The organism is Pseudoalteromonas sp. 20-MNA-CIBAN-0454, from assembly GCF_040308685.1.
In the GTDB taxonomy this organism is placed as follows: domain Bacteria; phylum Pseudomonadota; class Gammaproteobacteria; order Enterobacterales; family Alteromonadaceae; genus Pseudoalteromonas; species Pseudoalteromonas nigrifaciens.
Genome location: NZ_JBEOOB010000014.1, coordinates 1 through 57,671 on the forward strand (window position 1 = coordinate 1; position 57,671 = coordinate 57,671).

The following is a 57,671-nucleotide window of genomic DNA, read 5'->3' on the forward strand; positions in this document are numbered from 1 at the left end:
CGTTAGGAGAATTAAACAATCTACAACGCAAAGTCTATGGTCGAGATTTAAATGGTTTAAAAAGCAATTCTGGGTTAAAAAACATTTTGGTCTGACGGATATTTTGTTTGCTCTGTTGGAAATGCGGCTGCTGATACAATTCGAAAATACATTCAAGAGCAGGGCTAACTATTCCGATTCATCCCATCGACGCCGCTTCGCGTCGATCAATGGGTTTTCTCGGAAAATTTCGATAAAATCTAAACCTTTACCGTAGGCGTGAGTTTACCTCGCGCAAGGTTTAAAACTTAACAAGCGCGGCATAAAGCCCCGCCTACGGTTTAACCCAAACACCGAGCTTGGCTAATTCCTACCAAAACCTGAAATCTGAAACCTACAACCTAATACCTCAAACCTGCTCTTCCACATCTATTCGCAAAACTGGTACAAACTTGTTAGCAGTGGCTGGCGTATTTCATCACGTTCAAATAATAGTTCGTGTTTAGCGCCGGCAAAGCTTTTTATTACTGCTTGGTTATGTCGGTTTGTCAATTTATGTTGCGCGGTGTTATCTACTACTTCGTCGCGCTCTGCGCTGGCTATAAACAGTGGAATATTAATACTTAACTTATCAACCGATGCAATAAAGGTAAATGCGGCTTGTAGCCAGCCATAGGTTACGCCACCAAGCTGCAGCAGTGGGTCTTGATAGGTTTGCCTAAAAAATTTATAACGCACTTGGCTGCTAGTTAATGTATTTAAGGCAAACTCATCTGGGCTGTAATCGTTTTGCCCTAGGGCATAACTTTGTGAAAAACCGAAAAGCACAGCTGCGTTAGCAATTAGTTTTGCCAACGGTTTTGGGGTGTTTTTAGTGTGAATGTCAAACATGGGTGCCGATAAAAACAATCCACTAAAGTTATTTTCAAAATGAGCTAAATAGTCAAAGGCAATTGCGCCGCCCATTGAGTGGCCAAGCAGTATTTTTTTGCCTTGCCAGTGGTTATCAACAATTTGTTGATTAAATAAATGCAGGTCGTGGCGATAATCAGTAAAGCATTTTACATAGCCTTTATGCTTATTAGCTAACTGTCGGTAAGAGCGACCTTGGCCTTGATGATCAACAATAAACACGGCAAAATTATTAGTGTACAGCTCCCACAATAGCTCTTTGTATTTATCAAGCCCTTCTATGCGCCCTGAGCTAATTACAATCGCGGTATGCGCCTTTTCAGGTTTCGCATAGGCATAATACAATTGCCCAGCTGGGGTATTTAAATAGGCTTTAACTAGGGTGTTGTTATAAAAATCATTAATACTGGGTTGATTATTAACAAGCTCGTTTTCGCTGCTGTAAAACATTCTCTACTCTTTTATTATTGGTAAAGTAACCATGGCGCACAGGCCACCTTGTGGTTTATTTGATAAAACCAAGCTGCCGCCATGAGCAATAATGGCATTTTTAGCAATTGCTAAACCTAAACCCGTGCCACCACTCACTCGGTCACGCGCATCTGACTGCCTAAAAAACGGCTCACATAACTTACTAAGCTGGTTGTTTGGTACACCTGGGCCATCATCACATATTTCAATATAAATGGCATCACCGTGCTTTAGGGTAAGGCTAATAGTGTGCTGTGCATATTTAATCGCGTTGCGCAGTAAGTTTTCCAGTGCGCTGGCAATTAGCGCTTCATCGCAATTTAGCGTTACCGCCGCCGAGCCACTTACCTGCAGTTGCTTGTTATGCTGTTTTGCTTCAAAAGTGGCATCGTTAAGTACATGATCAACAATGTCTTGCAGTGACTGTTTGTGTAGCGATAACGCTTGGCTATTTGCCTCTAAGCGCGACACTTGTAATACATCGGCAATCATTTTATCGAGTTGATTGGCTTCTTTTTCTATACGTAGTAAGTACGATTGGCTGGCTTCGCTTGCTTGCATTTGCGCAAGGCCAGTCGCCATTTTTAAACGAGTAAGTGGCGAGCGCAGCTCGTGCGATATATCGGCCAGTAAGCGTTTTTGCGCGCTAATTAATTGCGCTAATTGGTCAGCCATACGGTTAAAGTCGCGACCTAATATACCCAGCTCATCTTTACGATTAACGGATATAGCAGCCCGGGCTGTTAAATCGCCGGCAGAGAGTTTAATAGCCGCTTTTTTTAAGCTATTAATAGGGGCAATTAAGTTACGGCTAAATAAAAAACTTAAAATAAGTGAGGCAATAATCGCAATCGATATTTTTATCCATTTAGGCATTAACATTAAGCGCACGAATAGCGGCGGCTGGTGGTTTATGTCTATTTCGTATAAATAAAAATGGCCCTCAGGTACATTTATACTGATAGGGCCAAAGGCCTGAAAATGCTCGGTAAATATTACCTGCGGCAGCATACTTTTACTAAAATTAAGTAAGCTTAAATCAATATTGCTCGGCACTTCTTTACTGGTTATAAAGTCATCGCTTTGCGCGGCACTTAAATACAATAACTTACGTTTTGATAGCCTAGGGTGAGTAACAATATCGCTCAAGGTACGCTGATGCTTGATAACTGCGCGCTCAATACTTTTAGCGGTATGAGCGAGGTTTTTTTTCATCGGCCCTTTTAATGGCTCATTACTGAGTACATTAATTAGCGTAATATGGCTTAAAAAAACAAGCGCAGCTATGGTACCTATAATAGTAAGCCAGAACCAAATAAACACTTTAAAAAACAAGTAGTGATGCGGTTGCTTTAGCCACGCAAAGTAGGGCGCTTTATTCGCCTTGAATAAAGACATAGCCCGTCCCTCTAATGGTTTTAATTAGCTCGTTAGGTAAGTGCTCAGCTATTTTTTTACGAATGTTGCTAACGTGCATATCAATAGAGCGATCAAACGAGGCTAAGCGTCTGCCAAGTACGTCTTCACTTATTTGCTCTTTACTAACCACCTCGCCAGCACGTTTGGCAAGTAATGCGAGTATTTCGTATTCGGTGCCGGTAAGGGTTAAGGTAGTTTGTTGAATTAATGCTTCACGGGCGGCTAAATTAATAGTAACCCCGTTAACGACTAATTTATTGCTGCTAGTGGCATTCATGCTAGTAATATGTTCAATACGACGCGTAATTGCTTTAACTCGAGCAAGTAACTCACGGTGATTAAAAGGCTTAGGTATGTAATCATCTGCGCCAAGTTCAAGGCCAAAAATACGATCAAAATCTTCGCCTTTGGCGGTAAGCATAATTACCGGCGTAAGTTTGGTTTGCCTAAGTTGTTTAAGTACTTCAAAACCATCAAGGGTAGGCAGCATTACATCAAGTAGTATTAGTGCGTAGTCGTTCGCTTGCGCTAGCTTTAGGCCTTGCTCGCCGTCGTGCACGCTTTGCACGCTAAAGCCTTGCGCGGTTAAATACTCGCTTAATAGCTCACACAAACCTGTGTCGTCATCAATCATTAATAGTTTCATTTTCAAACCCTTGGGTTGTGCCGTATGTGCTGATTTTACCTGCTTAATAGTACAAAAGTGAATCTTTACATAACCTTTACACTGCTTTGCGTTACTTTGCATTGCAGCGGGTATAGTTACCTCAACAGATTAAAACAACCAATCCAATAGTAAAGGTAATGATTATGACTAAAGTAAATACACTTTCAAAACTAGTACTTATTTGTGGCTTAGCAACCGCTACTTTCGGTGCAACCAGTGTTATGGCCAAAGGCGATATGCATAAGCAAGGTCGCCACTCACAAGCGCACTTTTTACTATCGGAGCGCGGCGCTGATAAACTCGATTTAACACAAGAGCAGCAAACTAAATTAGAAGCTATATTTGCAGCACAAAAAACGCAAATGCAAGCACTTAAAGGCACCGACAAAGAAGCGCACAAAGCACAGCGTACCGCTCACAAAGCTAAAATGGAAAGCTTATTATCGGCAGCAACGTTTGACGAAAATGCAGCAAAAGAGCTACTAGCTCAACGCCACGAAAAAGGTGAGGAAATGGGTTTAATTAAATTAAAAACTCAGCACCAAGTGTGGCAAGTTCTAAATGCAGAGCAGCAAGAAAAGTTTGCAAAAATGCAAAAGCGCATGGGTAAGAAAAAACATTCAAAATAGCTTTTAGTTGGATAAGTTTTTGGCTAGATAAAATAAAACACCGAGTTCAATTTGAGCTCGGTGTTTTGCTTTGTATGTTGTTTAAGTAAAACAAGGTGTCAGGTTTTAGATAGAGACAAAGCCAAGCACGGTGTTTAAATTACCCGTAGGCGGGGCTTTATGCCGCGCTGGTTAAAATTTAAAAACGATTGCGCGAGGTAAACTCTCGCCTACAAACTCTAGGCAAAACCTACTTACTACTTAAAAAAGTCATCTTCATTTTTTGCCATCATGGCTTCTATGTCTTCAATCATGTCTTGGCTAAAATCTTCAGCTGAAGTGATAGGGGCTGAAATTCTATTATTTTCAAACGACCATTCGCCTAAATCAATAAGCTGACAACGTTTTGAACAAAATGGGCGGTGTGGGCTTTGCTCTGACCATTCAACCTTACTTTTACAGGTTGGGCAGTTAACAATAGTTGGCATAGTAATCTCTCAATCTTGTTTTAAATGGTGCTGTCTAATAGCTAAACTCTAAGTCAGTTTAAATGCTTTTAGTATTGTATTGGCTTTTATAGGGTCGTATCATTTTTCTGATACCTGATACCTGATACCTGATACCTGATACCTGATACCTGATACCTGATACCTGATACCTGAATCTTATATTAAAAACTCGTTACTCGATTAATTTCAGCTAACGAGGTCATGCCGTCGGCGGCTTTACGAATGCCCGATAAACGCAGGTTATTAAATCCGGCTTTAAGCGACACTTCAGCTATTTCTAGTGAGTTACCACCGCGCATTATAATTTGTGCTATTTCTGGGGTAATTTTCATTACTTCGTAAATACCTACACGGCCTTTATAGCCATCGGTACAGTTTTCGCAACCTTTAGGAGCATACAGAGTCATTTCACTAATTTGCTGCTGGCTAAAACCTTGGCGCAGTAGTTCTTCGCTAGGTAAATTTTCAGGCGTTTTACATTTAGGGCATAAGCGGCGCGCTAGGCGCTGAGCTATAATTAAGCTAATAGAACTTGCTACGTTATATGCCGGTACGCCCATGTTTAATAAACGGGTAATGGTTTCGGGCGCCGAGTTAGTATGCAAGGTCGAAAGCACTAAGTGACCTGTTTGCGCCGCTTTAATTGATATTTCAGCGGTTTCTAGGTCACGTATTTCACCTACCATTACTACATCGGGATCTTGGCGTAAAAATGCGCGCAATGCGTTGGCAAAGGTCATATCGGCTTTAATATTAATTTGTACTTGGTTAACCCCTTCGAGGTTAATTTCTACCGGATCTTCGGCGGTACTAATATTACGCTCAGGCTGGTTTAATATATTTAAGCCGGTGTAAAGCGATACCGTTTTACCCGAGCCAGTAGGCCCAGTTACTAATATCATCCCTTGTGGTTGCTCAAGCGCATCCATATACAGCTTTTTTTGCTCAGGTTCGTAACCTAATACATCAATGCCAAGCATGGCGCTAGATGAATCAAGAATACGCATTACAATTTTTTCGCCCCACAAGGTGGGCATGGTGCTTACCCGAAAGTCGACACTTTTACGTTCGGTTATTTTTAGCTTTATACGGCCATCTTGCGGTTTACGCTTTTCGGCAATATCAAGGCGCGACATTACTTTAATACGCGCCGAAAGCTTAGTAGCTAAAGTGTTTGGTGGGCTGGCTACTTCGTGCAAAATGCCATCAATTCTAAAGCGAATTCGGTATTTGTGCTCGTAGGGTTCAAAGTGTAAATCAGACGCACCTTTTTTAATCGCATCCATTAATATTTTATTGATGTAAACAATGATTGGTGCATCGTCTTTATCATCGTCTTTAGGAGTGTCTTTTTGTATATCGGCGTCTAGTTCGGCAAACTCTTTAAACTCGTCATCACTTAAATTTAAGCTGCCAGAGGCATCAAGCAATTGTTCTATTTTTTTATCGAGTTGAATGTAGTCAACCACTACCACTTCGCAAGACAAGCCGGTACTAAATTCAAAGTTTTCAAATGCGCCGTAATCGGTAGGATCAGAGGCGGCAATATACACTTTTCTGCCTTTTTGTACTAAAGGCAAAATATGATGTTTACGGATCAGTTTTTCTTTTACTAACTCAGGAGAAATAAGTGCAGTATTAAAGTCTTTTAAATCAAAAAAAGGCACCCTAAATAAATCAATGCATTGCGCCGCTAAATCTTTACTTTCAATTTTTCCACATTTAGCAATAAGCTCAGCAGTAGAGGCAAACTCTTGCTGTTTAGTTTTTACTATACCGGCATCAACACGGCCAAGGGTAATAAATTTTCTTAATAACGGTGAGTTAATATTCATTGCGCACCTGTATAAATCCTTCAATAGTTAGCAATTTATCAGAAAAAAGCAGGGATTACATTGCCCATCACAATCTAGGCTAATTTTAGCAACTAAAATAACTGTTTTTATAATTTATGGCTATTTTAACGCCAGTTTTAAATAGCCTTTATGTAAAGCTATTAAGTCGTGCTTAACCAAAGCTAAGCTACGATCGTTATCTAAAATATCATCTGCTTGTTGTTGTTTTTGTTCTCGCGACATTTGCGCGGCAATAATACTATTTACTTGCTCTAAGCTTATGTTATCACGTTTAACCGTGCGCTCTATTTGCACATTTTTTGGCACGTCTATAAGTAAAGTGCGGTTACAGTATTTATCGAGGCCGTTTTCAAAAAGTAGCGGGGCAACCAGTATCACATAAGGACTGGTGGCGTTATTTAAATCGGTAATAATTTGCTGGCGAATAAGTGGGTGTAACAGGGCATTTAACCAGTTTTTATACTCAGTATTGCTAAAAACTAGCTCGCGTAAAGCACTGCGGTTTAAATTGCCATCAGCTAAGAGTATATCAGCACCAAAGTGTGCAACAATTGCCTTTAGCCCTTCGCTGCCTGGCTCAACTACTTGGCGCGCAATAATATCGGCATCAACAACGCAAATACCCAGCGCTTCAAGCATATTGCTTACAGCCGTTTTACCACAGCCTATACCGCCAGTTAAACCCAGCACCCAATTATTTATGTTTGTTACTTTAACAGTTTGTTCGCTCATATTAGTAACCAATTAAATTAAAGTAGCTAGTTTGCAATTGCTCGCCCCATAACATGGTGATCCAGCCTGCAATAGCAAGGTAGGGGCCAAACGGAATGGGCGTAGCTTTGTCTTTACCTTGAATAGTTAATAGTGCAATACCAATAATGGCGCCCACTACGCTCGAGAGCAAAATAATGGTTAATAATGATTGCCAGCCAAGCAAAGCACCAAACACGGCAAGTAATTTAAAGTCGCCATAGCCCATGCCTTCTTTACCGGTAAGTAATTTAAATAGCCAAAATACGCTCCACAAACTTAAATAGCCGCAAGCCGCCCCAATAATGGCATCAGTTGGGGTAACGGTATAGCCCAGTACTGCTGCAATAAGCGCCAGCCATACTAGCGGTAGGGTAATTTGGTCGGGCAGTAGCATATGGTCAATATCAATAAAGGTAAGTGCCACTAAAGCCCAAGTAATTGCTATATAAAGTAAAGCCTGCTCGGTAGCGCCTAGCTTATACGCAACTACTAAGCTTAATAGTGCAGTTATTGCCTCTACTATAGGGTAGCGAGCCGATATAGGGTTACTACAACTGGCGCATTTACCTTTTAAAAATAACCAGCTAACAACAGGAATGTTTTGCCACGCTTTAATTGCAGTTTTACATTTAGGGCAGGTAGAGTTGGGCTTTACTAAATTAAAAGTTGAGTTTAAACCTGAACTAAAAGGCTCGTTAGTGTTTGCTTTATTACTTTTCAGCTCGCTTTCTAGCAGCAAACGGCATTCGCCTTGCCATTCGCGTTGCATCATTAGTGGCAAACGGTAAATAACTACGTTTAAAAAACTGCCAACACACAAACTCACTAAGCCAATAGTGGTTAAATAAAACCATAATTGGCTTTGCATTACTTCTATAATACTTTGCATATAACGACCAAATAATTAAATAATGAGCTTAAAAACCTAAACAACTGCACCAAGTTGGAATATAGGCAAGTACATGGCAATAATTAAACCACCAACTAGCACGCCTAATACGGCCATGATTAATGGTTCTAGCAAGCTTGATAGTCCATCTACTGCATCATCAACTTCTTGCTCATAAATAGTCGCTACCTTACCTAGCATGCCATCGAGCGAGCCTGACTCTTCACCAATAGCCACCATTTGTATTACCATATCAGGGAATATTTTAGAGTTACGCATTGCCCAGTTCATTTGATTACCCGAGCTAACTTCGGCTTTTATATCTAAAATGGCATAGCGGTAAACCGCATTACCTGAGGCGCCTGCAGCAGAATCCAGCGCATCAACTAGCGGTACACCAGCAGCAAAGGTAGTCGAAAGTGTACGAGCATAACGGGCAACAGCAGCTTTATTTAAAATCATGCCAATGATTGGCAGTTTTAAAACAGCTCTGTCGGTAGCATCGCGGAGTTTTAAGCTTTTTAGTTTGGCCTCTTTAAACGCCCAGCCGAATGCAATAATTGCTAATAGCATCATCCACCAATATTCCTGCATAAACTCCGATATACCAATTACAAATAGGGTAAATGCAGGGAGCTCAGCACCAAAGCCGGAAAAAATATCCTGAAACTGCGGCACCACAAATATTAGCAATATTGAGGTAACTATAAGTGCGATAACTAATACCGCAATTGGATAAAACATCGCTTTTTTAATTTTTGATTTTAGTGCTTCAGACTTTTCTTTATAAATGGCCACGCGGTCGAATATTTTATCTAAAGCGCCAGATTGCTCACCCGATGCCACTAAATCGCAATATAAATCATCAAAATAACGGGGGTGGCGTCGCAGAGCTTGCGATAGCGGCTGGCCAGCTTTCACTTCATCAGCAATGGTTTCCATTAGTTTACTAACACTTTTATTGGAAGAGCCTGAGCCGATCATTTCAATTGACTGAATTAACGGTACTCCTGCCATCAGCATGGTAGCAATTTGCCGCGTCACTAATGCAATATCTTTTGGGGTTATTTTTTGTTTGCTAGCTAAACCAAATAACGGCTTTGCTTTACGCTTAACTTTTGATGGGGTGATACCTTGCTTACGCAGTTGTGCTTTTACTAAAGCAATGCTTGCGCCTGTGACTTCTCCTTCAAGACGCTTCCCGCGAGTGCTTACACCAACCCATTGGAATGTGTCGAGGCCTTTGTCTTGTTGTTTCTTTGCCATTGAACCCTACTTTAGTAAGCAAGTTATTTGCTTTTAATTAAGTGTTATTTAACCAAACGCCCGTATTCCATACCTCAATATATTGAGGATATAAATACTTTGCAATTTTAGTCTCATTTTCAGCAAGTTTAAGTGAACCTAACTGCTTTAGCATTCTTATTTTTTCGTATCTTAAGTAAGCACTAGGGTACACTGATAAAAATTCGTTTGACCAATTGACTAACTCAATTAGCTTAGCCCTGTTATTGGTTAAAATAGCCTCCTCAATTACAGTTGATTTGGATAATATATTTATAGATTTAAAATCAGAAATAGGGTTAATTATTGCATTCAGATATTTATAGTTTTGCGTTTTAACATAGTTAAAAACTTGTTTAGAGGTATGAATAGCTGAGATTGAAAATACTGTAACTAATATGAATAAAATTAAGGTCAATATTTTTATAGCACTAATAACCATTTTCGACGTTACATAATGACTAACGCTACCAGACTTCGAGTTGATGAAAGCTAATAAAATAATAAATACAATAAAGTGAGGTATGGAGTGATAAAAAGGTAATTCTACTTGTAAGTGAAATAGTATAGGAACTAATAGCAGTAATAATTTACCTCGAACTCTTTTTTTCGTATGGAATATATTTTTTGCGAGCGCAGTAATAAGAAGTATAAAAGCGATTAAAGTTATAACACCACCTTCAAGATACCAGTAGAGCAACTCATTATGGGGGTGGGCAACACTTTTGGCTATATTCGTATTATTTCGTTGCTCTGCTTCTATTGCGCTTTGGCCTAAAAGTGCATTGTGGAAGCTGCCATAACCGTAGCCTAGTATCGGTTTTTTGAGGATTAAGTTTAGTGTGTCCTCATATATATAAATGCGAGAGCCTGCGTCCGTAGCGCTGTATTTTCTACCTTGATCATCAGCTTCACCTTTATAAGGTAAAATGTAAGCTAAACTAGTTGAAAGTAATACTAATAATAAAAGTGTTTTTTTTAGTTTTTTATTCCTTACTTGGGTGAGTAAATAAAATAAAATTACAATTCCTAGAGTAATGTAACCAACGCGAGACTCACATAAAAGTGTAACCCAAATCGAGATAAGAGAATTAAAGTATAAAAAGGCTTTAATTTTAGCTGTTAAGTTAGTGTACTGGCTTAAAATAAAAAGTGAAACCGATAGCCCTGTAACTAAAAAAGATGCTAACACATTAGGTTGTTGAAATACGCCATAAGGTCTGCCGTAACTTAAATCAAAATTATAAAAGTAAGAGGTAAAAAGATAATATTGATAAAGCGATAATAGCCCTTCAATAAGTGAAGCTAAAGTAATGAGCAGTAACAACTTTAAATAGAAAGAATTACTTTTATTTATTTGTAGCAAAGAAAGGTAAAGCAGACTTCCCAGTAGTATAGCTATAAATCTTAAAGATTCAGATAAACCTGGGTAAAAGTCGCTCCAAAGATAAGGAAGTAAAACAAGAAGTATAAAAAAGAGCAACGCTTTACTAAATTCGTCATACCTTATGCCAGATTGGTTTATATTTAAAAATGCCGTAAATACTAATAAAGATGTTAGAGCCAAGGTGATAGCATTAAAAGGAAGCTGCAAAGCTTCTCCACCTGTATTGCTAGCATAAAAATGCATAGCAAAAGTGAAAATAGCAGTTAATATAAAAAGGAAGTGTTTTTTTGAGAGTTGCACAGTTTTTTCTTTTAATTTAGAAAGAAAAAGGGCTAAAGAGCCCTTTTAAAATAAAAGATTAACATCCAGTTGGTTTGTAAGATTTAAGTTTAGTGTTAACACTACATGACCAAGCACCAGAGGCGTTTCGATCTAAAGTTATTATTCCACCACTTACTTTTGGACCACCAGCAACGGTCCCTTTAATTTCAGCAACTCCTGTTGAAGCATCAGTTAATTTTGGGGTAACTGCTGAGCATGATTTGATATTAATACCCAGAGCTTTTTGGTCGATAGTTGCTCCAGAAGCACTGCCTTCGTTGATCATAATTTCGAATGCAGTTTTACCTGGTGAAATCTCCGCTAAACAAGCAGTCACTTGAGATTTTGCTGTGTAATTTTGATATGCAGGTAATGCAATAGCAGCAAGAATACCTATAATTGCTACTACGATCATTAATTCAATTAGGGTGAAACCCTTTTGGTTCTGTTGTGTCATTGTTTTCATGTTTCCTCTCCTAAAGGATAATGTTGTGGTAAATAAACGTTATTTAAGTAGCATTAGTGCTTGGCTTAATTTGTTTATTTAACCTGTTTACTTAATTTGTTTATTTAACCTGTTTACTTAATTTGTTTATTTAACCTGTTTACTTAATTTGTTTATTTAAACTGTTTACCTAAAGAAACAACTTTACTGTACAGCGTATTTTAGTTTGTATAAACAAGAACACGCTGTGCATTTAGTTATTAAAGTTACCAATATTTAGCACTTTAATGTGTTATTTAGTTACTTTTATATTTATAAATTAGCTTATATTTTTAGGTATAGCTGTATAAATACTTAACTTTATTATGCATTTCATTGCACTCATTAATATTAAACCAGCTAATTAGTGCTTTTATATTAATGGTACATTCATTTATAGTACAACAGCGTGAGTTTACCACTGCTTTTTACTTTTTAGTACATGGATTATATTTAAAAAAAGTATTTTATTTAACAAAATGCTAAAAAACAATCCTTTCGGGTTATTTAATGCTTTATAGTATCTATTGTCAATGAATTAGCGCAGTTTAAATTTAAAGTCTGCGTTATTATTAATCAAATCGCATTGATAAATCGATTGATTGTAAGTTTTTTGTTAACGCCCCGCTCGATATAAAGTCTACCCCAGCTTGTGAGTAAGTTTTAAGCGTTTGTAAGGTCATATTGCCCGAAACTTCAAGTTTTGCGCGTTTGTTAGTAACTACTACAGCTTGCTTAATTTGCTCTACGTTAAAGTTGTCGAGCATTATAATATCGGCACCCGCATCAAGCGCTTGTTTTAGATCAACAAGTGATTCAACTTCTACTTCAATTGGTTTGTTTGGTTGGTTTTGTTTAGCTTGCGCCACGGCTTTGTTTATACCGCCACACGCCGCTATGTGATTTTCTTTTATTAAAAACGCGTCGTATAAACCAATACGGTGGTTTGCACCGCCGCCACATTTAACGGCGTACTTTTGTAAAATGCGTAAACCAGGTATGGTTTTACGGGTATCGAGTAGTTGGGTTTTTGTACCCGCAAGTTCTTTTACATAATGAGCTGTGGTAGTAGCAGTACCCGAAAGTGTTTGTACAAAGTTAAGTGCTGTACGCTCGGCAGTTAAAATAGCGCGAGCCGAGCCTGTTGCTGTAAATAAAGTACTGTTAGCTGTAACTGCATCGCCATCGTTTACTAGTACATTTACTACAACGCTTGGATCTACTTGTTTAAATACTTCAATAATTAGGTCTTTACCACAAAATATGCAGTCTTCGCGGGTAATTACTTTAGCGCTTGCTTGCTCGTTTGCAGGAATAAGTTGCGCGGTAATGTCGCCAATTTCAGCACTTTGGTAATTTAAATCTTCACCAAGTGCAAGAGTAACTAGTTGACTAACTAAAGTGTGTGGAATAGGCATAAAAAAGCTCGTAACAGTAAATAAATTAAGCAAATTTTACTATGTTTGAATTGCAATAACCAGCTTTGTGGTAAAGGCTGGTATCAGGTTTTAGGGAAGAGCAGGTTTTAGGTTTCAGGTATCAGGGAAGAGCAGGTTTCAGGTATCAGGTATCAGGTTTTAGATAGAGATAAGCTCGATGTTTAAATTACCTGTAGGCGAGGGATTTGCCACCGCGCCGCACGTAGTGCGAAAAACATATTCACAAAGAGGTTAAAAGCCGCTGCGCTTTAGAGTAGTAAAAATAAATTAGCTGTTTAAGTGGCTTCTCATTTACTCTCATTGTCTTCTCTTTGTGAAAAGGGTCGGTTTTAGGTAAAGATCAAAGCAAGCTCGGTGTTTAGGTTATGTGTAGGCGAAGCTTTATGCCGCGCTGGTTAAAATTAAAAAGCTGTGCGAGGTAAATTCCCGGCTACAAATTCGGTGGTTGGTAAGCTTTTATTGCTGCGTCTATCATTTTTAAACTAAATCCTTTAGCATCGATATTATGTAGATCTTTTGATTTAAATTATGAACATAGATTTAAATGGGGTGGTAAATTGTGCTGTGCAGCGTGGTTGTTCGCATTTTGATGAGCGCCCGAGTGATACAGACGTTTCTTTATTGGTAATTCACAATATATCCTTGCCGGCGGGGCAGTTTGGTACACCTTATGTTGATGATTTATTTATGGGTACGCTTAATTGTGAAGCGCATAGCAGCTTTAGCGATTTACACGGTGTGCGGGTGTCGGCGCATTGCTTTATTAAACGCAGCGGTGAGCTAGTGCAGTACGTCCCATTTACCAAGCGAGCATGGCATGCTGGGGCGTCTGAGTTTAAAGGGCAAACTAACTGCAATAACTTTAGCATTGGCATTGAGCTTGAGGGAACCGACACCACAGCTTATACTTTAGCGCAATACACTAGTTTAAAAATATTAAGTAAAGCCATAATGCAACGCTATCCAAATATAACAACAGAGCGAATTGTAGGGCATTGCGATATAGCACCAGGGCGAAAAACAGACCCCGGTAGTAGCTTTAACTGGCATTTATTTTTAACTATGCTTAAACAATCAGGCTAAGTGAGTAACAACAATGATTTTGGTTTCGATAATAATTGCATTAATACTTGAGCGCTTAGGTGCTCGTTCAGCCCATTGGCAAATTAGCTACTACGCAGACGGTTACGTAAATCGCTCGGCAAACCTGCTCACTAATAAAGGTGTATTTGGCTCGGGTTTTGGTTTTTTAGTGTGGTTACTTTTACCTGTACTGGCCATTGGTTGTTTATATTTGCTATCTGACTTTGTGCTGTGGCAACTTATTTTTAATGTAACAATATTATTAGTCTGCTTTGGTTGTGCTAAACAGCGTGCTTTATATAAGTCGTACTTAAACGCTTTAACGCGAGATGATAAAACCGCAGCCACTTTATATGCACTGCAAATAGGTCAAAATCGCACAGAAGAAGAACAAGACGGCGAAACAGTGGGGCAAACTCTGGCGTGGGTTAACTTTAGATTTTACTGCGCGGTTATTTTTTGGTTTGTAATATTAGGCGCAGCCGGTGCGGTTTTATATGCACTCGTACGCACATTCGCCGACTTAGTAACGCAAGATGACGACGAAATAATAGCAAAGCATTCTAAAATGCTACACAGATTATTATTTTGGCTTGACTGGTTACCAGCGCGCATTACCAGCTTTGGCTATTTAGTAATAGGTAACTTTAATAAAGGCACTAGTTGCTGGTTACGCTACGCGCTTGATTTTTCAAGCCCTAACCGCAAAGTGGTTACTTACACCGCCTTAGCCGCAGAGCAAGTAGAAAAACGCTACTACGACTGCGCGTACGAAGCCACTTGTATGATTAAACTGGTAAAACGTAATGTATTGTTTTATTTAGTACTGATTGCATTATTAACCCTGTTTGGTGGGCTGGATTAAAGGGCAGGCTTTAGGCGTCAGGTTTTAGGAAGAGATAAAGCCAAGCTCGGTGTTTGAGGTTATACGTAGGCGAGGGGCTTGCCACCGCGCACGTAGTGCGAATGTTTTAAGTAATTATATTTTTGTTAAAAATATCGCGCCAGCAAGCTTGGCACTTATAAATTCCAGACAAAAGATAAAACTAAGCACGGTGTGTGGATTGTGTAAGTGCGGTTTTACACCTCACCTTTCAAAAAAGATACTATTTCACAAAGAGAAGGCAATGAGAGTAAATGAGAAAACATTAAAAAGTTAGCATTTTAAGCTATTACTTTTCACTGCTCTAAAGCGCAGCGCTCTCTTAGCCTCTTTGTGAATAAACGGGCTTTAATTAAAGTTACACTGCGGACTACGGGGTGTTTACTTATTTTTGACTGCTAACACCTAAACTCTCCGCTATCACTTTTACCCTCCCTGGTCTGACCAATTTATTTTCGTCTCATTTACCTTTCTTTATTTATACTATTTTGTGTATTCTTTAAACTTTGCGCTGAATGCGTTACGCTGGCTAAGTGTCCTTAAAGCTACTGTAAATTGACAGCAATTAGGCTTTTTGTTACCGTATGTCAAAATTTGGTATGACCAATTTACCTTTTGGCTAAATTGTTCAGTTCAAAGCCTGGTTTTAAGGGCTTTTGGTATTTATACAACGCGGACGTTGACTGATGTCTTTAAAGATTAAAGCTGCAAAATTATCGGATGTGATTTTACAACAACTTGAGAACATGATTCTTGAGGGGTCGTTGGCACCAGGCGAAAAACTGCCACCGGAGCGTGAGTTAGCTAAGCAATTTGAAGTGTCGCGGCCATCACTGCGCGAAGCGATTCAAAAGCTTGAAGCTAAAGGTTTAGTAACCAGACGCCAAGGCGGCGGTACGTATGTAAAAAATCAGCTCGAAGAAGGGCTTACTGATCCGCTGTTTGATTTGATCAGTAAACATCCTGAGTCGCAGTTTGATTTACTTGAATTTCGCCATGCATTAGAAGGAATTGCTGCGTATTACGCTGCACTGCGTGGCACCAATAACGATTTTATTAAAGTAAAACAGAGCTTTGATCAAATTGCTTTGGTACAAGACGACCTACAACAAAAAGCGAAAGCAATAAATGCTTTTCATTTTTGTATTGCAGAGGCGTCACATAACATTGTTTTACTACATTTAGTGAGAGGCATGCAGGCATTGCTTGAGCAAAATGTATTACAAAATTTAACCGTGTTATTAACAAAATCAGATATCAGTAACCAATTAGGCCACCACCGTGGCTTGCTAATGGATGCTGTTATTGAAGGTAAGCCCGAAGAAGCACGCTTAGCTAGTAATGCGCATTTAGCATATATAGAAGAAGCATTACTTGAAGCGGGTAAAGAACATTCGCGAATTGAACGCAGTTTAAGACGCACTAAACAAAATTAAGCAAATACATCCTTACTCAAAATTAGTAAGTGGGATGTGTTAAATACACAACATTCGTATTTTAAACATAAGGAAACCTCCATATGTCTGAAGTCAATAAAATTGACGTAGACGCGCTAGAAACACAAGAGTGGTTACAAGCTCTTGAATCGGTTGTGCGCGAAGAAGGTGTTGAACGAGCTCAGTTTTTACTTGAGCAAGTGTTAGAGCAAGCCCGTTTAGATGGCGTAGATATGCCAACGGGTATTACCACTAACTACGTCAATACAATTCCGGTAGAGCAAGAACCTGCCTACCCGGGAGATGTAAATATTGAACGCCGTATTCGTTCAATAATTCGTTGGAACGCGATAATGATTGTATTGCGTGCATCGAAAAAAGATCTCGATTTAGGCGGCCATATGGCGTCTTACCAATCGTCTGCGGCATTTTATGAAGTGTGTTTTAACCACTTTTTTAAAGCACCAAACGATGTAGACGGCGGCGACTTAGTTTATTACCAGGGGCATATTTCTCCGGGTATTTATGCACGCGCATTTGTTGAAGGGCGTTTATCGGCATCGCAGCTAGATAACTTCCGTCAAGAAGTAGGTGGCGAAGGTTTACCGTCGTACCCGCATCCTAAATTAATGCCTGAATTTTGGCAGTTTCCTACGGTTTCTATGGGCCTTGGTCCTATTTCGTCTATTTACCAAGCACGCTTTTTAAAATACCTAGACGGCCGTGGCTTAAAAGACACTAAAAACCAACGTGTATATGCGTTTTTAGGTGATGGCGAAATGGATGAGCCAGAATCACGTGGCGCTATTTCATTTGCTGCACGCGAAAAGCTAGACAACCTATGTTACTTAGTTAACTGTAACTTACAGCGCCTAGATGGCCCAGTTATGGGTAACGGTAAAATTATTCAAGAGCTAGAGGGCCTATTTAAAGGCGCTGGCTGGAACGTAATTAAGCTAGTGTGGGGCAGCGGTTGGGATATATTACTGGCTAAAGATAAAACCGGTAAGTTATTACAACTAATGAACGAAACGGTTGACGGCGATTACCAAACGTATAAAGCAAAAAATGGCGCGTATGTACGTGAACATTTCTTTGGTCGTTACCCTGAAACAGCAGCACTTGTTGCTGATATGACAGATGACGAAATTTTTGCGCTTAAGCGTGGTGGTCATGAGCCATCTAAATTATTTGCTGCATTTAAAAAAGCAGAAGAAACCAAAGGTCGTCCTACTGTTATTCTTGCTAAAACCGTTAAAGGTTACGGCATGGGTGAAGCGGCTGAAGGTAAAAATATTGCGCACCAAGTTAAAAAAATGGACATGTCGCATGTTGCACACCTACGCTCACGCCTAGGCCTTGACGATTTAATATCTGAAGAGCAACTAACCGAACTGCCTTATTTAACGCTTGAAGAAGGCACTCCTGAGCACACTTACTTACACGCTCGTCGTGAAGCGCTAAAAGGTTATACACCTAAGCGTATTGCGCGCTTTAGCGAAAAGCTAACAGTGCCAGAAGTAGAAGCGTTTAACCCGCTACTTGAAGAACAAAAACGTGATATTTCTACCACTATGGGTTTTGTTCGTGCTCTTAATATTTTACTAAAAGACAAAGGCATTGGTAAAAACATAGTACCTATTATTGCCGACGAAGCACGTACCTTTGGTATGGAAGGTTTGTTCCGCCAAATTGGTATTTATAACCCACATGGCCAAAACTACACACCTCAAGATCGCGATATTGTTTCTTACTATAAAGAAGCTACATCGGGTCAAGTACTGCAAGAAGGTATTAACGAGTTAGGTGCAATGTCGTCATGGGTTGCTGCAGCAACATCGTACAGCACCAACGATTTACCCATGATCCCATTTTATATTTACTACTCTATGTTTGGTTTCCAACGCGTTGGCGACATGGCATGGATGGCAGGCGATCAGCAAGCACGTGGTTTCTTATTAGGTGCAACAGCAGGGCGTACTACGCTTAACGGCGAAGGCTTGCAACACGAAGATGGCCACAGCCATATTCTTGCCAGCACAGTACCTAACTGTATTTCTTACGATCCAACGTACGCATACGAAGTAGCGGTTATCATTCAAGATGGTATTCGTCGTATGTATGGTGACGATCAAGAAAACATTTACTACTACTTAACGTTAATGAACGAAAACTACCATCAGCCAGCTATGCCAGAAGGCGCTGAAGAAGGTATTCGTAAAGGTATTTACAAGCTAGAAAGCTACGCAGGCAAAAAAGCCAACGTACAGCTATTAAGCTCGGGTACTATTATGACTGAAGTACGTAAAGCAGCTAAAATATTGAGCGAAGACTACGGTGTTGCGTCTGACGTATTCTCGGTAACGTCTTTTAACGAGCTAACGCGCGATGGCCAAGATGTTGAGCGTTTTAACATGCTTAACCCTGAAGGCGAGCAAAAAACAGCGTATATCACTAGCGTATTAAACGATTCAGTAACGGTTGCAGCAACCGATTACATGAAAAACTACGCAGAGCAAGCGCGTTCGTTTATTCCTAGCAATAACTATAAAGTGTTAGGCACCGATGGTTACGGCCGCTCTGATAGCCGCGAAAACCTTCGTCGTCACTTTGAAGTTAACGCAGACTACGTTGTAGTTGCTACGTTATCTGAACTTGCTAAACGTGGTGAAGTTGAAAAGTCGGTAGTTATTGAAGCGCTTAAAAAGTTCAATATCGACACCAACAAACTTAACCCACTGTACGCATAAGAGGTTTGCAATGAGTATTGAAATTAAAGTACCCGATATCGGTGGTGATGAAGTAGAAGTAACCGAAATCTTAGTAGCCGTTGGCGACGTTGTTGAAGTTGACCAAGCATTACTAACCGTTGAAGGCGACAAAGCGTCAATGGAAGTACCGGCCGACACTGCTGGCACAGTAAAAGAGATTAAAGTAAGCATTGGCGACAACGTAGCTACTGGCTCTTTAGTGTTTATCTTTGAAGGCGAGAGTGAAGGCGAAAGTGCAAGTGAAGCTAAAAGCGACACTGCAGCAGAGCAAAAAGCGCCTGCAACTGACGCTAAACCAGCACCAGCGGCTTCTGGCTCTGCAGCAAAAGACGTAACCTTGCCAGATATTGGCGATGACGAAGTTGAAGTAACAGAAATTTTAGTAGCCGTTGGCGACAGCGTTACTGAAGATCAGTCTATTTTAAGCGTTGAAGGCGACAAAGCATCAATGGAAGTACCTGCGCCATTTGCTGGCACAGTTAAAGAAATTAAAGTAGCGACTGGCGATACAGTAAAAACCGGTTCATTGGTATTTGTATTTGAAGTAGCGGGTAGTGAGTCTGCAGCACCTGCTGCTGAGTCAACACCAGCCGAAACTAAAGCAGCGCCAGCGGCCGAGCAAAGCTCAGCATCAAGCACAAAAGAAGTTAACGTGCCTGATATTGGTGGCGACGAAGTTGAAGTGACCGAAATTTTAGTAGCCGTTGGCGACAGCGTTACTGAAGATCAATCGCTATTAAACGTTGAAGGCGACAAAGCAGCAATGGAGCTTCCGGCACCGTTTGCAGGCACAGTTAAAGAAATTAAAGTAGCTACGGGCGATAAAGTATCGACCGGCTCGTTAATTTTTGTTTTTGAAGTTGCTGGTGGCGCACCTGCTGCAGCCGCTAAGCCTGAAGCCGAAAAATCAGCACCTGCTGCTAAAAGCGAAAAGCCAGCGCCAAAAGCCGAAACAGCGACGCAATCTGCTCCAGCAGCTAGCAACGAAAGCTTTGCTGATAACAGCGCGTATGCACATGCATCGCCAGTGGTACGCCGCTTAGCACGTGAGTTTGGTATAAACCTAGCTAACGTAAAAGGCTCTGGTCGTAAAAACCGCGTAGTAAAAGACGACGTGCAAAACTATGTTAAAAACCTAGTTAAGCAAGTTGAATCTGGTCAATTGTCGGCAGGTAAAGGCAATGCAGGCGGTAGTGAGCTTGGGCTTATTCCATGGCCTAAAGTTGATTTTGCTAAGTTTGGCGAAATTGAAGAGAAAAAACTATCGCGTATTCAAAAGCTATCGGGTAAAAACTTACACCGTAACTGGGTGCAAATCCCACATGTTACTCAGTTCGACGAAGCCGATATAACAAGCCTTGAAGAATTCCGTAAAGAGCAAAATGCCCTTAACGAGAAGAAAAAGCTAGGTGTTAAAATTACGCCACTAGTATTTGTAATGAAAGCCGCAGCAAAAGCATTGGCCGAATTTCCAACTATTAACTCGTCACTGTCTAACGACGGCGAAAGCTTAATTCTTAAAAAGTACATTAATATTGGTGTAGCGGTTGATACGCCAAATGGTTTAGTAGTACCTGTGTTTAAAGATGTTGATAAAAAAGGCATTATTGAACTATCGCGCGAGCTAATGGAAGTATCAGCTAAAGCACGCGACGGTAAGCTTACCTCGGCAGATATGCAAGGTGGCTGTTTTACTATTTCAAGCTTAGGCGGTATTGGCGGTACGGCATTTACGCCGATTGTTAACGCGCCAGAAGTGGCTATTTTAGGTGTGTCTAAATCTGAAATGAAGCCAAAATGGAATGGTAAAGAGTTTGAACCAAAACTTATGGTGCCATTGTCAATGTCGTACGACCATAGAGTGATTGACGGTGCGCTAGCAGCACGCTTTACTGTTACGCTGGCAAGCTACATGAGCGATATTCGTCAATTAGTGATGTAATCGCTAAAAATGTATGAAATCAAATCCCAGCCAGTTGTTTTTTGCTGGGATTTTTACCATTTGCAATGATACAATCTTTGCACAGAATTTCTGCCTCGCAGAAGCATGGCAGTTAAACCTTGGGGCTGTGTCCCGTTCAAATAATTAAGGTAATAGCATGAGCAACGAATTAAAAACTCAAGTTGTTGTACTAGGCGGTGGTCCTGGTGGTTACTCTGCGGCTTTCCGTGCTGCTGACTTGGGCTTAGAAGTTACACTAGTTGAGTCTCGCGATACACTAGGCGGTGTATGTCTAAATGTGGGTTGTATCCCTTCAAAAGCGCTTTTACACGTAGCTAAAGTAATTGATGACGCAGCGGCAATGGCCGATCATGGCGTTACTTTTGGCGCACCACAAATTGACTTAGACAAAATCCGTTCATGGAAAGACTCTGTTATTGGCCAACTAACTGGTGGCTTAACTAGCATGTCGAAAATGCGTAAAGTTAAAGTTGTATACGGTTACGGTAAATTTACTGGCAGCAACACCATTGCTGTTGAAGGCACCGACGGTACAACAACAATTACCTTCGATAACGCAATTATTGCTGCAGGTTCTAAACCTGTTAGCTTACCTTTCATCCCAGAAGATGATCGCGTAATTGACTCAACTGGCGCACTAGAGCTTAAAGATATCCCTGAAAAGCTACTTGTACTTGGTGGTGGTATTATTGGTCTGGAAATGGGCACAGTATACCGTGCACTAGGTTCAGCAATCGACGTAGTTGAATTTGCTGATCAACTAGTACCAGCTGCTGATAAAGACATTGTTAAAATTTACCAAAAGTACGTAAGCGACAAATTTAATGTAATGCTTTCTACTAAAGTAACGGGCATTGACGCAAAAGACGATGGCCTGTATGTAACGTTTGAAGGTAAAAACGCACCAGCAGAACCAGTACGTTACGACAAAGTACTTGTAGCTGTTGGCCGTACACCAAACGGTAAGTTACTTGATGCAGATAAAGCAGGCGTTAACGTTGATGAGCGCGGCTTTATTAATGTTGATAAGCAGCTTAAAACAAACGTTGAGCACATTTTTGCAGTGGGCGACATTGTTGGCCAACCTATGCTTGCGCATAAAGCGGTTCACGAAGCACACGTTGCAGCTGAAGTTATTTCTGGTCAAAAACATTACTTTGATCCTAAATGTATTCCTTCAATTGCCTACACAGATCCAGAAATGGCGTGGGTAGGTGTAACTGAAAAAGAAGCAAAAGAGCAAGGCCTTAGCATTGAAACTGCGGTATTCCCGTGGGCTGCATCAGGTCGTGCAATTGCATCTGCACGTACTGAAGGTTCTACTAAGCTTATTTTTGATAAAGAAAGTGGCCGTGTAATCGGTGGCGCTATGGTTGGTATTAACGCAGGCGAAATGCTGGGCGAAATTGGCCTAGCAGTAGAAATGGGCGCAGATGGCGAAGACTTAGCACTTACCATTCATGCTCACCCAACATTGAACGAATCAATTGGCCTAGCAGCTGAAATCTACGAAGGTTCAATCACTGACTTACCAAATAAAAAAGCAGTTAAAAAGAAAAAATAATTTCTTTTAGTTAATTGTTTAAAAACCCAAGCCCAGCTTGGGTTTTTTTTGGCTAAAGGGCAGCGAACAGTAAAAGATAAAAAAGGTTTCAGGTGTCAGGCTGAGATCAGCCAAGCGCGGCACTTGGATTACCTGTAGGCGAGTGGCTTGCCACCGCGCGCACGCAGTGCGAATGTTTTAAGTAATTATATTTCCTTTGAAAATATCAACATCAGCGTTTAATTAACCAGTAAATACTATTTTAATCTCTTTTTACTACTATATTTATTGTAATAAATAGAGGTCATAAAATGTTTGATACAAATAAAAGAGTTAAAGGACGCTATTCAGCGAGTAAGCACTATTACGCAATTACTATTTGTTGCCATAATAAAAAATCAACTTTTAAAGACTTTAACAGTGCGTGCTTAGTGGCAAGAGAGATAAGTTTTTTTACTCAAAATAAAAGTTTACAGACTATTTGCTATTCCTTAATGCCTGACCATCTTCATTGGTTGTTTCAACTGCAAAGTAATGTTCATATTTCTAAAGTTGTTGGTCAATTTAAGAGTATTACAACAGTTAAATTAAATCGCACGCTGGCTTCAAATCAAAAAATTTGGCAGCCTAATTATTATGATCATAAGCTTAGATACGACGATGATTTAATTAATCAGGCTAGGTATATAGTTGCGAACCCTCTACGAGCCAAGTTAGTCCAAAAAGTAGGGGATTATCCATTTTGGGATTGCACCTATTTAGATTAACCCCTCAAAATCAATAAATATTCATTCTTTGGATTCCTCAGTAGGCGAGTGGCTTGCCACCGCGCGCACGTAGTGCGAATGTTTAAGGTATTATATTTTTTAAAAAAATCGCGCCAGCCAGCTTATCGCCTACCAGTAAAATATCCATCTAAAAGCCCTTACATATCTATTTTCATCAAATTTAGCTACAATGCGCGCCTAATTTATTTAAGGTAAACCCCCAGTGAAAAATGCCGTTTTAGCATTACGTGCCCAACAAATAAGCGAATCGCGCCGTGAGTTTAACGCTCGAGGCGCTAAAATGACACGTTGCCAGCAATGCCTACTTGCAGAGCTTTACTGTATTTGTGAAGGGGTTGTACAAGCCGATTGCGACGCCGCTGTGTGTTTACTTATGTATCATAATGAAAGCTTTAAACCTTCAAATACTGGGCGTTTAATTGCCGAAATAGTACCTGAAAACTATGCATTTAGATGGGACAGAACTGATCCCGATGCCAAACTTTTAGCATTAATAAACGATCCTCAATATCAACCTATGGTTGTATTTCCTGCTGAAGATGTAGAGCCGGGCAGAGCGGTAACTGAAGTAAATATAACAGCCGGTAAAAAACCGCTATTTATATTTTTAGACGGCACCTGGCGCGAAGCTAAAAAAATGATCCGCAAAAGTCCGTATTTAGATAACCTTCCGGTATTGTCGATCACTGCCGACAAACTCTCAGACTACCGCCTTCGCGTTGCTCCCCATGCGCATCAACTTGGCACCGCAGAAGTGGCCATTATGGTGTTAGCGTTAGCGGGAGAGAAGGATGCAGCCTCTAAATTAGAACAGCACTTTATAAAATTCCGCGACGCGTACTTATTAGGTAAACGCAATAAAGGCAGGCCAGAGTAAAAGGGCTGGTTTCAGGCAGAGATTAAACCAAAATCGGTGTTTAAGTTGCTCGTAGGCGGGGCTTTATGCCGCGCTTGTTAAAATTAAAAAACAGATCGAGGTAAACTCCCGTCTACAAGTCGGTCTATATCACTTATCTATAGCTTAAAAGCTAGAACCTTATATCTATAGCTTTTAATATTTTTATAATTTATTTCCTGCTTCCCTCACGTTACTCAAAAAACAAACTACTCTTTTAACAATAGTTATTTGTAACTAAAAATACACTCAATACAATCAACTTTTTTACTATTTAAAAAATAAAACAAATAAAAAAGCATTACAATTGCGCCTTTTACATTTATAAATTATCCTTCAGCGATATATCACCCTAAGGGAATATCATTCAAATGAGTCAGCAAAAACAAGCTATAGTCGACCAGGAAGTTACTTTTGGTATTGATGAAGAACTACTCTCTACTACAGATTTACAAGGAGTCATAACTTACGCAAATGATAATTTTTGTAAAGTTGCTGGGTATACATTAGACGAGCTAGTAGGTAATAACCATAGTATGGTGCGCCACCCAGATATGCCCAAAGCTGCGTTTGCCGATTTATGGTCTAATTTAAAAAATGATATTGCTTGGCGAGGTGCAATTAAAAACAGATGTAAAAATGGTCAATACTACTGGGTTGACGCATTTGTAACGCCAATTTATGAAAATGGAAAAAAAATAGGCTATCAATCTGTTAGGCGCCGACTATTACCTGAGTACTTAAACAGCGCAGAAAATCTGTATAAGCGTATTAATAGTGGCAAGTCTATAAATACATTTACTCATAAGCTATCGGCACTCAAACTCCCTCTATATTTATGCTTTAGTGCACTTTTTGCTTGGTTAGCTAGTTATTCACTGTGGTTTATTTTGCTGTTTATTCCTTTGCCATTTGTTATTTATTATGATCAGCTCGTTTTATCACAGCGATACCTTAAAAAAAGAAAAACCGAGTCAGACAGTATTTCTCGTCATGTGTTTTCGGGCAGTAATATATTTAGTTTTGCAGATTTTCAAATTAAATTACTCGAAGGCAAAGTCACTACAATAGTAGGGCGGATCATCGATGGAACATTGAGTTTAGAAAAAGGTGCCAATTCGCTCAAAGCCGTTGCTCAAAAATCTAAATTGGGAGTTGAAAAAGAAGCTGCAGAGCTACATCAGGTTTCGTCAGCGGTTGAGCAAATGGTTAACTCAATTGATGAAGTTGCCAAAAGTACTGTTATAACTACCCAAAAAGTAAATCAAGCGCATTCAAATTGTGAAGCAGCTACACAGGCTATGTCGCAAACTATGGATAAAGTTTCTTTACTCGCAAATGAGGTAGATAACTCAGCTAATTCAGCAACAGAATTAGCCAAAGAGGCAGGTAAAATTGGCGATATCATGCAAGAAATTCAAGGTATTGCAGATCAAACTAATTTACTTGCGTTAAACGCAGCCATAGAGGCAGCGCGTGCTGGAGAGCATGGTAGAGGTTTTTCTGTAGTTGCAGATGAAGTTCGCGCACTATCAAGTAGAACCCACTCTGCCACTGAGCAAATACAAACATCTATAGCAGAAATGCAGTCAACGTTATTAAGCTGGTCTAAAACGATGGAAGTTGGAAAAAACGCTGCCGAAGACTGTGTTAAAGAAACACGCCAAACACAAGAGGTAGTTTCTCAGGTTCATCTTTCTATTAGCGATATTTCAGATCTCACGGGCCAAATATCTACAGCTGCCGAAGAACAAAGCATGGTATCGCAAGAGATTAGCCGTAACATTTACAATATTAGTGAAACCTCAAGCGAAAACCTAACTCAAGCACAATTAGTAGAAGTTGAATCAGACTCTATTGATAAACGCTCAAAAATGCTTGCATCATTAGGGCTATCTTTCAAAGTAGATTAAAGGGCGGGTAAGAGCAGGTTTCAGGCATTAGGTTTTAGGCAGAGATTAAGCCAAGCTCGGTGTTTAAATTACCCGTAGGCGGGGCTTTATGCCGCGCTTGCTAAAATTTTCGCGAGGTAAACTCCCGCTTACGGGGTGTGTTTGTTGTAGGCGGGGCTTTATGCCGCGCTTGCTAAAATTTGCGCGAGGTAAACTCCCGCTTACGGGGTGTGTTTGTTGTAGGCGTGGCTTTATGCCGCGCTTGCTAAAATTTGCGCGAGGTAAACTCCCGCTTACGGGGTGTGTTTATTGTAGGCGAGGCTTTATGCCGCGCTTGTTAAAATTTGCGCGAGGTAAACTCCCGCTTACGGGGTGTGTTTGTTGTAGGCGGGGCTTTATGCCGCGCTTGTTAAAAATCAAAAAAGCGCAAGGTAAATTTCCTACTACAAGTTCTGTATTTTTGTTTGTTTAATATGGGTTTTTAAAAGCGTAAAAATTTGAGAAGCAACGTAAGGAATTTAAAGTTTTCTTGTGGAAAGAAAAATTGGGGCGATTGACGGGGCTTGAACCCGCGACAACCGGAATCACAATCCGGGGCTCTACCAACTGAGCTACAACCGCCACAACACACCTTGGTTGGTGTGGGCGCATAATACATAAAGTATTAAAAGTTGTGAAGCAAAAAAGTGAAAAAAATTAAAAAAAGAGTAAAACAGTGTGTTTAGTGTGTATTTTGCACGAAAAGCAGTCAGCTTAACGATTGCTTTAATAAGTAACTGGGTTAAAACTCATTTATACAAACCCATTATCTAATGAATCTAAAATGTAAATGATATATAATTTGCCGATAAAATCAGATGAACTACCTCTAGGGATAAAAATGGAATCGGTACTCAATTGGCTTAACGAAAACTCCGGCCTAATTTTACATTATGGTATTCAAGCAGTAATAGCGCTGGTGATCTTTTTATTAGGTGGGCGAATTGCAAAGTTTTGTGCAAACTTAACCGAAAAAGCATTCGACAAAAAGAAAGTAGACAAAGCAGTAGGCTCATTTGTTTCTAGCATTGTATTTGCCATAGTATTTATGGCGACTGTTTTAATGGCGCTGTCGCAAATAGGTATCGAAACAACTTCATTTATCGCTATTTTAGGTGCTGCAGGTTTAGCCGTAGGTTTAGCACTGCAAGGCTCGCTTTCTAACTTTGCATCGGGCGTGCTAATTATTTTACTGCGCCCCTTTAAATCGGGTGACTACGTAGAGGCAGGTAATAAAGCCGGCACCATTAAAAAAATAGAAATATTTTCAACGGAGCTGCGCACCCCAGATAACAAAGTTATCATAATGCCAAATTCAAAAATCATGTCTGATGCAATCGTTAACTACTCACGCGAGTCAACACGCCGTATTGATTTGGTAATTCGTGTAGATTACGACGCCGACTTACGCAAAGCGAAAGAAGTGCTTAAATCAATACTTGATAACGAGCCACGCATTTTAAAAGATCCAGCTTATAACGTATCAGTATCTGAACTGGCTGAATCAAGCGTAAACTTTATAGTGCGCCCATGGGTTGAGTCAGCCGATTATTGGCCTACGTACTGGAGTTTACTCGAAGAAATTAAAATTATATTTGATGAGCAAGGGATCAATATTCCAGCACCTCAAATGGATGTACATTTACGCAAACAAGATTAATTTACTTACAGCTACACAAAGGTTATTTTTAATGAAACTAAAGCTTTTATCAATTTTGGTTGCAGCAACAGCAGCAACTAACGCATTTGCAGACGACGCTGAGCAAGTTGAGCAAAAAACCTGGGAAGTTACCAGTGAGCTAGGCGCTATTATTACCAGCGGTAACACCGAAACCACCACACTTAAAGGCGGTATTAAGGTATTGCATCATCTAGAACGTTGGAATAATGAGTACAAAATCGACGGTATTTATAAAGAAGACGAAGTAGAAAACGACGATGGTACAAAAGACAAACAGCGTACTAACGAAAAATACGCTATTTCTGCACAAGGCAATTACAAATTAAATGAAAAACACTCGCACCTATTCATTTATGGTTCACACGTTTCAGACTATTTTGGTGCCTACAGAAGTGAGTCGGTAGTTTCTGCTGGTTATGGTAGGCGTTTAATTAACGAAGACAGTATGTGGTTAAATGCTGAAGTAGGCCCAGGTTATAAACGTTTTAAATACCCTGACGAAAGCAGCGAAGTTGACGACAACGGTAATTCACTTGCGGGTGAGTTCGAAGGCGAAATTATTGCCTTAGGTAAGCTTGATTACAACTGGCAAATTTCTGATAACGCACGTTTTACACAATTAGTAGCAGTAGAATACGGCGACACTAACACTAAAACGCGCTCAGAAACCGCACTACTTGCTAAAATAAATGGCTCATTACAAATGAAGGTTGCATACAATATCATCAACAACTCAGACGTTGCCGATGACAAAGAAAGTACCGATACAGAGACCTCACTAACATTGGTTTACAGTTTTTAACCAATAATACCAAGTTAATGACATTTAAATGACTAAGGGGGCAAAAGCCCCTTTTTTATTAGTTTAATAGTAATGTACAATACCCACCATTTTGGGTTGTAGACCTAGGGAAATACCTACTCGTGAACGTTCTTAAACATTTATTTAGTGCCTTAGTACTAATATGCAGCTTTAGCGCATTAGCACTTACTCCGAGTGCCTCGCAGCTAGAGCAATTTAAAAAATTACCAAAGTCTCAACAGCAGGCATTGGCAAAACAGTATGGTGTTGATCTATCGGTAATAACTGGGTCAAGCCAATCAAGTAATCAACCTAGTGTTGAAGAACCAACAATTGGTGAGCGCGATTCTACACAGCAGCAAAACCAAGCAGAAATTAACAAAAACCAATTCAAACCAAAAACAGACGAAGTAAAACCATTTGGTTACGAACTTTTTGCCGGTGAACCGACTACATTTATGCCTAGCGAAACCGCAGCAGTGCCCGACACCTACTTAATAGGGCGTGGCGATCAGCTACTAATTAACTTTTATGGTAAAGAAAGCGATAGCTTTGAAGTAATAGTCGATCGCGAAGGACGCATTAGCATCCCTAACTTAAGCCCAGTACAAGTTGCAGGCTTAACTTTTTCTGAAGTTAAAGAGTTAATTAAAGTTAAAGTAGAGCAAGAAATTATTGGCGTTAAAGTATTTGTGTCGCTTGGTCAGTTACGCAGTATGCGTATTTTAGTACTTGGCGAAGCATACAAGCCTGGTAGTTATAATGTATCGTCGTTAACTACTGTATCGCATGCATTATTTGTAAGTGGTGGTGTATCGGATATTGCCTCATTACGTAATATTCAGGTAAAGCGTGCGGGTAAGGTAGTTGCTAATTTTGATTTATACGATCTACTTATTCATGGCGATAGCAGTAACGACATAACTTTAAAGCCTGGTGATGCAGTATTTGTACCTTCAGTTGGTGCTCAAGTAACGGTAGAAGGCTTAGTTAAACGCCCGGCTATTTTCGAACTTAAAAAAGGAGAAACTGCGAAAGAGTTGTTAGCTATGGCTGGTGGCTTAAAACCAGGTGCCTATACTAAAAATGCAGTGGTAGAACGTTTTAAAAACAACCGTAAAGAAGTGCTAACTGTAGACTTTTCAGCTGAAAATATAAATTATATTCCGCAAGATGGCGATCGCATTAGGTTTAATACCATAAGCTCGCAATATAAAAACTCAGTTAATTTAATTGGTGCCGTAGTACGCCCCGGTAGCTATCAATGGCATCAAGGTAAACGTATTTCCGATGTACTAAAGTCGGTACGTGGCGACCTACTTCCGCAAGCTGATTTAAGCTATGGTTTAGTAGTACGAGAAGTAAACATTAATGGCGATATACAAGTACATCAGTTTGATGTAGCTCTCGCCATTATTAAAAATAGCGAAAACGACTTAGCTCTGAGCGCTAACGATAAAATAATTATATTTAGCCGATTTGAAGAAAAACAAGCTGAGCAGTTAGCGCTTAAAAATATGGCACTAAGCCAAAAACAGCAAGAACAGCAACTCAAAACAGAGCTGTGGCATAAATACCAACAAAAAGAGTTTGAAAAATACGTTGGTGCCGAACTAAGTATTAATACTGCATTGCAAAATAGCGATCAAACTTTAACTATTTCACAGGTATCTAAAAAAACAGCGGATAATAAAAGCTTAGTATCAGAGGAGTTTACCTTCTTTAGCCGCAATAAATTGTTATCGCCGATAATAGCTAAATTAAAACAACAAGCATCACTTAATAAAGAAATGCAGCTAGTTGAAATTAATGGCAGTGTAACGTACCCAGGTATTTACCCATTAATGGTTAATGGAAGTGTTGTTGATTTAGTTACCGCTGCAGGCGGTTTACTTGAGTCGGCTTATACAAAACAAGCAGAAATAACACGCATAGCAATTAACGATGGATCTCAAATTGAGCATGTTAGATTCGATTTAGCAAGTGCCATTAAAGGAAACCCTCAAAGTAACATCACACTGCGCAGTAAAGACAGTATCAATATTTTTGCAATTCCAAACTGGCAAGAAAACGTAAAAGTAACTTTAAAGGGCGAGCTATTATTCCCAGGAACTTACACAATTCGCCGCGGCGAAACATTAACTAATTTACTAGAGCGTGCGGGTGGATTTTCAGATTTTGCAGAGCAAAAAGCTGCGGTATTTATTCGCCAGTCGGTTAAGCAGCAAGAGCAACAGCAATTAGCGCGTTTAGCCACAGAACTACGCCGTGATGTAGCATCAAAAAGCTTTCAGGACTCTGTAAGCAGTAGTGCGCTTTCGTACGACGAAATGAACAAACTACTCAACGATCTAGCCGATGTAGAAGCAGTCGGGCGTTTAGTTATCGACCTTCCTTTAATTGCAAATAATAAGCAAACCCTAGTACTACAAGATGGCGATACACTATATGTACCGAGCAAGCGCGACTCTATCAGCGTAGTGGGTGAGGTTAACTACTCAACCACGCATTTATACCAAGCAGGAATAAGTGTGGATGACTATATTAAGCTTAGCGGTGGCTTAAAAGAACGCGCAGACGACGACCGTATTTATATAATTAAAGCTAATGGTTCGGTAAAAATACCCAACACAGGTGGTTGGTTTGCTGCTAATAACTCAGAACAGCTAGAGCCAGGCGACACCATTGTCATACCCATGGATGCCGGCCATATGGATAAGCTAACGCTGTGGAGCACCGCAACGCAAATACTTTACCAATTAGGCGTAGCAGTAGCCGCAATCACTAGTATTTAATTAAAGTAATAAATTAGTAACTAAAGCCAAAGCAACCCTTTGGTTTTAGTTAGTGTGTACAAAATAGTAAAAACAAAATTTTGCAATTAAATCAGTATGTAGGAACTGTAACCTAGGGGCGGAAGCGTGTCCGAATGGCTTGAAAATAAATTATTTTACTTTCTAGCTGATGCGAGTGGAATTCTGCAACGAACAAGATGGATGGCTAATAATCAGCTTTAGCTCAGTCTTCAATTGGAAATTTGTAAACTGATTCTAATTATACTTTAGGCATTAAGCTTACTGACGCGGAATATAGCATTGCTATTTCTTAAGTAGTTTTTAAAAATATAATAACTTGAGCTTACATTCTGGTTATACACAATTTATGACAGCTTACATTAACCGAGATTTATATGGATAATAATTTAACAGGCACGAAAACAAGCAATACATATGCTCAAAACCATGGTGTTGTTGATAAAGATATTGATTTACGTGAACTTTTTTCAATTATTTGGCAGGGTAAATGGATTGTCATTATTATCACGGCTTTATTTGCTATTGCATCTGTGGTTTATGCTATTAAACAGCCCAATATCTATAGAGCAACCACTTTACTTGCGCCAGTGAGCGATCAAAGTGGTGCAGGTGGATTAGCAAAAATGGCAGGGCAGTTTGGTGGCTTAGCGAGTCTTGCCGGTATTAGTTTAGGTGCAGGTGGCACAGATAAAACGGGTTTAGCACTTGAGGTATTACAATCACGTCGCTTTATCGAAAGCTTTATTGACGAACATCAGCTGTTGGTTCCTTTAATCGCAGCTAAAAACTGGAATGCGGTGAATAATGAACTGCTCCTAGATGATGAATTATATAATGCTGAGACTAAAACTTGGATCAGAGAAGTTAAGGCGCCAAAAACAGCAGAGCCATCAACTTGGGAAGCATATAAAGCTTTTAAAAAAGTTTTATCGGTTAATACAGACAAAGAAACCGGCATGATTACCCTTGCTATTGAGCATCATTCTCCTGAAATTGCTAAACAGTGGTTACTTTGGCTAGTAAGTGATATTAACGAAACAATGCGTGACCAAGATAAGCTTGAAGCAAAAAATAGCATTGAATACCTAGCAAAAAAACTACAAGAAACACAATTAGCAGATATGAAAACGGTATTTTACCAGCTAATAGAAGAGCAAACTAAAACAATAATGCTTGCTGAAGTTGCACAAGAATACGTAGTAAAAACGATTGATCCAGCAAATGCGCCAGACGAAAAAGCACATCCAAAACGTGCTTTAATTGTAATTTTAATTACATTACTAGGTCTTGTACTGTCAATTATGTGCATCTTATTGCATTACTTTACAAAAAAATAAATTGCTTTGACTCTATTTCAACTGCTTTATTCTAGTAAGTTAGCTTCGTAAGCAGTATCTAGGATTAGGGAGCTAGCACTCAATATAGAAGGCCGTGTCATAATAAAGTTATGGGCTTAATTGTCCGGAAAATTTAATTTGGGAGTTTACTTTGACGACAGTAATTACGTATGGAACATTTGATCTATTTCATGTAGGACATGTGAGGCTACTGAAAAGGCTAAGCCAGTTAGGCGATCAGCTTATTGTAGGCATTTCGTCAGACGAATTTAATTTATTAAAAGGTAAAAGCTCTTTTTTTTCTTACGAAGAAAGAGCCGAGATTGTAGAAAGCTGTAAATATGTCACAAGTGTTTTTCCAGAGCATGATTGGCAGCAAAAGCGCGAAGATATAGTTAAGTATGGCGCAGATATATTTGCCATGGGCGACGACTGGAAAGGTAAGTTTGATGATTTATCTGATCTATGCGAGGTTGTATACCTAACAAGAACAGAAGATGTATCAACTACAAAAATAAAAAAATCATTATCAAAAATCGATGTTGAAGAATTAGATCGAATCGAGTCCTCATTGCATGATGTTATCAGCATAGTTAAAAGCCTCTCTTTAAAATAATCAATTCACAATTTTAAGCATATTTTACGCTTAAAATTACTTAGTGTTTTATATTTAAGCTCGCAGCATATTTATTAATTACCCTAACTAAGCCGCGCTGTAATAAAACAGTTGATAACGCTTGGATAGATAATGGCAAAATTAAACAGGTTTGAAAAAAAATGACAATTAACTTATTAAGAGCGGTGTGATGCTAACAGAATTTTTAGGTAAGCTTTTCTACTTTTTTAACTATATCATTCCAAAGTCACAAAACAAAACTGTCTTTTGTAGCTATCCTGATCTAGAAGATATGCTGCGTGGTTTAATACCCCACCTAAACGGTAGGGTAATAGTATTAGTTAAAACCCCCAACGTTGTAAGGCCTTCATGGTTACCTGTTGAAGTTGAACTTGTGAAAAAGCTTAGCCTTGTAGGGATCAGCCACTTACTCACCGCAAGATACATTTATTACACCCATGGCTTGTTGTCATTTTTTCGAATTGTATCGAGTAAAAAGCAGCTAGTGGTAAATTTATGGCATGGTATGGCATTAAAAAATATCGGATTATTAGATGGTAAAAGTAATTTGCCACAAAGCCATAAAACTATTTGCACATCGGAATTTTTTCAAAAAATACATGCTAAAGCATTTGGAATGAAAAAAGAAGATGTACTAATAACAGGATTACCCAGAAACGACATCTTAACTAAACAAACAACAAACGCTAAGCTATTAACAATTAAAGAAAAGTATAGTAACTGTTATGTATGGCTACCTACATACAGAAAGTCAGGGGAAGGGGATATACGGGTTGATGGAGATACCTCTAATATATTTTGCTTTGAAAGTTTTGATTATTTTAAACTAAATAAAATATTATCAGAAAAAAATGAGCTGCTTATTATAAAGCCACACCCAATGGCCGTTCTAGATGTGTTTGAAGAAAAGCTTTCCAATATTAAAATTATTAATGAGCACTGGCTTACTAATAAGGATACAACATTGTATGAACTGCTTTCTATTTCAGATGCTCTATGGACCGATTACTCATCCGTTTTTGTTGATTACTTAGTAACAAAAAAAAATATTCTATTCATAGTTCCTGATATTGAGCTTTACAAAAATACTAGGGGATTCACGTTCGATATGGGGCAAGTAAAATTACCTGGGTTAGTTATTACAACTCAAAATGAACTATTCGATACACTCATGAATTCTTTGCCTTTGTTTATGGATATAGGAAACGGAAAACTTTTTAATGTTACTAAGAAGTATGAACATGCTATGGTAAAAAGCTCTAATGTTATTAAGTAATAAACTAAAAGATAGCTCTAAACAAGGTTATAAACTTGCTTAAATTAATGCTTAATTCTATTTACTTGCTTTTAGCACAAGCATCAGCGCTTCTAATTCCATTATTTCTTTTGCCGCTCTTAACTAGGTATTATGGATTGTCGGATGTCGCTTTATATATATTATCAGTATCCGTCATATCATTTTCTTATTTGATTTTTGACTTTGGATTGTCAACATATGGGATTAAAAAATCAGCAGAAGTTGAATATTGTCAAGCGGAAATATCTAAACTGTTTTCAATTACACTAACCGTTAAATTCTTCTTTTTCTTGCTTGTATTCCTTGTTGTTGGAGTTATTTTTTATATTAACCAAAATAATAGCTATATCAAAGTTGTTGTTTTTTCTTTTATTTCGATATTTTTTCAATCACTTATTCCTTACTGGCTTTTTCAAAGTATTAATAAAATGAAAGTTGTGACATTGATAAATGTAGCCTCGAGATTAAGTAGTATTATTATTTCTGTATTTTTTGTTTTTTTTGGCTTTGATATATACAGCGTGATTTTAGCAACCGGATTTGGTTGGGTTATTGCATCATGCGTTTCTCTAAAATACCTAAACTCATTGGGCTATACAGTAAGTGTAATAGTTAGTAGGGAGCCTTTAATTTCATTCTTTAAAGAGGTGCGCGACTTTTATTTGTCTAGGTTGGCTGTATCATCATACCTTTATTCGAATGTGTTCATTCTATCAACTCTATCAGCAGTGAACCTTGCTGTTTATGGTGTTGCAGATTATATATACAAAATAATTCAATCTTTAGTGAGTGTAGTTACGCAAGCTCTTTTCCCTCAGATCGCAGAGAGTAAGGATTATACTATTTTCTTTAAGACCTTGTTTTTACTTTTATTATTTATTTTTATTATTGGATTGTTTTTTAAGCTTTATTCACATGATGTCATTCAGCTTCTTTATGGACCCTCTTATTTGCTCGCAATTCCATTTATAGAGGCATTTATTGTTTTAGCTTTATTTAATGTACTCTCAGTTATTTTTGGTTATCCAGCTGCAAGTCTGTTTTCAAAATATGATTATGTTAATTACAGTTCGTATTTTTGTTTAATTGTATATTTTTTCGGTGTAGTTGTTTTGTATCTATTAAATGCAATATCTCCTTTGCATCTAATTTACATATTAATTGCATCAGAGATCAGTACATTTTTGTGGCGACTTGCATTTTTTGTTAAATATTACAAACTGCAAAAGGTTTAATTAGATAATGTTTTTAAGTTCAGACTCATAATATGATCAAAGCAATTTCTTTTTTATTTATTTTTTATGTGGCTAACTCTATTTTTTTTGAGCAACAGCTTTCATATGATTTAGTGCATTTATCATTCTATATAGTGATAATCCAACCCTTGGTATTCTTATTTTTTGCAGGAAAAAATGGGCTAACATTATTAAGGATTTTTTATTTTTTCCAGTTTATATTTATGGGCATTGCACCTTATATGCAATTTATTGGTGATTTTGTCATGTGGGGGGGAGAGCCCTTTTATGAGAAAGACTATCTACTTTTTAATGTGCTTATAACTCTAGTTAATTTTTTATTTTTTGTGGTTTATTACATGTTTAATAAATTAACATTTGAAAAAAAAGAAGAGGCAAGTTGCATGATTCCTGAGGCAATAAAACGATTGCCTTTTATTACAAAGATCGTTTTAAGTGGATTATGTTTTATTTGTTTTTTTTTAGCTCTTTATATAAACAATTTTTCTATTGTCAGTTTGTTTTTAAGAGGTGGTATTTTAAAAGAAACAGCGGAAGTGGTATCGAGTCAAACACTCATTTTTTCATATACAAGTAAATTTATTCCTTTCTTTATCACTGCATTTATATTGGTTTTTTATAAACAGAATAAACTCATGCTTGCTTTTAGTTTTATAACTCTTTTGTTATGTGCATTCCCATTTGGAATAGCGCGATTTTTAACTGCTTCTATCTATATACCTCTTTTATTAATTGCTTTTCCAAGTTTATTAAAAGGTATCAAAGGTATTCTATTTTTTATTTTGTCGATCTTATTAATATTCCCTTTTTTAGAACAGTTCAGGGTATTCAAAGATGATTTAGAATTGCAGTTTATTCCAGATATATCATTCTTTGTTAAAGGGCACTTTGATTCCTATCAAAATTTTCTAAGAGTATTTTCTGAAAATATAACAACAGGAGGAAACCAGTTAATTGGTGTTCTATTCTTTTTTGTGCCGAGAAGTATTTGGGAAGATAAGCCTGTCGGTTCAGGATATTATGTTGCAGAAGAATTGGGTTATACATTTAATAATATTTCCATGAATTTCTTTGGTGAAGGTTTCATTAATTTTGGAATCCTAGGGGTGGTTATTTTTTGTGTTCTTTTAAGCTTATTATGTGCGTTTTTTGACCGCTCATTTTGGAGTGAACAGGGTGTTATAAACAAGCCATCAGCTATATTTTATTTATTTTTGATAGGTTATTTGATTTTTGTATTACGAGGGGATTTATTATCGAGCTTTGCATTTTTTATGTCAGCATTATTTTCATTCTTCATAGTTAATTTTTTATTTAACACTAAAGGACGTTCTCTGTGAGTATCTTAATAAATGCAACAAATATTAAAGTGGGTGGTGGGTTACAGGTAGCGGTTTCTGTGATTGACTCTTTGCTAGTAAATCCTCGAGGCGAGAGTATTTACTTTGTGACAAGCTCGAAGGTTTACCAACAACTGTCAATACCAGAAGAAAAATTGAAAAATGTTTTTGTTTGTGATTTTAGCTTTAAAAATATTTTTAGTTTTATAAAAAGCTATAAATATTTGAACAAATTAGAAAAAAAATTCAATATTAGTGTTGCCTTCACTATTTTCGGCCCTAGTTATTGGCATCCAGTTAAAGCTAAGCACCTGATAGGTTTTGCAAATGCGTGGTTAGTTTCTCCAAACTCAAAAGCATATACTATTTTTAGTAGTTTTATTAAATGGAAGCAAAAAGTAAAAAACTATATTTTAAGAAAATTACTTTTTAAAAAGAAAGCTGTTTACGTTACTGAAACCTTAGATATGCAAGAGCAATTTTGTAAGGTTTTTAAATGTGAAAAGGATAAAATTAGCGTTGTGGGGAATTGTATATCACAACACTTTATAGAGTCATTTGAGGAAACTGATAAGTACGGTTTACGAGATATTAAAAAATTTAAATTTGTTACAATATCTCATAATTACCCTCATAAAAACTTGAAAACGATCCCCTTGGTTGGCCAGCAATTAGAAAGGAATGGCTTTGACTTCACTTTTATAGTCACTATTGATTTTGCTGAATATGAGTTACTTGATAGGGAATTTAAGAAATATACAACCAATATAGGCCCAATTGATATTGTTGATTGCAAAGCAGTTTATAAAGCATGTGATGCATTATATCTGCCAACATTGATTGAATGTTTTACTGTTAGCTATCTCGAAGCGATGGCTTCTAATACTTTAATACTAACTAGCGATTTGCCGTTTGCTAGAAATATATGTTCAGATTCTGCATTTTATTTTAACCCGTATAGTGTTAATGATATTTCTAAAGTATTAGATACAGTTCTTCGCGAGTTTTATATAAATAGTCAATTGATCCATTTTAAAAAATCACTCTATCCGCAGATATTACTGGAGTCCGGAGATAACGACACTAAAGTCGACAGTTATATGGCTATAATCAAGAAATTAAAAGGTTCTTTAAATGTTTAAAAACAAAGTTTTACTTATCACCGGCGGTACAGGCTCATTTGGCAATGCAGTATTGCGTCGCTTTTTAAATACCGACATAAAAGAAATTCGCATTTTTTCACGTGATGAAAAAAAACAAGACGACATGCGTAAGCATTTTCAGTCAGACAAATTAAAGTTTTATATAGGTGATGTACGCGACAGCCAAAGTGTTAATACTGCGATGCGTGGTGTTGATTATGTTTACCATGCTGCTGCGTTAAAACAAGTTCCATCGTGTGAGTTTTACCCGTTAGAAGCCGTTAAAACTAACGTACTAGGTACAGAAAACGTGCTAGAAGCCGCTATCGCTAATAATGTTGAGCGCGTAGTGTGTTTGAGCACCGATAAAGCGGTATACCCAATTAATGCTATGGGTATTTCAAAAGCAATGATGGAAAAAGTGATTGTTGCTAAAAGTCGTAATCTTGAACACACTAATACAACTATTTGTTGTACGCGCTATGGTAATGTAATGGCATCACGTGGATCGGTAATTCCATTGTTTATCCGCCAAGTAGTTAATAATGAGCCAATCACTATTACCGACCCGACCATGACCCGTTTTATGATGACCTTAGACGATGCGGTTGACTTAGTATTACATGCTTTCGAAAATGGCCAAAATGGTGATATTTTTGTACAAAAAGCCCCAGCAGCAACCATTGAAGTATTAGTAACAGCATTACTTGAAATGCTGAAAAAACCTGAGCATGTTGTAAATGTAATTGGTACACGCCATGGCGAAAAACTATTTGAAGCACTGTGTAGCCGTGAAGAAATGTTTGTTGCACAAGAGCAAGGTGAATACTTTAGAGTGCCAGCAGATAATAGAGATTTAAACTACTCAAAGTTTTTTGACGAAGGCGACTCAGACCTATCTAAAGTAGAAGATTACAACTCGCACAATACCGAGCGTTTAGATGTTGAAGGTATGAAGCAGCTATTACGTAAGCTTGATTTTATGCGTGAAATTGAGTCTGGAAACATCATTGTTCCGGAAGGTGTTTAGGCATGAAAATATTAATTCTTGGCGCGACAGGCATGCTAGGTTATAGCCTGTTTAGCAACTTAAGCGAACACGCTAATTTATCAGTATTTGGTACAGTTAGAAGTATTACAGGTAAAGAACACTTTTTTAAAGACACTCAACAGCAATTAATCTCAGGTGTTGACGCCTACGATATTGACTCATTAGAGCAAGCGGTGGCTGAAGTGGCACCCGATGTAGTCATTAACTGTGTGGGTTTAATTAAGCAGCATGGTATTTCAAAGCAACACATAGATGCCGTTAAAATTAATGCATTGCTTCCGCATGAGCTGGCTAATATTTGTGATCAAGTTAATGCAAAATTGATTCACTTTTCAACCGACTGTGTGTTTACTGGCGATGAAGGTTTATATAGCGAAGGTTCGTTACCCGATGCGCGCGACTTATACGGTAAATCTAAATGTCTTGGTGAAGTAGGTTATGGCAAGCACTTAACCTTAAGAACCTCAATTATAGGGCACGAATTAGCCTCATCCGTAAGTTTAGTTGACTGGTTTTTATCGCAAGGCGAAAGCACTAAAGGTTTTTCTAAAGCCGTGTTCTCTGGCTTGCCTACCTGTTATATAGCCAAGTTGTTAGTGGAATATATTTTGCCGAACCCAGAGGTTGCTGGGTTATTACACTTATCGGCAGAGCCCATTGACAAATACACACTATTAAAATTGATTGCGGAGCAATATCAAAAACAAATCACTATTGCTGAGTCGCAAGAGCTGGTTATAGATCGCTCGCTAAACTCAGATAAATTTAGGCAATTAACTCAGTTTAGCCCACCGGCGTGGAGCGACCTTGTTGAATATATGCATACAGATTACGTAAAAAGGTATAAAGCATGAAAAAGTTAAAAGTTGTTACCGTTGTAGGTACTCGTCCTGAGATTATTCGATTGTCGTGCACCATAGCAAAGCTTGATGAATTTTGTGAGCATATATTAGTTCACACTGGGCAAAACTATGACTATGAACTAAATCAAATATTTTTTGAAGACCTAGGCATTCGCGCACCAGACATATTTTTAGAATGCGCTGGTGCTACCGCAGCCGAAACAATGGCGCAAGTAATTAGTAAGTCAGATGCTATGTTTGCAGAAGTTAAGCCCGATGCAATGCTGATCTTGGGTGATACGAACAGTGCGATGGCGGCTATTCCGGCTAAGCGTAAAAAAATTCCAATATTTCATATGGAAGCAGGTAACCGCTGTTTTGATATGCGAGTACCAGAAGAAATCAATCGTAAAATAGTTGATCATATCTCTGACGTTAATATGCCTTATACGGATATTGCCCGCGAGTATTTATTGGCTGAAGGCATAAAACCTGACCTAATAGTTAAAACAGGCAGCCCTATGGATGAAGTACTAAATCGTTATAAAGATAAAATTTCGAATGCTGAAATATTAACAACGCTTGGCTTAAAATCAGGTGAGTACTTTGTGGTTAGTGTTCACAGGGAAGAGAATGTTGACTCTGAATCAAACATTCACAGTTATGTGCAAGCATTAAATGCGATTGCAGAAAAATACCAGCATCCTATTATTGTATCGACACACCCTCGTACCAGAAAGAAAATTGATTTACTTAACTTAGAATTTCATCCCTTGGTTAAATTGCTTAAACCACTTGGTTTTAGCGATTACGTAAAACTGCAAATGGACGCTAAAGTGGTATTAAGCGATAGTGGTACTATTACCGAAGAGTCGTCAATTTTAAACTTTCCGGCGGTTAATATTAGAGACGCACAAGAGCGCCCCGAAGGTTTTGAAGAGGGGGCTGTTATGTTTACGGGTATGAATGTTGAACGTATATTACAAGCAATCGAAATACTAGATAAGCAGCCTCGCGGTGAACACAGACTGATTAATAAAGTTCAAAATTATATTGCCCCTAACGTGTCAGATAAGGTTTTAAGAACTATTATTAGTTATACCGACTACGTTAATAGAGTTGTGTGGAAAAAATATTAATGAAGCTTGCTTTAATCATTGATGACTACTTGCCAGACAGCACCAGAGTTGGTGCTAAAATGTTTCATGAGCTCGCACTTGAGCTCATGGCAAGTGGGCATAATGTAACAGTAATTACTCCTGCCGTAGGGCAAGCGCAAAAATTTACTGAGCAAAGCATAGACGGTGTAACCGTTTGGCGTTTTAGTTCTGGCCCCATTAAAGATGTGAGTAAAGTAACGCGAGCGCTAAACGAAACCTTACTCTCATTTAGAGCTTGGTCGGCTATAAAGCAACATGTAAAAGAGCACACCTTTGATGGCGTAATTTATTACTCTCCTTCCATATTTTTTGGTGGCTTAGTCAATAAAATTAAACAGCGTTGTAACTGCTCATCTTATTTAGTATTACGTGACTTGTTTCCTCAGTGGGTGATAGATGCTGGAATGATAAAAAAAGGCTCATTAATAGAGCAATATTTTAGATTTTTTGAAAAACACTCATATCATGCTGCCGATACCATTGGGCTTATGTCTGAAAAAAATATCGAAGTTTTTACCCAAAGTAATAGTGTTATTTATCCCACTGAAATATTGAGAAATTGGGCGGCTTTAAACCCAACAATCACCAATGAAAACACTACCTCTATCCGATCTCAGTTTAATTTAGATAATAAAGTAGTTTACTTTTATGGTGGCAATATTGGGCATGCCCAAGACATGGCAAACCTAATGCGTTTAGCTAAAAATATGCAAAATAATGAAAATGCACATTTTCTTTTTGTTGGCCAAGGTGATGAAGTAGAGTTGATAAACCAACTCGCGCAGCAATGGCAACTAACTAACTTTACTTATATGCCATCGGTTAACCAACAAGAGTTTAAGCAAATACTATCTGAGATAGATATAGGCTTGTTTTCCTTATCGGGCAAACATACGGCGCATAACTTTCCTGGTAAGCTGTTAGGTTATATGGTCGATTCAATACCCATTTTGGGGAGTGTAAACCCAAATAACGACTTGCAAGACTTGGTTAACTCACACGGCGCAGGCTTTATTACGGTAAATGGCGACGATAAACAATTGTTAAAAAATGCAATTAAGCTTTATGAAAATCCTCAATTACGTAAAGAGATTGGGAGAAATTCACTTTCACTATTAAAAAATGAATTTTCGGTCACATCTATAGCTAAAAATATTATTAAAAGATTAGAAGCAAAATGAGGAAAGTTGACAAATTCAATATTGAGTCATTGTTTGAAAAGGCAAGTAATTCTTCTCGCAAACGCGCTCATTTAAACTTGCATACGAGCTTTGAAGACAAGGTTCAAAGGCTCTATATTGCCCTTATTAAAGGAAGTTATGTAGAGCCACATTTCCATGAACAAGAGCACCAGTGGGAAATGTTTGTTGTACAGAGTGGTGTATTAAAAGTGACACTTCATAACCCTGATAGCTCTAGCATCACATCTTTTTTGATCGGTGATGAGCAGGATGTTCATGCTGTTCAGTTTAACCCAGGTGATATTCATAGTGTTGAGTGTATTTCAGATAGAGCGTTAATATTAGAAATAAAAGAGGGACCTTTTATTGAAGAGCAAGCAAAAACATTATTAAAGCTTTAAGTTATATACCTTAGAGTTGTTATAATTGAAGCATAAAGCTTATGAAATAAGTATTTAAATGACACATTTCAATTAAAAGCTAGCTACTTTCTATTATTCAATATTCAAATATGAGCAGGCCTAATTTTTATCTTATAGTTTTAGGGTGAAATTAAGCTTATTTAAAAATTTACATCAGGACATTATATGTTTCTTGACCTTCTTTTCACCTTTTTTATTGCCTTTGCAATTCTATTTTTAATGCGCAAAGTGGCTCGTAGAGTCGGCTTAGTTGATCAACCTACAGGTAGGAAGTTACATACAGGTAATATACCGTTAGTTGGTGGTGTCGCTATTTGTATCACTATAGTCAATTATATTTACTCCCACCCAGGTATGATTAATCATGCTAACTTATATATGCTTTGTATATGTGGCTTAACAGCTGTTGGCGCCTTGGATGATCGCTTTGATTTAAGTGTGAAAATACGCATGGTGGTGCAAGCACTAATATCAGTTGCTATGATTTATTTCGCCAATGCAGAATTACATAGCTTAGGTAACTTGTTAGGCTTTGGCGCTATTGATTTAGGGTTGCTTGGTGGAATAGTAACTGTATTAGCTGTAATTGGCTGTATTAATGCTTTTAATATGGTTGATGGTATTGATGGACTTTTAGGTGGCTTATCAATAGTTACCTTTGGCAGTGTGGGTATATTGTTATCGCTTTCAGGGGAGCAGAGCTTAAGCTACTTATGCTTATTGCTAGTTGTTTGCATGGTTCCTTATATTTTAATGAATCTTGGATTAGTTGGCCATAAGCGAAAAGTATTTATGGGTGATGCAGGTAGCATGATGATTGGTTTTACGGTTATTTGGTTGTTGATAGGTGCTAGCCAAACAGCAGGCAACCCAATGATTCGCCCAGTAACTGCACTATGGCTTATTGCCTTACCACTTATGGATATGGTTGCTATAATGGTTCGTCGAGTTAAGCAAGGTAAATCACCATTTAAACCAGACCGAGATCACTTACATCATATTTGCCAACGTTTAGGTTTCTCGTCATTGCAAACACTTGCTCTAATTTGCTTTATTGCTTCGCTATTAGCTGGTGTAGGTATGTTAGGCGAAATACTATTAATACCAGAGTACTTTATGTTTTATGGGTTTATAGCTATTTTTATAGGGTATTTAGTAATTTTGGCCAATTATTGTAAGGTAATTAACTTTTTTAGAAACAAGTTAGGCTTACCTGAGAAAAAATATTCATCAAATTAAAAAGAACAGTTATTAGCAATATGATAAATTAGAAAAAACACTGAGTTCAATTTTAGCTCGGTGTTTTTTGGTTTTCTTAGGTTACAAAAAGTAGTGTTCGGAAGTTAGGTATTAAGTACTTTCCGGGGGGATTACAACCTCAGCTCGGTGTTTGGTTAGCTTTATGATGTATTATCTTTATTAAGCGACAATTACGGTGGCCGGTTCCGCGTCAATTATCTTGGCCGGTTGACACCGAATTTTATTTGCTCTTATTGAGCGCTGTTTTGCGTCGGTAACTTTCACCTTCGCAATGAATAATTGTAGAATGATGAACCAAGCGAGTATTTGCCGCTTGGTACATGACTCATAACTGTACTAAAGTGGAAAATACCCAGCTAATAATATAAAACAGAGGGAGCTTAATAACAGGACATTTTTATTTTTTGCCAACCCTTTTAACTTTAAACCTACCCTTCAATTAGTTGTTTACATGTGAACAGCATCGGGTATAATTCTGCGCTCATTTAGTATTATATTGCGTTGTCTGCAATTGATTCAAAGTGTGGATAGCTACGGAAAGCGAGTATTATTACCAGTAAACCTCGAAATAAATCGCGAGTATCCCGTAATAAATAAAAAAACACTTCTCCAAAGCCAGTCACAAAAAATCAATTCTCAGTGCTGTAACGCAAGGTAAAAGCGACGAGCCAAAACAAAAAATACAATAACCTTTATGCAATTTGTAATTGTAGTTTTAATCTCGCTTATAAATATCAAAATTTAAGCTGCATCAGTACGTAGGAACTGCAACCTAGGGGCGGAAGCGTGCCCGAAGGGCTAGACAAGCAAATAATTTTGCTTTCAAGCTGGAGCGAGAGGAGCTCTGCGACGAACTGGAACGTGGAGCGTGTCTGAAGAACTATATAAATAAAGTTTTTCCTCTAAGCTGGGGCAAGCGTTACTGATATGGCAGAAGGTAGTAAGTTCAAGGCTATATAACCTTGAGTCTAGAACCTATCTTTTTTTTTATATCCATGCTTTAATTACTGCGCAAAATAAGTACCCATCGAGTGTGATGGACAATTATAATATTTAAAAAACACTGGGATTCTGCACAATGGCGTTACGCTGTAAATCACTCATTACCTCTTTCGCATTTTTAGCAATGACAGGCTGTACAATAATACCTGGCAGCCATTACGAAGGCATTGAATCAAACGAGAAAACACAAAATTTAGAGCAAGAGCTCGAAAAAGTTAATATTCAACTAATTGATTCGGCGCTAATTACCCAGCAAAAAAAAGCACGCACAGCAGCAAAACCAATCTCTAGTTTAGTGGGGGTTAACACCCGCGATTATCAATATAAATTAGGTGTGGGCGATGTAGTAACAGTAGGTGTTTGGGACCATCCCGAACTTACTATACCGGCAGGCACACAACGTACAGCTGAGTTCGACGGTTTTAAAGTGCAAGAAGACGGCACGGTAACTTACGCTTATGCATCTAATATACCAGCAGCAGGACATACAATCAGCGAACTGCGTAAAGATTTAGTAACTCGTTTAGCCCGTGTGATAGAAAACCCTCAAGTAGACGTGAAAATAGTAAGTTTTAAAAGTCAAAAAGCGTATGTAACGGGTGAAGTAAAACAGCCTGGTGTATACCCAGTTACCGATACTCCGCTTACCTTAATTGATGCTATTAACCAAGCGGGTGGCTTAACCGAAGCAGCTGATTGGCGCACGGTTACTTTTACACGTGGCGATAAAACAGAAGTAATAAAGCTAGAAGATTTTTACGCTAATGGCGATATTTCTCAAAATCGGTTACTTCAACATGGCGATATAGTGCATGTTAACCGTAACGATAAACAAAAAGTATTTGTATTAGGTGATGTTAATAAAGCAGGTTCAGTAAAGCTTAATCGTTATGGCTTAAACTTGGCCGAAGCATTGAGTGACTCAGGCGGCTTGAACGAAGGCACTGCTGACGCAAATGGTATATTTGTTCTGCGTAAAAGTAATGTAGAGCAAACTGGAGTAATTGCTGATGTATACCAATTGCATGCTAAAAACATAGCTGCATTGGTGTTGGCTGAGCAGTTTGAATTACAACCGCACGATATTGTATATGTAACATCAGCACCCCTGGCACGTTGGAACCGTGTAATAAGCTTGTTACTACCTTCGGTAGCAACAGTTGATAACCTTAACGACATTAATAACTAAGGGTTAATTAACATGTTTGATTCTGTATTAGTGGTGTGCGCAGGCAATATTTGTCGCAGTCCAACGGGGGAGTACTTATTAAAAGCTAAGCTTGAAGGCAAAAATATAACAGTGTCGTCAGCTGGCTTAACTGCACTCGAAGGCAAAGGAGCTGATGCTACTGCGAAAAAAATAGCCCAAGCACACGGTATTAATATGGACCCACACCAAGGGCGCCAACTTACTTCGCAACTAATTGCACAGAACAGTGTTATTTTAGTCATGGAGCAGCGTCATTTAAATGATTTACATAGTCAATACCCAGAGGCACGTGGTAAAACATTTTTATTAGGTAAATGGATAGATAACACTGAAATCCCTGATCCGTACCGTCAAAGCCAAGAGGCATTTGAGCACGTATACACATTAATCGACAGCGCTTGTAGCGCTTGGCAAAAGTATTTATAAGGAATGGCTAATTTAATGAATACCCAGCCTAATAGCAGCACACCCAAGCAGACAAATAGTTCAGCTTCACAGTCACAAGAAATAGATTTAATGGCATTGTTAGGTGCTTTAATCGACCGTAAATATTTTATAATTGCATTAACAGCACTATTTATGTTTGTGGGTGTTGTTTATGCGGTTTTAAGTCAGCCGGTTTACCAAGCAACAGCGATGCTCCAAGTTGAAAGCAGTGGTAGTTCAGTGCCTGGTTTAGACGATATGGGCGGTATGTTTGAAAGCACCTCTGCAGCGGTAACCGAAATAGAACTCCTTAAATCGCGCAGCATTATAGGCGAAGCAGTCGACGCTTTAAATTTAGATATAACAGTAGAGCCTAAATTATTCCCATATATTGGTAACCGTGCATTTCGTACATTTACGCCTCTGCAAGAAAATGATTTAGCTGAGCCAAGTTTTGGTGCAAGTTCATATGCATGGGGTGGCGAAAGCATTAATGTATTTAGGTTCGATGTACCGCGCAACGCAATTAACCAAACATATACTTTAATAGCGCAAGCAAATAATAGCGTTGCATTATTAAATGGCGATGACGAGCAAATATTAGCGGGTAAAGTCGGTGAAGAGCTAACTAATGGTAAGTTTAGCTTAACAATACGCAGCTTAAATGCTCGTCCAGGCACAGAGTTTTTATTGAGTCGTAAAGATCGTCTTAACACAATTTTAGACCTACAAACGGCAATTGGTGCAAGCGAGAAAGGAAAAGATTCAGGAATAATTGATTTAAGCTTACAAAGCACTAAACCAAATTACGCCGAAACTGTGCTTAACAAAGTCGCAGCTATATATGTACGCCGTAATGTAGAGCGTAGTAGTGCAGAAGCACAAAAGTCGCTTGAGTTTTTAGAGGTGCAGCTCCCTGAAATTAAAAAGCAATTAGAGCATGCAGAGCAGCGCTTTAACGACTATCAAATAAAACGCCAAACTATAAATATAACGCTAGAAACCCAAGGCATATTAGAGCAAGTGGTACTGCTAGAAACAAAGCTACAAGAGCTTGAGCTTAAACGTTTAGAAGTGGGTCGTAAATTTAAAAAAGACCATCCAACATATCAGGGCATTATTGAGCAAATTGCAGCGGTTAATAAACAAAAGCAACAGTTTATTGGTGAAGTAGGTGGCTTACCCGAAACGCAACAAGAGCTACTACGCTTAAAGCGTGATGTAGAAGTAAGTAACCAAATTTATACATTGCTACTAGGTAAAGCCCAAGAACTAGATATCGTTCGTGCAGGCACGGTAGGTAATGTACGTATAATCGATTACGCTGAGGTTAATACCAGTAAACCAGTAAAACCTAAAAAAGCGCTAATAGTAGTAATGGCAACCATGTTAGGTGGGATGCTAAGCGTCGCTATTGTATTAGTACAAAAAGCAATGCACAAAGGCATAGAAGATCCTGCTGAAATAGAAGCACTCGGTATACCTGTTTATGCGAGCGTGCCACATTCAGATCACCAAGAAAAGCTAACCGGCTTTGCAACAAGAGCACGCAAAGGTAAAATACCTAAAGCCAAAACCATATTAGCACTCGACAACCCTGCCGATTTATCAATAGAGGCACTGCGTAGTTTACGCACTAGTTTGCACTTTGCGATGATGGAAGCAAAAAATAATTTAATCGCTATATCAGGCCCAAGCCCAGGTGTAGGTAAATCGTTTATATCGGTTAACTTAGCTACAGTATTAGCACAAAGTGGTAAGAAAGTACTCATAATTGATGCTGATATGCGCAAAGGCTACTTACAAACACAATTTAATATAACTGCCGAAAATGGCCTAAGTGATTATTTGTCGGGGCGTTTAAATTTAAGTGAAGTGACTCACGACACTAAAGTAACAGGCCTTGATGTTATTACTCGTGGACAAATACCGCCTAACCCATCAGAGCTACTTATGCACAGCAACTTTAGTAAGTTTGTAGCAGAGGTAAGCGCGCTGTACGACTTAGTAATTATAGATACGCCGCCTATTTTAGCTGTAACAGACCCAGCCATAGTGAGTGCCCATGCCGGTACAACATTATTGGTAACTCGCTTTGGACAAAACCATTTACGCGAAATAGAGCTAACCCGTAACCGTTTTGAGCAAAATGGTATTGATGTAAAAGGCGTGGTATTTAACGGCGTACTTAAAAAAGCCAGCAATGCTTATGGATATTATGGTTACTATAATTATGAATATAAAAGTGATGCATAAATAGAGTGTTTTTTAGTGGCCTATTGGGCACTTTTAAATAAAAGTACAAAAACAAGCAATTACAAAGAGATAGTCTAAATTGACTGTCTCAATTTAGAAAAAAGTGTCTCAGTGCATATAAATAAAGCTGAGATACTAAATTGCGAAAATGCAATTTTTATAATGACAAACCGGTAACTTACAATGTGAATGTTGGGATGTTTTACAGCGCAAAATCGTGAATTTTAACTCCCGGCTCACTTCAAATTGAAATATAAACGTAACTAAATTTGGTTACCTTAAAAGCTGAATTTAATTTATTAAAGGATATAAAGTGAAAGTATTAACGGTATTTGGTACTCGCCCTGAAGCTATTAAGATGGCTCCACTGGTTCATGCTCTTGCCGCAGATGAGCGCTTTGAATCAAAATGCTGTGTAACAGCGCAGCATCGTGAAATGCTAGATCAAGTACTTGAACTATTTAAAATTACACCTAATTACGATTTGAACTTAATGAAAGCTGGGCAAACATTACCAGAAATAACCAGCCGTATTTTACTAGAACTCACTCCCGTACTTAAAGAGTTTAAACCCGATGTAGTACTGGTGCATGGTGACACGGCAACAACGTTTGCAGCAAGTTTAGCAGCGTATTACGAACAAATAGCAGTAGGGCATGTTGAGGCAGGTTTACGTACAGGTAATATTTACTCACCTTGGCCAGAAGAAGGCAATCGTAAGTTAACCGGCTCCCTTACAAAATATCATTTAGCACCTACCGAAAACTCTAAAACTAACTTACTTAAAGAAAATGTCGCGGCTGAAACTATATCGGTAACAGGTAATACAGTTATTGATGCGTTATTAATGGTGAAGCAACAAATAGAAAATGACACCGATTTAAGTAATACGTTAGCTGCGCAGTTCCCAATGCTTGATGAAAGCAAAAAACTGATTTTAGTGACGGGCCACCGACGTGAAAGCTTTGGTGGCGGGTTTGAGCGCATTTGTGAGGCGTTAGCGCAAACAGCTAAAGCTCATCCAGATACGCAAATACTGTACCCAGTGCATTTAAACCCAAATGTACAAGAGCCTGTAAAACGTATTTTAAAAGATGTAGATAACGTACATTTAATCGAGCCACAGCAGTACTTGCCATTTGTTTATTTAATGAATCGTTCACATATCATTTTAACTGACTCAGGCGGCATTCAAGAAGAAGCGCCAAGCTTAGGTAAACCAGTATTAGTAATGCGTGATACAACTGAACGTCCTGAAGCAGTAGATGCTGGTACAGTTAGGTTGGTTGGTACAGATGTAGCTAAAATAACTTCAGCATTAAACGAGCTCTTAACTAATGACGAGTCATATAAAACAATGAGCCGCGCTCATAACCCGTATGGTGACGGTGAAGCGTGCCAACGTATTTGCGATATCTTAGCAAAAAATTAAAAACCCAAGGTTTACAATAAACCGCTAGGCCTTGATATTAATTGCTAGCTTATAGAGTAATTAAATTAGAGTTGTAGGCGGGAGTTTAGCTCGCACATTTCAAAAAGGATCACCATGTCATTTAATACGATTTCAGTTGTTGGTTTGGGTTATATTGGCTTACCAACTGCAGCCATGTTCGCATCACGAAAAATAAAAGTAATCGGGGTTGATGTAAATCAACATGCAGTTGACACAATTAATCGCGGTGAAATACATATAGTAGAACCTGATCTAGATATGATTGTTCATGCTGCAGTTACTGAAGGGTATTTAAAAGCGACGACCACTCCTGAACCTGCTGACGCATTTTTAATAGCCGTACCAACACCGTTTAAAAATAACGATTCTGAAATACCTGAGCCTGATTTAAGCTATATCAAAAAAGCCAGTGAAGCTATTGCGCCAGTACTTAAAAAAGGTGATTTAGTTATACTAGAATCAACATCGCCTGTTGGTGCTACAGAGCAAATGGCTGTGTGGTTAGCCGCTGCACGCCCTGACTTAACATTTCCGGGCCCTGAAAGTAGTTATACAGATACAAACATAGATGTAAATGTAGCGCATTGCCCTGAACGTGTGTTACCAGGCCATGTTGTTCGTGAGTTAGTAGAAAACGATCGTGTAATAGGTGGTATTACCGCTAAATGTTCTGCACGGTCTGTTGAGCTTTACAAGACATTTGTACAAGGTGAGTGTGTAATAACAAATGCTCGCACAGCAGAAATGGCAAAGTTAACTGAAAACTCATGTCGCGATGTACAAATTGCATTTGCTAATGAGCTGTCAATTATCTGCGATAAATTAGATATAGACGTGTGGGAGCTTATTTCTCTAGCTAACCGTCATCCACGTATTAATATTTTACAACCTGGCCCGGGAGTTGGTGGACACTGTATCGCAGTAGATCCTTGGTTTATTGTTAGTAAAACCCCTGAACAGGCACAAATGATTCATACTGCTCGTAAAGTAAATGATGCCAAGCCACAGTGGGTAATAAATAAAGTTAAGTTAGCAATTGCTGATTTTTTACAAGCTAACCCAACTAAAACAATGAAAGATGTGACCGTTGCCTGTTATGGTTTGGCTTTTAAACCAGATATCGATGATTTACGAGAAAGCCCTGCATTAAATATAACAAAAAAAATTGCAGCACTGCATTCCGGTACTATCATTGCAGTTGAACCGAATATCAAAGAACTACCAGTCAATATAACAACATTTGAGTTATCTACATTTGATAACGCAAAAGTTAATGCAGACATTCATTTATTATTAGTTGATCATAAAGAATTTAAATTAAATAAAGTCAGCAATGTTTATGTGATTGATACAAAGGGTATTTGGTAATGGAATATAAAAATTTAAGAAAAGTAAGTATTGGTATAGTGGGCCTTGGTTATGTAGGCCTTCCATTAGCAGTTGAATTTGGTAAGAAGTTCCCAGTCTTAGGATTTGATATTAACCAAAAACGTGTTGATGCCTTAACTGCTGGACATGACTCTACACTTGAAGTTAGTGACGCAGAGTTGGCTGATATAAACAACCTAACTTTCTCTTGTAATAAGCAAGACTTAATTGACTGTAATGTTTACATAGTAACGGTACCGACCCCGATAGATGACGGCAACGCGCCTGATTTAACACCACTTCGCAAAGCATCCGAGCTGCTTGGTGAGTTTGTTAAAAAGGGTGATGTTGTTATTTATGAATCGACAGTATACCCAGGTGCAACAGAAGAAGTTTGTTTACCTATTATTGAAAAAGTTTCTGGACTTGTGTTCAATCAAGATTTCTTTGCAGGTTATTCACCAGAGCGCATTAATCCGGGGGATAAAGTTAACACCCTAACAAAAATAATGAAAATCACCTCGGGTTCAACTCCTGAAATAGGCGAGTTTGTAAATAACCTATATGGTTCAATAATTACTGCAGGCACACATTTAGCGGGCTCTATAAAAGTAGCAGAGGCTGCAAAAGTAATTGAAAATACGCAACGTGATTTGAATATTGCAATTATTAATGAGTTTGCAAAAATATTTAATCGTTTAGGTATTGATACTGAAGAGGTGTTAAATGCAGCGGGTACAAAGTGGAACTTCTTAAAGTTTAAGCCAGGTTTAGTGGGCGGACATTGTATCAGTGTTGACCCATACTACTTAACTCATAAAGCACAAGAGGTTGGTTACCGTCCTGAAGTTATTTTAGCGGGTCGTCGGATTAACGATGGTATGGGCGAGTATGTAGCAACTCAGCTCGTTAAAAAAATATCAAGTCAAAAAATACACGTTGATGAAGCAAAAGTGCTCGTACTCGGTTTCACTTTTAAAGGCGATTGTCCAGATGTACGTAATACAAAAATCATCGATATTGTTAAAGAATTAAAAGATTTCAACATGAGTGTTGATGTTTATGACGGCTGGGCAAATCCTGCAGAAGTTGAACATGAATATGGATTATCATTGATTAGCTCGCTTAAAGAAAATCATTATGACGGTATCGTTTTGGCGGTTGACCACAGTGAATTTAAAAAAATGGGCGTTGAGGCTATTCGTAAATTAGGTAAAGACAAACATGTTCTATATGACGTAAAGCATGTGTTTGGCCCTAAAGACTCAGATATTAGATTATAAGAAAGGATTTAACATGAAAAACTTCGCCCTTATCGGTGCTTCTGGTTACATTGCTCCACGTCACTTAAAAGCAATTAAAGCAACAGGTCATAATCTGTTAGTCGCCATGGATATTAATGATTCTGTTGGCATTATGGATAGCCATTTCCCTGACGCCGAATTTTTTACTGAATTTGAAGACTTTACTGCATTTGTTGAAGATTGTGCGATGAAAGGCCAGAAGCTAGATTATATTGCCATTTGTAGCCCTAACTATTTACACGCTCCACACATGAAGTACGCCCTTAAAAATGGCATTGATGTAATTTGTGAAAAGCCACTTGTACTGCATTCAGAAGACATGGATATTCTTAAAGCGTATGAAGTTAAGTACGGTGCAAGAGTAAATTCTATTCTGCAATTAAGACTACATCCTTCAATTATCGCGTTGAAAGAAAAAGTAGCAGCGGCCCCTGCCGGCAAAGTGTTTGATGTTGATTTAACGTATATGACATCTCGCGGTAAATGGTACATGAAATCATGGAAAGGGTTTGACCATAAATCAGGTGGTATCGCGACTAATATCGGGGTGCATTTTTACGATATGCTACATTTCATTTTTGGCGACCTTAAGCACAACGAGGTTCACTTTAAAGATGAAAAAACAGCCAGTGGCTATCTGGAGTATGAGCGCGCATGTGTTAAGTGGTTTCTGTCTATTGATTCTAATAACTTACCTGAAAATGCGGTTAAGGGTGAAAAACTCACTTACCGTAGTATTACCATTAATGATGGAAACAATACCGAAGAGCTTGAGTTCTCTGGTGGGTTTACAGACTTACACACGCAGAGCTATCAAAATATTTTAGCCGGTAATGGTTTTGGTATTGATGAAAACCGCGTTGCAATTGAGACAGTCGAAAAAATCCGCGAAATGCCTTTAGCTCAAGCGGGTAGTAAAGCGCACCCATTACTTTCAAAGGTATTATAACCATGAATTATCATGTGCATGAAAGCGCTATTGTTGATGACGGCGCAAAAATAGGCTCTGACACACGAGTATGGCATTTTGTGCACGTGTGCAGTGGTGCGCAAATTGGTGAATTTTGCTCGTTAGGGCAAAATGTATTTGTCGGTAATAAAGTGACAATCGGTAACAACGTTAAAATACAAAATAACGTATCAGTTTACGATAACGTGCATATTGAAGATGATGTGTTTTGTGGGCCAAGCATGGTATTTACCAATGTATATAACCCGCGCTCATTCATTGAGCGAAAAACAGAATACCGCGACACATTAGTAAGAAAAGGTGCAACGTTGGGCGCTAATTGCACTATTGTGTGTGGTGTTACAGTTGGTGAGTATTCATTAGTTGGCGCGGGTGCAGTTATAAATAAGAATGTACCAGCATTTGCATTAATGGTTGGTGTACCTGCCAAGCAAATCGGTTGGATAAGCAAATATGGCGAACAACTGAGTTTACCATTAACTGGTAATGCAAGTACCACGTGTGAACATACCGGTGAAGAATATGTTTTAGAAGGGAGTGTGTTGTTTATTAAATAACACACATTTTTTAAACATTGCCAATTATTAATTGCAGGCTAGGCTTTAGCCCATATTATAGCCATTAAATCTTTAGTGTTTAATGGCTATAATTTAATAAGCTTATACAAATCAGCAATATTCCCTAATTTAAAGAATTTAAAATGACGATACAATTTATAGATTTAGCTGCGCAATACCAACACTTAAAAACAAAAATAGACGCGCGTATTAAAACAGTGTTAGACCACGGTCACTATATCATGGGGCCAGAAGTGCAAGAGCTTGAAGAAGAGCTTGCAAAGTATGTGGGTGTTAAACATGCGATTACCTGTGGAAATGGCACTGATGCACTTACACTTGCAATGATGGTGCTTGATATTAAACCAGGCGACGCTGTTTTCTGCCCCACTTTTACTTTCTTTGCAACGGCAGAAGTTATCGCGTTTGAAGGTGCGACACCAGTGTTTGTGGATTCAGATGAGGCAACATTTAACATTTGCCCAATTGACCTAGAAAAACGAATTCAAGCAACAATTGCGGAAGGTAAATTAACCCCTAAAGCAATTATTGCGGTCGATTTATTTGGCTTGCCAGCTAACTATCCAGAAATTCAAAAAATTGCAGATAAGTACAATCTAAAATTGGTTGAAGATGCAGCGCAAGGGTTTGGTGGCAGCATTGAAGGAAAGCGTGCAGGTAGTTTTGGTGATATAGCCACAACTAGTTTTTTCCCAGCAAAACCACTGGGTTGTTACGGCGATGGCGGTGCAATATTTACAAATAATGACGAATATGCAGAGTTACTAAAATCGTACCGCGTCCACGGCAAGGGAAAAGATAAATACGATAACGTACGCATAGGCATGAATAGTCGTTTAGATACAATTCAAGCAGCAATACTGCTTGAAAAGCTAGCTGAGTTTCCGACAGAGCTTATTAATCGCAATAAAGCGGCGGATAACTATGAGAAAGCTCTATCAGCTAAGTATCAAACACCAAAAGTGCCAGGAGGCTATGTAAGTTCATGGGCACAATACACCTTGGTATCAGAAAACCGTGATGCAGATATGGCTGCTTATAAAGTGCAAGGTATACCAAGCATGATTTATTATGGGATCTGTATGCATGAGCAGGCAGCTTTTAATTATTTAGGCTATAAACAAGAGGACTTTCCGGTTGCAGGTAGGTTAGCAGGATCTGTATTTAGTTTGCCAATGCATGGGTATATAAAATGAGTAATTTAAAAATTTTAGTAACTGGCGGGGCGGGTTTTATTGGTTCAGCAGTAGTTCGTTATATTATTGAAAATACTCAAAACTCAGTTATTAACCTAGATAAGCTTACTTATGCTGGGAATTTAGAGTCATTAAAGTTTATAGATAACAATGAACGCTATGTATTTGAGCAAGTTGATATTTGTAGTAGGGAAGAATTAGATCGTGTATTTAAAACTCATCAACCCGATGTTGTAATGCATTTGGCGGCAGAAAGCCACGTAGATCGTTCTATTACTGGCCCCGCAGAATTTATACAAACTAATATTGTTGGTACCTATAACCTTTTAGAAGCTGCCCGGGAGTACTGGAATACTCTTGAAGAAAATGAAAAGCAAGTATTTAGGTTCCACCACATCTCTACTGACGAAGTTTATGGGGATTTACCACATCCTGATGAGCAAGAAGGTGATCTTCCTTTGTTCACAGAGAAAACACCATATGCACCCAGTAGCCCTTATTCAGCAAGTAAAGCATCAAGTGATCATTTAGTCCGTGCATGGTTACGTACTTATGGTTTCCCAACAATTATTACTAATTGCTCAAATAACTACGGGCCTTATCATTTCCCTGAAAAGCTAATTCCTCTAGTAATTTTAAATGCACTTGAAGGCAAGGAGTTACCTATTTATGGTAAAGGTGACCAAATACGTGATTGGCTTTATGTAGATGATCATGCTCGTGCGCTATACAAAGTTGCTACCGAAGGTCAAGTTGGTGAAACTTACAATATTGGTGGCCATAATGAAAAACAAAATATTGAAGTTGTGGAAACTATTTGCACTATTTTAGATGAGTTGGTACCTAAAGAAACAAAGTACTCTGAACAAATAACATTTGTAACTGACCGTCCAGGGCATGATCGACGTTACGCAATAAACTCTTCAAAAATGAGTAAAGAACTTAATTGGACACCTGTTGAGACTTTTGAAACAGGTTTGCGTAAAACAGTGCAATGGTATCTCGATAACAAAAAGTGGTGCCAGAACGTTCAAGACGGTTCATATCAGCGTGAGCGTCTTGGTAAAATAGAATAAATAGTATAGGAGAGTAAAAATGAAAGGAATTATACTTGCAGGAGGGTCTGGAACGCGGCTTTACCCAGTCACTATAGGTGTTTCTAAGCAATTACTACCTGTTTATGATAAACCGATGGTGTACTACCCACTTTCAATATTAATGTTGGCCGGTATCAATGAAGTTCTAGTTATTACCACTTTAGAGGATAATGACTCATTTAAAAGGTTGTTAGGTGACGGCTCTCAGTTTGGTATTCAAATTGAATACGCTATCCAAGAAAGTCCGGATGGGTTAGCTCAAGCCTTTATCATAGGCGATAGTTTTATTGGAGATGATAATGTTTGTTTAGTTTTA

Annotated in this window: 47 protein-coding genes, 1 tRNA gene and 1 pseudogene (1 of these 49 running past the window's edge); 37 read left to right on the plus strand and 12 right to left on the minus strand. The window is 38.4% G+C overall.

The genetic code is table 11. The annotated features are described in order from the left end of the window. Positions 1–168: pseudogene (locus tag AAEZ22_RS18770) on the plus strand (IS200/IS605 family transposase); the annotation flags it as partial. A gap of 240 nt (positions 169–408) precedes the next feature. Here the strand turns inward: AAEZ22_RS18770 and AAEZ22_RS08640 are convergent. Genes AAEZ22_RS08640 through AAEZ22_RS08650 form a run of 3 tightly spaced genes read right to left on the minus strand, consistent with a single transcriptional unit; the run spans position 409 to position 3,427 of the window. Then, positions 409–1,341 carry an alpha/beta fold hydrolase gene (locus AAEZ22_RS08640; protein WP_352296850.1) on the minus strand — a complete coding sequence of 311 codons (933 nt, stop codon included), beginning with the start codon at positions 1,339–1,341 and terminating at the stop codon, positions 409–411. A 3-nt stretch (positions 1,342–1,344) separates the two neighbouring features. Next, positions 1,345–2,760, minus strand: a complete 1,416-nt coding sequence (locus AAEZ22_RS08645) for an ATP-binding protein (RefSeq protein WP_182676954.1) — start codon at positions 2,758–2,760, stop codon at positions 1,345–1,347. After that, positions 2,738–3,427, minus strand: coding sequence for a response regulator transcription factor (locus tag AAEZ22_RS08650; RefSeq protein ID WP_182676952.1), 690 nt, complete (start codon positions 3,425–3,427; stop codon positions 2,738–2,740). The genes AAEZ22_RS08645 and AAEZ22_RS08650 overlap by 23 nt, the downstream gene beginning before the upstream one ends. 164 nt (positions 3,428–3,591) lie before the next feature. On the opposite strand from AAEZ22_RS08650, the gene AAEZ22_RS08655 reads away from it, so the two are divergent. Then, positions 3,592–4,077 (plus strand): Spy/CpxP family protein refolding chaperone, encoded by a 486-nt coding sequence (locus AAEZ22_RS08655; RefSeq protein WP_352296853.1) that lies wholly within the window; start codon positions 3,592–3,594, stop codon positions 4,075–4,077. A gap of 236 nt (positions 4,078–4,313) precedes the next feature. On the opposite strand, the gene yacG is transcribed toward AAEZ22_RS08655, so the two are convergent. The 8 genes from yacG to nadC form a co-directional block, all read right to left on the minus strand. Next, positions 4,314–4,544, minus strand: coding sequence for a DNA gyrase inhibitor YacG (yacG, locus tag AAEZ22_RS08660; protein WP_011327088.1), 231 nt, complete (start codon positions 4,542–4,544; stop codon positions 4,314–4,316). Between the two features lie 182 nt (positions 4,545–4,726). Continuing rightward, a complete protein-coding gene (gene pilB / locus AAEZ22_RS08665) occupies positions 4,727–6,400 on the minus strand; it encodes a type IV-A pilus assembly ATPase PilB (RefSeq protein ID WP_352296856.1) in 1,674 nt (557 codons plus the stop codon). A gap of 120 nt (positions 6,401–6,520) precedes the next feature. Then, on the minus strand, positions 6,521–7,153 hold the full coding sequence (gene coaE, locus AAEZ22_RS08670) for a dephospho-CoA kinase (protein WP_352296859.1): 633 nt from the start codon (positions 7,151–7,153) through the stop codon (positions 6,521–6,523). A gap of 1 nt (position 7,154) precedes the next feature. Then, positions 7,155–8,063, minus strand: a complete 909-nt coding sequence (locus AAEZ22_RS08675; protein WP_352296862.1) for a prepilin peptidase — start codon at positions 8,061–8,063, stop codon at positions 7,155–7,157. 36 nt (positions 8,064–8,099) lie between these two features. Further along, a complete protein-coding gene (locus AAEZ22_RS08680) occupies positions 8,100–9,329 on the minus strand; it encodes a type II secretion system F family protein (RefSeq protein ID WP_352296865.1) in 1,230 nt (409 codons plus the stop codon). A gap of 37 nt (positions 9,330–9,366) precedes the next feature. Beyond that, the gene (locus tag AAEZ22_RS08685; RefSeq protein WP_352296868.1) at positions 9,367–11,034 is read right to left on the minus strand and encodes a PglL family O-oligosaccharyltransferase; all 1,668 of its coding nucleotides are present in this window, start codon (positions 11,032–11,034) and stop codon (positions 9,367–9,369) included. 58 nt (positions 11,035–11,092) lie between these two features. Further along, entirely contained in the window at positions 11,093–11,521 is a 429-nt protein-coding gene (locus AAEZ22_RS08690) for a pilin (protein WP_352296871.1), read from the minus strand. A gap of 590 nt (positions 11,522–12,111) precedes the next feature. Then, positions 12,112–12,957, minus strand: a complete 846-nt coding sequence (gene nadC, locus AAEZ22_RS08695) for a carboxylating nicotinate-nucleotide diphosphorylase (protein WP_352296874.1) — start codon at positions 12,955–12,957, stop codon at positions 12,112–12,114. A gap of 549 nt (positions 12,958–13,506) precedes the next feature. Between nadC and ampD the strand changes: the two genes are divergently transcribed. The 9 genes from ampD (at position 13,507) to AAEZ22_RS08740 (ending at position 26,253) form a co-directional block, all read left to right on the plus strand. Further along, positions 13,507–14,061, plus strand: coding sequence for a 1,6-anhydro-N-acetylmuramyl-L-alanine amidase AmpD (gene ampD / locus AAEZ22_RS08700; RefSeq protein WP_352296877.1), 555 nt, complete (start codon positions 13,507–13,509; stop codon positions 14,059–14,061). Positions 14,062–14,074: 13 nt separating this feature from the next. Next, entirely contained in the window at positions 14,075–14,926 is an 852-nt protein-coding gene (gene ampE, locus AAEZ22_RS08705; protein ID WP_352296880.1) for a beta-lactamase regulator AmpE, read from the plus strand. 704 nt (positions 14,927–15,630) lie between these two features. Beyond that, positions 15,631–16,380, plus strand: a complete 750-nt coding sequence (pdhR, locus tag AAEZ22_RS08710; protein ID WP_011327101.1) for a pyruvate dehydrogenase complex transcriptional repressor PdhR — start codon at positions 15,631–15,633, stop codon at positions 16,378–16,380. An 83-nt stretch (positions 16,381–16,463) separates the two neighbouring features. Further along, positions 16,464–19,130 (plus strand): pyruvate dehydrogenase (acetyl-transferring), homodimeric type, encoded by a 2,667-nt coding sequence (gene aceE, locus AAEZ22_RS08715; protein ID WP_352296883.1) that lies wholly within the window; start codon positions 16,464–16,466, stop codon positions 19,128–19,130. A 10-nt stretch (positions 19,131–19,140) separates the two neighbouring features. Continuing rightward, complete coding sequence (gene aceF, locus AAEZ22_RS08720; RefSeq protein ID WP_352296886.1) at positions 19,141–21,093, plus strand: pyruvate dehydrogenase complex dihydrolipoyllysine-residue acetyltransferase; 1,953 nt, start codon at positions 19,141–19,143, stop codon at positions 21,091–21,093. 157 nt (positions 21,094–21,250) lie between these two features. Further along, complete coding sequence (lpdA, locus tag AAEZ22_RS08725) at positions 21,251–22,678, plus strand: dihydrolipoyl dehydrogenase (protein ID WP_179807198.1); 1,428 nt, start codon at positions 21,251–21,253, stop codon at positions 22,676–22,678. A 290-nt stretch (positions 22,679–22,968) separates the two neighbouring features. Continuing rightward, the gene (locus AAEZ22_RS08730) at positions 22,969–23,424 is read left to right on the plus strand and encodes an REP-associated tyrosine transposase (protein ID WP_352296889.1); all 456 of its coding nucleotides are present in this window, start codon (positions 22,969–22,971) and stop codon (positions 23,422–23,424) included. Positions 23,425–23,647: 223 nt separating this feature from the next. Continuing rightward, positions 23,648–24,322 (plus strand): tRNA-uridine aminocarboxypropyltransferase, encoded by a 675-nt coding sequence (locus tag AAEZ22_RS08735; protein ID WP_192532463.1) that lies wholly within the window; start codon positions 23,648–23,650, stop codon positions 24,320–24,322. A 389-nt stretch (positions 24,323–24,711) separates the two neighbouring features. Beyond that, positions 24,712–26,253, plus strand: coding sequence for a methyl-accepting chemotaxis protein (locus tag AAEZ22_RS08740; RefSeq protein ID WP_192532462.1), 1,542 nt, complete (start codon positions 24,712–24,714; stop codon positions 26,251–26,253). Positions 26,254–26,777: 524 nt separating this feature from the next. Here AAEZ22_RS08740 and AAEZ22_RS08745 read toward each other — a convergent pair. Next, positions 26,778–26,853: transfer RNA gene (locus AAEZ22_RS08745), tRNA-His, on the minus strand. A 259-nt stretch (positions 26,854–27,112) separates the two neighbouring features. Between AAEZ22_RS08745 and AAEZ22_RS08750 the strand changes: the two genes are divergently transcribed. The 26 genes from AAEZ22_RS08750 to rfbA form a co-directional block, all read left to right on the plus strand. Further along, positions 27,113–27,931 (plus strand): mechanosensitive ion channel family protein, encoded by an 819-nt coding sequence (locus tag AAEZ22_RS08750; RefSeq protein WP_192532461.1) that lies wholly within the window; start codon positions 27,113–27,115, stop codon positions 27,929–27,931. A gap of 31 nt (positions 27,932–27,962) precedes the next feature. Further along, positions 27,963–28,754 (plus strand): DUF481 domain-containing protein, encoded by a 792-nt coding sequence (locus AAEZ22_RS08755; RefSeq protein ID WP_352296893.1) that lies wholly within the window; start codon positions 27,963–27,965, stop codon positions 28,752–28,754. Positions 28,755–28,876: 122 nt separating this feature from the next. After that, a complete protein-coding gene (locus tag AAEZ22_RS08760) occupies positions 28,877–31,549 on the plus strand; it encodes an SLBB domain-containing protein (RefSeq protein ID WP_352296895.1) in 2,673 nt (890 codons plus the stop codon). A gap of 395 nt (positions 31,550–31,944) precedes the next feature. Continuing rightward, a complete protein-coding gene (locus tag AAEZ22_RS08765) occupies positions 31,945–32,907 on the plus strand; it encodes a Wzz/FepE/Etk N-terminal domain-containing protein (protein WP_352296898.1) in 963 nt (320 codons plus the stop codon). 151 nt (positions 32,908–33,058) lie between these two features. Then, positions 33,059–33,523, plus strand: a complete 465-nt coding sequence (gene tagD / locus AAEZ22_RS08770; RefSeq protein WP_352296901.1) for a glycerol-3-phosphate cytidylyltransferase — start codon at positions 33,059–33,061, stop codon at positions 33,521–33,523. A 190-nt stretch (positions 33,524–33,713) separates the two neighbouring features. After that, positions 33,714–34,820: a CDP-glycerol glycerophosphotransferase family protein gene (locus AAEZ22_RS08775; protein WP_352296904.1), complete on the plus strand. Its 1,107-nt coding sequence runs from the start codon at positions 33,714–33,716 to the stop codon at positions 34,818–34,820. 35 nt (positions 34,821–34,855) lie between these two features. After that, on the plus strand, positions 34,856–36,076 hold the full coding sequence (locus tag AAEZ22_RS08780; protein ID WP_352296907.1) for an oligosaccharide flippase family protein: 1,221 nt from the start codon (positions 34,856–34,858) through the stop codon (positions 36,074–36,076). A 32-nt stretch (positions 36,077–36,108) separates the two neighbouring features. After that, positions 36,109–37,437: an O-antigen polymerase gene (locus tag AAEZ22_RS08785; protein ID WP_352296910.1), complete on the plus strand. Its 1,329-nt coding sequence runs from the start codon at positions 36,109–36,111 to the stop codon at positions 37,435–37,437. Beyond that, positions 37,434–38,579 carry a glycosyltransferase gene (locus AAEZ22_RS08790; RefSeq protein WP_352296913.1) on the plus strand — a complete coding sequence of 382 codons (1,146 nt, stop codon included), beginning with the start codon at positions 37,434–37,436 and terminating at the stop codon, positions 38,577–38,579. Before AAEZ22_RS08785 ends, AAEZ22_RS08790 begins: the two co-directional genes overlap by 4 nt. Next, positions 38,572–39,609 (plus strand): polysaccharide biosynthesis protein, encoded by a 1,038-nt coding sequence (locus tag AAEZ22_RS08795; RefSeq protein WP_352296916.1) that lies wholly within the window; start codon positions 38,572–38,574, stop codon positions 39,607–39,609. The genes AAEZ22_RS08790 and AAEZ22_RS08795 overlap by 8 nt, the downstream gene beginning before the upstream one ends. Positions 39,610–39,611: 2 nt before the next feature. Next, positions 39,612–40,484 carry a dTDP-4-dehydrorhamnose reductase family protein gene (locus tag AAEZ22_RS08800; protein WP_352296918.1) on the plus strand — a complete coding sequence of 291 codons (873 nt, stop codon included), beginning with the start codon at positions 39,612–39,614 and terminating at the stop codon, positions 40,482–40,484. Beyond that, positions 40,481–41,611, plus strand: coding sequence for a non-hydrolyzing UDP-N-acetylglucosamine 2-epimerase (wecB, locus tag AAEZ22_RS08805; protein WP_352296921.1), 1,131 nt, complete (start codon positions 40,481–40,483; stop codon positions 41,609–41,611). The genes AAEZ22_RS08800 and wecB (AAEZ22_RS08805) overlap by 4 nt, the downstream gene beginning before the upstream one ends. Then, entirely contained in the window at positions 41,611–42,813 is a 1,203-nt protein-coding gene (locus AAEZ22_RS08810; protein ID WP_352296924.1) for a glycosyltransferase family 4 protein, read from the plus strand. Before wecB (AAEZ22_RS08805) ends, AAEZ22_RS08810 begins: the two co-directional genes overlap by 1 nt. Continuing rightward, a complete protein-coding gene (locus AAEZ22_RS08815; RefSeq protein WP_352296927.1) occupies positions 42,810–43,214 on the plus strand; it encodes a WbuC family cupin fold metalloprotein in 405 nt (134 codons plus the stop codon). The genes AAEZ22_RS08810 and AAEZ22_RS08815 overlap by 4 nt, the downstream gene beginning before the upstream one ends. A 186-nt stretch (positions 43,215–43,400) precedes the next feature. Beyond that, the gene (gene wecA / locus AAEZ22_RS08820; RefSeq protein ID WP_352296930.1) at positions 43,401–44,474 is read left to right on the plus strand and encodes a UDP-N-acetylglucosamine--undecaprenyl-phosphate N-acetylglucosaminephosphotransferase; all 1,074 of its coding nucleotides are present in this window, start codon (positions 43,401–43,403) and stop codon (positions 44,472–44,474) included. A 1,099-nt stretch (positions 44,475–45,573) separates the two neighbouring features. Further along, positions 45,574–46,686 carry a polysaccharide export protein gene (locus AAEZ22_RS08825; protein WP_192532830.1) on the plus strand — a complete coding sequence of 371 codons (1,113 nt, stop codon included), beginning with the start codon at positions 45,574–45,576 and terminating at the stop codon, positions 46,684–46,686. 12 nt (positions 46,687–46,698) lie between these two features. Then, a complete protein-coding gene (locus tag AAEZ22_RS08830) occupies positions 46,699–47,133 on the plus strand; it encodes a low molecular weight protein-tyrosine-phosphatase (protein WP_182684052.1) in 435 nt (144 codons plus the stop codon). A gap of 15 nt (positions 47,134–47,148) precedes the next feature. Next, complete coding sequence (locus AAEZ22_RS08835; protein WP_352296933.1) at positions 47,149–49,389, plus strand: polysaccharide biosynthesis tyrosine autokinase; 2,241 nt, start codon at positions 47,149–47,151, stop codon at positions 49,387–49,389. 313 nt (positions 49,390–49,702) lie between these two features. Then, the gene (wecB, locus tag AAEZ22_RS08840) at positions 49,703–50,821 is read left to right on the plus strand and encodes a non-hydrolyzing UDP-N-acetylglucosamine 2-epimerase (protein ID WP_352296936.1); all 1,119 of its coding nucleotides are present in this window, start codon (positions 49,703–49,705) and stop codon (positions 50,819–50,821) included. Between the two features lie 114 nt (positions 50,822–50,935). Next, entirely contained in the window at positions 50,936–52,210 is a 1,275-nt protein-coding gene (wecC, locus tag AAEZ22_RS08845; RefSeq protein ID WP_352296939.1) for a UDP-N-acetyl-D-mannosamine dehydrogenase, read from the plus strand. Then, positions 52,210–53,493 carry a Vi polysaccharide biosynthesis UDP-N-acetylglucosamine C-6 dehydrogenase TviB gene (gene tviB / locus AAEZ22_RS08850; protein ID WP_352296942.1) on the plus strand — a complete coding sequence of 428 codons (1,284 nt, stop codon included), beginning with the start codon at positions 52,210–52,212 and terminating at the stop codon, positions 53,491–53,493. The genes wecC and tviB overlap by 1 nt, the downstream gene beginning before the upstream one ends. A gap of 13 nt (positions 53,494–53,506) precedes the next feature. Continuing rightward, entirely contained in the window at positions 53,507–54,463 is a 957-nt protein-coding gene (locus AAEZ22_RS08855; RefSeq protein WP_352296944.1) for a Gfo/Idh/MocA family oxidoreductase, read from the plus strand. 2 nt (positions 54,464–54,465) lie between these two features. Then, the gene (locus AAEZ22_RS08860; protein ID WP_352296947.1) at positions 54,466–55,041 is read left to right on the plus strand and encodes an acyltransferase; all 576 of its coding nucleotides are present in this window, start codon (positions 54,466–54,468) and stop codon (positions 55,039–55,041) included. 149 nt (positions 55,042–55,190) lie between these two features. Next, positions 55,191–56,258 (plus strand): DegT/DnrJ/EryC1/StrS family aminotransferase, encoded by a 1,068-nt coding sequence (locus AAEZ22_RS08865; protein ID WP_352297013.1) that lies wholly within the window; start codon positions 55,191–55,193, stop codon positions 56,256–56,258. After that, positions 56,255–57,334 carry a dTDP-glucose 4,6-dehydratase gene (rfbB, locus tag AAEZ22_RS08870; RefSeq protein WP_352296950.1) on the plus strand — a complete coding sequence of 360 codons (1,080 nt, stop codon included), beginning with the start codon at positions 56,255–56,257 and terminating at the stop codon, positions 57,332–57,334. The genes AAEZ22_RS08865 and rfbB overlap by 4 nt, the downstream gene beginning before the upstream one ends. A 19-nt stretch (positions 57,335–57,353) precedes the next feature. Continuing rightward, on the plus strand, positions 57,354–57,671 hold the beginning of the coding sequence (gene rfbA, locus AAEZ22_RS08875) for a glucose-1-phosphate thymidylyltransferase RfbA (RefSeq protein ID WP_352296952.1). Its footprint extends 555 nt past the window's final position; only the first 318 of its 873 coding nucleotides appear in the window; it begins with the start codon at positions 57,354–57,356; its stop codon lies off the right edge, out of view.

What these genes read in the sequence shown, in the direction of transcription:
- aceF (WP_352296886.1), top strand. Translation starts at nt 19,141, where the DNA reads ATGAGTATTGAAATTAAAGTACCCGATATCGGTGGTGATGAAGTAGAA.
- AAEZ22_RS08740 (WP_192532462.1), top strand. Translation starts at nt 24,712, where the DNA reads ATGAGTCAGCAAAAACAAGCTATAGTCGACCAGGAAGTTACTTTTGGT.
- AAEZ22_RS08775 (WP_352296904.1), top strand. Translation starts at nt 33,714, where the DNA reads ATGCTAACAGAATTTTTAGGTAAGCTTTTCTACTTTTTTAACTATATC.
- AAEZ22_RS08835 (WP_352296933.1), top strand. Translation starts at nt 47,149, where the DNA reads ATGAATACCCAGCCTAATAGCAGCACACCCAAGCAGACAAATAGTTCA.
- AAEZ22_RS08800 (WP_352296918.1), top strand. Translation starts at nt 39,612, where the DNA reads ATGAAAATATTAATTCTTGGCGCGACAGGCATGCTAGGTTATAGCCTG.
- AAEZ22_RS08815 (WP_352296927.1), top strand. Translation starts at nt 42,810, where the DNA reads ATGAGGAAAGTTGACAAATTCAATATTGAGTCATTGTTTGAAAAGGCA.
- yacG (WP_011327088.1), bottom strand. Translation starts at nt 4,544, where the DNA reads ATGCCAACTATTGTTAACTGCCCAACCTGTAAAAGTAAGGTTGAATGG.
- AAEZ22_RS08680 (WP_352296865.1), bottom strand. Translation starts at nt 9,329, where the DNA reads ATGGCAAAGAAACAACAAGACAAAGGCCTCGACACATTCCAATGGGTT.
- AAEZ22_RS08825 (WP_192532830.1), top strand. Translation starts at nt 45,574, where the DNA reads ATGGCGTTACGCTGTAAATCACTCATTACCTCTTTCGCATTTTTAGCA.
- nadC (WP_352296874.1), bottom strand. Translation starts at nt 12,957, where the DNA reads ATGCCTATTCCACACACTTTAGTTAGTCAACTAGTTACTCTTGCACTT.
- wecA (WP_352296930.1), top strand. Translation starts at nt 43,401, where the DNA reads ATGTTTCTTGACCTTCTTTTCACCTTTTTTATTGCCTTTGCAATTCTA.
- AAEZ22_RS08675 (WP_352296862.1), bottom strand. Translation starts at nt 8,063, where the DNA reads ATGCAAAGTATTATAGAAGTAATGCAAAGCCAATTATGGTTTTATTTA.
- pdhR (WP_011327101.1), top strand. Translation starts at nt 15,631, where the DNA reads ATGTCTTTAAAGATTAAAGCTGCAAAATTATCGGATGTGATTTTACAA.
- AAEZ22_RS08860 (WP_352296947.1), top strand. Translation starts at nt 54,466, where the DNA reads ATGAATTATCATGTGCATGAAAGCGCTATTGTTGATGACGGCGCAAAA.
- tviB (WP_352296942.1), top strand. Translation starts at nt 52,210, where the DNA reads ATGGAATATAAAAATTTAAGAAAAGTAAGTATTGGTATAGTGGGCCTT.
- AAEZ22_RS08645 (WP_182676954.1), bottom strand. Translation starts at nt 2,760, where the DNA reads ATGTCTTTATTCAAGGCGAATAAAGCGCCCTACTTTGCGTGGCTAAAG.
- AAEZ22_RS08755 (WP_352296893.1), top strand. Translation starts at nt 27,963, where the DNA reads ATGAAACTAAAGCTTTTATCAATTTTGGTTGCAGCAACAGCAGCAACT.
- AAEZ22_RS08830 (WP_182684052.1), top strand. Translation starts at nt 46,699, where the DNA reads ATGTTTGATTCTGTATTAGTGGTGTGCGCAGGCAATATTTGTCGCAGT.
- lpdA (WP_179807198.1), top strand. Translation starts at nt 21,251, where the DNA reads ATGAGCAACGAATTAAAAACTCAAGTTGTTGTACTAGGCGGTGGTCCT.
- AAEZ22_RS08810 (WP_352296924.1), top strand. Translation starts at nt 41,611, where the DNA reads ATGAAGCTTGCTTTAATCATTGATGACTACTTGCCAGACAGCACCAGA.
- AAEZ22_RS08855 (WP_352296944.1), top strand. Translation starts at nt 53,507, where the DNA reads ATGAAAAACTTCGCCCTTATCGGTGCTTCTGGTTACATTGCTCCACGT.
- ampE (WP_352296880.1), top strand. Translation starts at nt 14,075, where the DNA reads ATGATTTTGGTTTCGATAATAATTGCATTAATACTTGAGCGCTTAGGT.
- AAEZ22_RS08650 (WP_182676952.1), bottom strand. Translation starts at nt 3,427, where the DNA reads ATGAAACTATTAATGATTGATGACGACACAGGTTTGTGTGAGCTATTA.
- AAEZ22_RS08690 (WP_352296871.1), bottom strand. Translation starts at nt 11,521, where the DNA reads ATGAAAACAATGACACAACAGAACCAAAAGGGTTTCACCCTAATTGAA.
- AAEZ22_RS08640 (WP_352296850.1), bottom strand. Translation starts at nt 1,341, where the DNA reads ATGTTTTACAGCAGCGAAAACGAGCTTGTTAATAATCAACCCAGTATT.
- AAEZ22_RS08750 (WP_192532461.1), top strand. Translation starts at nt 27,113, where the DNA reads ATGGAATCGGTACTCAATTGGCTTAACGAAAACTCCGGCCTAATTTTA.
- aceE (WP_352296883.1), top strand. Translation starts at nt 16,464, where the DNA reads ATGTCTGAAGTCAATAAAATTGACGTAGACGCGCTAGAAACACAAGAG.
- coaE (WP_352296859.1), bottom strand. Translation starts at nt 7,153, where the DNA reads ATGAGCGAACAAACTGTTAAAGTAACAAACATAAATAATTGGGTGCTG.
- wecB (WP_352296921.1), top strand. Translation starts at nt 40,481, where the DNA reads ATGAAAAAGTTAAAAGTTGTTACCGTTGTAGGTACTCGTCCTGAGATT.
- AAEZ22_RS08655 (WP_352296853.1), top strand. Translation starts at nt 3,592, where the DNA reads ATGACTAAAGTAAATACACTTTCAAAACTAGTACTTATTTGTGGCTTA.
- wecC (WP_352296939.1), top strand. Translation starts at nt 50,936, where the DNA reads ATGTCATTTAATACGATTTCAGTTGTTGGTTTGGGTTATATTGGCTTA.
- pilB (WP_352296856.1), bottom strand. Translation starts at nt 6,400, where the DNA reads ATGAATATTAACTCACCGTTATTAAGAAAATTTATTACCCTTGGCCGT.
- AAEZ22_RS08785 (WP_352296910.1), top strand. Translation starts at nt 36,109, where the DNA reads ATGATCAAAGCAATTTCTTTTTTATTTATTTTTTATGTGGCTAACTCT.
- AAEZ22_RS08730 (WP_352296889.1), top strand. Translation starts at nt 22,969, where the DNA reads ATGTTTGATACAAATAAAAGAGTTAAAGGACGCTATTCAGCGAGTAAG.
- AAEZ22_RS08795 (WP_352296916.1), top strand. Translation starts at nt 38,572, where the DNA reads ATGTTTAAAAACAAAGTTTTACTTATCACCGGCGGTACAGGCTCATTT.
- rfbB (WP_352296950.1), top strand. Translation starts at nt 56,255, where the DNA reads ATGAGTAATTTAAAAATTTTAGTAACTGGCGGGGCGGGTTTTATTGGT.
- AAEZ22_RS08765 (WP_352296898.1), top strand. Translation starts at nt 31,945, where the DNA reads ATGGATAATAATTTAACAGGCACGAAAACAAGCAATACATATGCTCAA.
- ampD (WP_352296877.1), top strand. Translation starts at nt 13,507, where the DNA reads ATGAACATAGATTTAAATGGGGTGGTAAATTGTGCTGTGCAGCGTGGT.